Origin of the sequence: Streptomyces sp. NRRL F-2580, assembly GCF_000720115.1 — a bacterium.
Lineage (GTDB): Bacteria > Actinomycetota > Actinomycetes > Streptomycetales > Streptomycetaceae > Streptomyces.
In genome coordinates, this window is sequence record NZ_JOIR01000038.1 from 1 (window position 1) to 55,994 (window position 55,994).

The 55,994-nt window shown below is 72.4% G+C and carries 56 protein-coding genes (1 of these 56 running past the window's edge); 25 read left to right on the top strand and 31 right to left on the bottom strand.

The features are described from left to right. Positions 1-95 precede the first annotated feature (95 nt). The 6 genes from IF88_RS0132005 to IF88_RS0132030 all read right to left on the bottom strand — a co-directional run bounded on the left by IF88_RS0132005 (position 96) and on the right by IF88_RS0132030 (position 5,006). A complete protein-coding gene (locus tag IF88_RS0132005) occupies positions 96-584 on the bottom strand; it encodes a DUF3180 domain-containing protein (protein WP_030720407.1) in 489 nt (162 codons plus the stop codon). Between the two features lie 54 nt (positions 585-638). After that, complete coding sequence (gene folK / locus IF88_RS0132010) at positions 639-1,247, bottom strand: 2-amino-4-hydroxy-6-hydroxymethyldihydropteridine diphosphokinase (protein WP_030720411.1); 609 nt, start codon at positions 1,245-1,247, stop codon at positions 639-641. Further along, positions 1,244-1,603: a dihydroneopterin aldolase gene (gene folB / locus IF88_RS0132015; protein ID WP_030010912.1), complete on the bottom strand. Its 360-nt coding sequence runs from the start codon at positions 1,601-1,603 to the stop codon at positions 1,244-1,246. Before folB ends, folK begins: the two co-directional genes overlap by 4 nt. Before the next feature lie 130 nt (positions 1,604-1,733). Beyond that, complete coding sequence (locus IF88_RS0132020) at positions 1,734-2,120, bottom strand: nuclear transport factor 2 family protein (RefSeq protein ID WP_051837907.1); 387 nt, start codon at positions 2,118-2,120, stop codon at positions 1,734-1,736. An 82-nt stretch (positions 2,121-2,202) separates the two neighbouring features. Further along, the gene (gene folP / locus IF88_RS0132025; RefSeq protein ID WP_030720416.1) at positions 2,203-3,075 is read right to left on the bottom strand and encodes a dihydropteroate synthase; all 873 of its coding nucleotides are present in this window, start codon (positions 3,073-3,075) and stop codon (positions 2,203-2,205) included. Positions 3,076-3,158: 83 nt separating this feature from the next. After that, complete coding sequence (locus IF88_RS0132030) at positions 3,159-5,006, bottom strand: phosphatidylglycerol lysyltransferase domain-containing protein (RefSeq protein WP_030720419.1); 1,848 nt, start codon at positions 5,004-5,006, stop codon at positions 3,159-3,161. Between the two features lie 152 nt (positions 5,007-5,158). On the opposite strand from IF88_RS0132030, the gene IF88_RS0132035 reads away from it, so the two are divergent. After that, positions 5,159-6,268: an alpha/beta hydrolase gene (locus tag IF88_RS0132035; RefSeq protein ID WP_030720420.1), complete on the top strand. Its 1,110-nt coding sequence runs from the start codon at positions 5,159-5,161 to the stop codon at positions 6,266-6,268. A gap of 65 nt (positions 6,269-6,333) precedes the next feature. Here IF88_RS0132035 and IF88_RS0132040 read toward each other — a convergent pair whose 3' ends face one another. Then, entirely contained in the window at positions 6,334-7,296 is a 963-nt protein-coding gene (locus IF88_RS0132040; RefSeq protein ID WP_037807810.1) for an ABC transporter ATP-binding protein, read from the bottom strand. A 147-nt stretch (positions 7,297-7,443) separates the two neighbouring features. On the opposite strand from IF88_RS0132040, the gene IF88_RS0132045 reads away from it, so the two are divergent. From IF88_RS0132045 to IF88_RS0132060, 4 genes are all read left to right on the top strand, one after another. Then, positions 7,444-8,142 carry an ABC transporter permease gene (locus IF88_RS0132045; RefSeq protein WP_030720426.1) on the top strand — a complete coding sequence of 233 codons (699 nt, stop codon included), beginning with the start codon at positions 7,444-7,446 and terminating at the stop codon, positions 8,140-8,142. A gap of 4 nt (positions 8,143-8,146) precedes the next feature. Then, positions 8,147-8,815 carry an ABC transporter permease gene (locus IF88_RS0132050; RefSeq protein ID WP_030720429.1) on the top strand — a complete coding sequence of 223 codons (669 nt, stop codon included), beginning with the start codon at positions 8,147-8,149 and terminating at the stop codon, positions 8,813-8,815. A gap of 32 nt (positions 8,816-8,847) precedes the next feature. Further along, positions 8,848-9,825 (top strand): ABC transporter substrate-binding protein, encoded by a 978-nt coding sequence (locus IF88_RS0132055; RefSeq protein ID WP_030720431.1) that lies wholly within the window; start codon positions 8,848-8,850, stop codon positions 9,823-9,825. A 108-nt stretch (positions 9,826-9,933) separates the two neighbouring features. After that, complete coding sequence (locus tag IF88_RS0132060; protein WP_030720434.1) at positions 9,934-10,947, top strand: hypothetical protein; 1,014 nt, start codon at positions 9,934-9,936, stop codon at positions 10,945-10,947. 75 nt (positions 10,948-11,022) lie between these two features. Here the strand turns inward: IF88_RS0132060 and IF88_RS0132065 are convergent, their stop codons facing one another. The 3 genes from IF88_RS0132065 to IF88_RS0132075 form a co-directional block, all read right to left on the bottom strand. Next, a complete protein-coding gene (locus IF88_RS0132065) occupies positions 11,023-11,238 on the bottom strand; it encodes a hypothetical protein (RefSeq protein ID WP_030720437.1) in 216 nt (71 codons plus the stop codon). A gap of 126 nt (positions 11,239-11,364) precedes the next feature. Beyond that, a complete protein-coding gene (locus tag IF88_RS0132070) occupies positions 11,365-12,309 on the bottom strand; it encodes a nucleoside hydrolase (RefSeq protein WP_030720440.1) in 945 nt (314 codons plus the stop codon). A 66-nt stretch (positions 12,310-12,375) separates the two neighbouring features. Then, on the bottom strand, positions 12,376-13,518 hold the full coding sequence (locus tag IF88_RS0132075; RefSeq protein WP_030720443.1) for an NADH-quinone oxidoreductase subunit D: 1,143 nt from the start codon (positions 13,516-13,518) through the stop codon (positions 12,376-12,378). Between the two features lie 104 nt (positions 13,519-13,622). Here IF88_RS0132075 and IF88_RS0132080 point away from each other — a divergent pair, with 104 nt between their 5' ends. The 3 genes from IF88_RS0132080 to IF88_RS0132090 all read left to right on the top strand — a co-directional run bounded on the left by IF88_RS0132080 (position 13,623) and on the right by IF88_RS0132090 (position 16,329). Then, the gene (locus IF88_RS0132080; RefSeq protein ID WP_030720446.1) at positions 13,623-14,114 is read left to right on the top strand and encodes a PH domain-containing protein; all 492 of its coding nucleotides are present in this window, start codon (positions 13,623-13,625) and stop codon (positions 14,112-14,114) included. Next, positions 14,111-15,556: a PH domain-containing protein gene (locus tag IF88_RS0132085; RefSeq protein WP_030720449.1), complete on the top strand. Its 1,446-nt coding sequence runs from the start codon at positions 14,111-14,113 to the stop codon at positions 15,554-15,556. The genes IF88_RS0132080 and IF88_RS0132085 overlap by 4 nt, the downstream gene beginning before the upstream one ends. Positions 15,557-15,708: 152 nt before the next feature. Next, the gene (locus IF88_RS0132090) at positions 15,709-16,329 is read left to right on the top strand and encodes a hypothetical protein (protein ID WP_030720452.1); all 621 of its coding nucleotides are present in this window, start codon (positions 15,709-15,711) and stop codon (positions 16,327-16,329) included. A gap of 62 nt (positions 16,330-16,391) precedes the next feature. On the opposite strand, the gene IF88_RS0132095 is transcribed toward IF88_RS0132090, so the two are convergent. Together IF88_RS0132095 and IF88_RS0132100 are read right to left on the bottom strand one after the other, a co-directional pair. Beyond that, positions 16,392-17,066, bottom strand: a complete 675-nt coding sequence (locus IF88_RS0132095) for a response regulator transcription factor (RefSeq protein ID WP_030720455.1) — start codon at positions 17,064-17,066, stop codon at positions 16,392-16,394. A gap of 17 nt (positions 17,067-17,083) precedes the next feature. Further along, positions 17,084-18,286, bottom strand: coding sequence for a sensor histidine kinase (locus tag IF88_RS0132100; RefSeq protein ID WP_030720458.1), 1,203 nt, complete (start codon positions 18,284-18,286; stop codon positions 17,084-17,086). Between the two features lie 154 nt (positions 18,287-18,440). Between IF88_RS0132100 and IF88_RS0132105 the strand changes: the two genes are divergently transcribed. Continuing rightward, a complete protein-coding gene (locus tag IF88_RS0132105; protein ID WP_037807814.1) occupies positions 18,441-19,391 on the top strand; it encodes an SAM-dependent methyltransferase in 951 nt (316 codons plus the stop codon). Positions 19,392-19,481: 90 nt separating this feature from the next. Here IF88_RS0132105 and IF88_RS0132110 read toward each other — a convergent pair whose 3' ends face one another. Together IF88_RS0132110 and IF88_RS0132115 are read right to left on the bottom strand one after the other, a co-directional pair. Next, complete coding sequence (locus IF88_RS0132110) at positions 19,482-21,032, bottom strand: M28 family metallopeptidase (RefSeq protein ID WP_030720464.1); 1,551 nt, start codon at positions 21,030-21,032, stop codon at positions 19,482-19,484. 271 nt (positions 21,033-21,303) lie between these two features. Then, entirely contained in the window at positions 21,304-22,428 is a 1,125-nt protein-coding gene (locus IF88_RS0132115; protein ID WP_030720468.1) for a DUF5937 family protein, read from the bottom strand. A 198-nt stretch (positions 22,429-22,626) separates the two neighbouring features. Between IF88_RS0132115 and IF88_RS0132120 the strand changes: the two genes are divergently transcribed. After that, on the top strand, positions 22,627-22,836 hold the full coding sequence (locus tag IF88_RS0132120) for a hypothetical protein (RefSeq protein WP_030720471.1): 210 nt from the start codon (positions 22,627-22,629) through the stop codon (positions 22,834-22,836). 350 nt (positions 22,837-23,186) lie between these two features. Here IF88_RS0132120 and IF88_RS0132125 read toward each other — a convergent pair whose 3' ends face one another. From IF88_RS0132125 to IF88_RS0132145, 5 genes are read right to left on the bottom strand one after another with little or no spacing between them, the layout of a single operon-like run. Beyond that, positions 23,187-23,996 (bottom strand): type III pantothenate kinase, encoded by an 810-nt coding sequence (locus tag IF88_RS0132125; protein ID WP_030720474.1) that lies wholly within the window; start codon positions 23,994-23,996, stop codon positions 23,187-23,189. 3 nt (positions 23,997-23,999) lie between these two features. Next, positions 24,000-24,968, bottom strand: coding sequence for a carboxylating nicotinate-nucleotide diphosphorylase (gene nadC / locus IF88_RS0132130; RefSeq protein ID WP_030720477.1), 969 nt, complete (start codon positions 24,966-24,968; stop codon positions 24,000-24,002). 2 nt (positions 24,969-24,970) lie between these two features. Continuing rightward, positions 24,971-26,731, bottom strand: coding sequence for an L-aspartate oxidase (locus IF88_RS0132135; RefSeq protein WP_030720480.1), 1,761 nt, complete (start codon positions 26,729-26,731; stop codon positions 24,971-24,973). Beyond that, entirely contained in the window at positions 26,728-27,717 is a 990-nt protein-coding gene (gene panC, locus IF88_RS0132140; RefSeq protein WP_030720483.1) for a pantoate--beta-alanine ligase, read from the bottom strand. Before panC ends, IF88_RS0132135 begins: the two co-directional genes overlap by 4 nt. Further along, positions 27,714-28,625 (bottom strand): Rossmann-like and DUF2520 domain-containing protein, encoded by a 912-nt coding sequence (locus IF88_RS0132145; RefSeq protein WP_030720486.1) that lies wholly within the window; start codon positions 28,623-28,625, stop codon positions 27,714-27,716. The genes panC and IF88_RS0132145 overlap by 4 nt, the downstream gene beginning before the upstream one ends. A 111-nt stretch (positions 28,626-28,736) precedes the next feature. On the opposite strand from IF88_RS0132145, the gene IF88_RS0132150 reads away from it, so the two are divergent. The 7 genes from IF88_RS0132150 to IF88_RS0132180 all read left to right on the top strand — a co-directional run bounded on the left by IF88_RS0132150 (position 28,737) and on the right by IF88_RS0132180 (position 32,670). Beyond that, complete coding sequence (locus IF88_RS0132150) at positions 28,737-29,867, top strand: threonine aldolase family protein (protein WP_030720489.1); 1,131 nt, start codon at positions 28,737-28,739, stop codon at positions 29,865-29,867. 142 nt (positions 29,868-30,009) lie between these two features. Continuing rightward, positions 30,010-30,201 carry a DUF397 domain-containing protein gene (locus IF88_RS0132155; protein ID WP_030720495.1) on the top strand — a complete coding sequence of 64 codons (192 nt, stop codon included), beginning with the start codon at positions 30,010-30,012 and terminating at the stop codon, positions 30,199-30,201. Positions 30,202-30,249: 48 nt separating this feature from the next. Further along, entirely contained in the window at positions 30,250-30,849 is a 600-nt protein-coding gene (locus IF88_RS0132160) for a hypothetical protein (protein ID WP_078893277.1), read from the top strand. A gap of 14 nt (positions 30,850-30,863) precedes the next feature. Next, positions 30,864-31,028 carry a hypothetical protein gene (locus IF88_RS47440; RefSeq protein WP_030720505.1) on the top strand — a complete coding sequence of 55 codons (165 nt, stop codon included), beginning with the start codon at positions 30,864-30,866 and terminating at the stop codon, positions 31,026-31,028. Positions 31,029-31,136: 108 nt separating this feature from the next. Further along, the gene (locus IF88_RS0132170; protein WP_030720508.1) at positions 31,137-31,625 is read left to right on the top strand and encodes a BlaI/MecI/CopY family transcriptional regulator; all 489 of its coding nucleotides are present in this window, start codon (positions 31,137-31,139) and stop codon (positions 31,623-31,625) included. A gap of 11 nt (positions 31,626-31,636) precedes the next feature. Next, complete coding sequence (locus IF88_RS0132175) at positions 31,637-32,167, top strand: amino-acid N-acetyltransferase (RefSeq protein ID WP_030720511.1); 531 nt, start codon at positions 31,637-31,639, stop codon at positions 32,165-32,167. A 164-nt stretch (positions 32,168-32,331) separates the two neighbouring features. Then, positions 32,332-32,670, top strand: a complete 339-nt coding sequence (locus IF88_RS0132180) for a histone-like nucleoid-structuring protein Lsr2 (protein ID WP_030720514.1) — start codon at positions 32,332-32,334, stop codon at positions 32,668-32,670. On the opposite strand, the gene IF88_RS0132185 is transcribed toward IF88_RS0132180, so the two are convergent. After that, entirely contained in the window at positions 32,649-33,248 is a 600-nt protein-coding gene (locus IF88_RS0132185) for an SCO3374 family protein (protein ID WP_030720517.1), read from the bottom strand. The genes IF88_RS0132180 and IF88_RS0132185 overlap by 22 nt on opposite strands. 463 nt (positions 33,249-33,711) lie before the next feature. Between IF88_RS0132185 and IF88_RS0132190 the strand changes: the two genes are divergently transcribed. Further along, positions 33,712-36,237: an ATP-dependent Clp protease ATP-binding subunit gene (locus tag IF88_RS0132190; RefSeq protein ID WP_030720519.1), complete on the top strand. Its 2,526-nt coding sequence runs from the start codon at positions 33,712-33,714 to the stop codon at positions 36,235-36,237. A gap of 522 nt (positions 36,238-36,759) precedes the next feature. Next, positions 36,760-37,425: a M23 family metallopeptidase gene (locus tag IF88_RS0132195; RefSeq protein ID WP_030720522.1), complete on the top strand. Its 666-nt coding sequence runs from the start codon at positions 36,760-36,762 to the stop codon at positions 37,423-37,425. Positions 37,426-37,483: 58 nt separating this feature from the next. Here IF88_RS0132195 and IF88_RS0132200 read toward each other — a convergent pair whose 3' ends face one another. From IF88_RS0132200 to IF88_RS0132230, 7 genes are all read right to left on the bottom strand, one after another. Further along, entirely contained in the window at positions 37,484-38,665 is a 1,182-nt protein-coding gene (locus tag IF88_RS0132200; protein ID WP_030720525.1) for a LamG-like jellyroll fold domain-containing protein, read from the bottom strand. Between the two features lie 105 nt (positions 38,666-38,770). After that, positions 38,771-40,087: a two-component system sensor histidine kinase CseC gene (gene cseC, locus IF88_RS0132205; RefSeq protein ID WP_030720528.1), complete on the bottom strand. Its 1,317-nt coding sequence runs from the start codon at positions 40,085-40,087 to the stop codon at positions 38,771-38,773. Beyond that, on the bottom strand, positions 40,084-40,797 hold the full coding sequence (gene cseB / locus IF88_RS0132210; protein WP_030720530.1) for a two-component system response regulator CseB: 714 nt from the start codon (positions 40,795-40,797) through the stop codon (positions 40,084-40,086). Before cseB ends, cseC begins: the two co-directional genes overlap by 4 nt. A 29-nt stretch (positions 40,798-40,826) precedes the next feature. Then, on the bottom strand, positions 40,827-41,471 hold the full coding sequence (locus IF88_RS0132215; RefSeq protein WP_030720533.1) for a hypothetical protein: 645 nt from the start codon (positions 41,469-41,471) through the stop codon (positions 40,827-40,829). Positions 41,472-41,509: 38 nt separating this feature from the next. Beyond that, a complete protein-coding gene (locus IF88_RS0132220; protein ID WP_030720537.1) occupies positions 41,510-42,070 on the bottom strand; it encodes a SigE family RNA polymerase sigma factor in 561 nt (186 codons plus the stop codon). Positions 42,071-42,356: 286 nt separating this feature from the next. Continuing rightward, a complete protein-coding gene (locus tag IF88_RS0132225; RefSeq protein WP_030720540.1) occupies positions 42,357-43,274 on the bottom strand; it encodes an A/G-specific adenine glycosylase in 918 nt (305 codons plus the stop codon). Positions 43,275-43,297: 23 nt separating this feature from the next. After that, positions 43,298-43,510, bottom strand: coding sequence for a hypothetical protein (locus tag IF88_RS0132230; RefSeq protein WP_030720543.1), 213 nt, complete (start codon positions 43,508-43,510; stop codon positions 43,298-43,300). Between the two features lie 141 nt (positions 43,511-43,651). Here IF88_RS0132230 and IF88_RS0132240 point away from each other — a divergent pair, with 141 nt between their 5' ends. Further along, the gene (locus IF88_RS0132240) at positions 43,652-44,452 is read left to right on the top strand and encodes a hypothetical protein (protein ID WP_030720546.1); all 801 of its coding nucleotides are present in this window, start codon (positions 43,652-43,654) and stop codon (positions 44,450-44,452) included. A gap of 24 nt (positions 44,453-44,476) precedes the next feature. Here IF88_RS0132240 and disA read toward each other — a convergent pair whose 3' ends face one another. Together disA and radA are read right to left on the bottom strand one after the other, a co-directional pair. Next, positions 44,477-45,601, bottom strand: a complete 1,125-nt coding sequence (disA, locus tag IF88_RS0132245; protein WP_030720549.1) for a DNA integrity scanning diadenylate cyclase DisA — start codon at positions 45,599-45,601, stop codon at positions 44,477-44,479. Between the two features lie 173 nt (positions 45,602-45,774). Beyond that, positions 45,775-47,187, bottom strand: coding sequence for a DNA repair protein RadA (gene radA, locus IF88_RS0132250; protein WP_030720557.1), 1,413 nt, complete (start codon positions 47,185-47,187; stop codon positions 45,775-45,777). A 171-nt stretch (positions 47,188-47,358) separates the two neighbouring features. On the opposite strand from radA, the gene IF88_RS46870 reads away from it, so the two are divergent. After that, the gene (locus IF88_RS46870; protein ID WP_030720559.1) at positions 47,359-49,152 is read left to right on the top strand and encodes a BACON domain-containing protein; all 1,794 of its coding nucleotides are present in this window, start codon (positions 47,359-47,361) and stop codon (positions 49,150-49,152) included. Positions 49,153-49,257: 105 nt separating this feature from the next. Here the strand turns inward: IF88_RS46870 and IF88_RS0132260 are convergent, their stop codons facing one another. Further along, positions 49,258-50,160, bottom strand: a complete 903-nt coding sequence (locus tag IF88_RS0132260) for a hypothetical protein (RefSeq protein ID WP_078893278.1) — start codon at positions 50,158-50,160, stop codon at positions 49,258-49,260. A 63-nt stretch (positions 50,161-50,223) separates the two neighbouring features. Between IF88_RS0132260 and IF88_RS0132265 the strand changes: the two genes are divergently transcribed. Continuing rightward, positions 50,224-51,159, top strand: a complete 936-nt coding sequence (locus IF88_RS0132265) for a Ppx/GppA phosphatase family protein (RefSeq protein WP_030720564.1) — start codon at positions 50,224-50,226, stop codon at positions 51,157-51,159. Between the two features lie 36 nt (positions 51,160-51,195). Here the strand turns inward: IF88_RS0132265 and IF88_RS0132270 are convergent, their stop codons facing one another. Continuing rightward, positions 51,196-52,305 carry an endonuclease/exonuclease/phosphatase family protein gene (locus IF88_RS0132270; protein WP_051837905.1) on the bottom strand — a complete coding sequence of 370 codons (1,110 nt, stop codon included), beginning with the start codon at positions 52,303-52,305 and terminating at the stop codon, positions 51,196-51,198. A 268-nt stretch (positions 52,306-52,573) separates the two neighbouring features. Between IF88_RS0132270 and IF88_RS0132275 the strand changes: the two genes are divergently transcribed. The 3 genes from IF88_RS0132275 to ilvD all read left to right on the top strand — a co-directional run. After that, positions 52,574-53,401, top strand: coding sequence for a sugar phosphate isomerase/epimerase family protein (locus tag IF88_RS0132275; RefSeq protein ID WP_030720569.1), 828 nt, complete (start codon positions 52,574-52,576; stop codon positions 53,399-53,401). Further along, positions 53,398-54,021, top strand: coding sequence for a TetR family transcriptional regulator (locus tag IF88_RS0132280; RefSeq protein ID WP_030720571.1), 624 nt, complete (start codon positions 53,398-53,400; stop codon positions 54,019-54,021). Before IF88_RS0132275 ends, IF88_RS0132280 begins: the two co-directional genes overlap by 4 nt. A 123-nt stretch (positions 54,022-54,144) precedes the next feature. Further along, positions 54,145-55,994, top strand: the 5' portion of a protein-coding gene (ilvD, locus tag IF88_RS0132285; protein WP_030720573.1) for a dihydroxy-acid dehydratase. 1 nt of this gene lie beyond the right edge of the window; 1,850 of the gene's 1,851 nt are visible here — the first part of the coding sequence; it begins with the start codon at positions 54,145-54,147; the stop codon is cut by the window's right edge — 2 of its three bases fall inside, at positions 55,993-55,994.

Here is a 55,994-nt window from a genome sequence, read left to right on the forward strand (position 1 = left end):
GACCGCAGCCATCTGGCACAACCGGGCCCACAACACACCACTGACCAGGTCACTCATCGCCTACGACCACTGACCAGGCCTTCGGACTTACTCGTCTAGGCGCGGGCCGGGGCCTCCGGGGTGGTGTCGTCGTCCTCCGGGAGCTTGAGCACGTGCTCCAGGAAGAGGGCGGCGGCGATGACGGCCACTCCCGCGAGGACCGAGGCGCCGGCGTACCAGGCCTGATCGCGGCGGGCGGGGATGTCCAGGGAGTCGGTCAGCAGGAAGACGCCCACCCCGCCGTACATGCCGGCCACCAGCGCCGCCACGAGCGCGCTGGCCTGGCCGAAGACCACCGCACGGGCCGCCATCAGCGGCTCCACGCCCTTGGCCCCCGGCCGGCGCTCGCGCTGTGCCTTCAGCCGGGACCGCATGGACAGGGCCGTGGCCAGCAGCACGGCCGCGATGACGCCCAGGACGATCGGCGCGGCCAGCGGAACGCCCGGCAGGGTGCCGTAGGCGTTCCACAGCCGGGCACCCGCCCAGGAGAGGACCCCGGCGACCACGAAGATGCCCGCCAGGACCGCCGGCCTCAGTTGCTTCACTTGCCCGTTCCCCGCTTTCCGCGCTGATCCGTCAGGCAGTCCACAGGGTAACGACTACTCCGGGAGGTGGAGTTCCAGGTCCGCGCGCGGCGTGACGCCGCTCAGGCCGGTTTCGGCCAGGAGCGCGGCGACCGGGCCGCGGCCCGGGATCTGGGCCTCCGGGTCGATGTCGTGCCAGGGGGCCAGCACGAAGGCGCGCTGGTGGGCGCGCGGGTGCGGCAGGGTGAGGACGGGGTCGTCGGAGACCCGGTCGGCGTACGCGACGATGTCCACGTCGATCGTGCGGGGGCCCCAGCGCTCCTCGCGGACGCGGTCGAAGGCCTCCTCGATGGCGTGGCCGCGCTCCAGGAGCGAGGACGGGGGCAGCGTGGTCTTCACGGCGACGACCGCGTTGAGGTACGAGGGCTGCGAGCCGGGCTCGACGCCCCACGGCTCGGTCTCGTAGACGGGGGAGACGGCCTTGACCCGCAGGCCGGGGGTGTCGCCGAGGGCGTCGATGGCGCCCTGGAGGGTCTCCAGCCGGTTGCCGAGGTTCGCGCCGAGCGCGATGACGGCCCATTTCGGGTTGGACAGGGTGACGTCCGCCGCGTCGACCGTCTCCACGACGGAGGCGGGTACCGGCTGGACGGTGGGGTCGCTCTGGGCGTTCAGTCCGTTGTTCATGCGCGGCTCCGGGTGATCGTGATGGTCACGTCGTCGAACGGGACGGTGATGGGCGCGTCCGGCTTGTGGACGACGACCTCCACCTGCGCCACCGCTTCGTGCTTGAGGCACTGCTGGGCGATCCGCTCGGCGAGGGTCTCGATCAGGTCCACGGGCTCTCCCTGGACCACGTCGACGACTTCCTCGGCTACTACCCCGTAGTGCACGGTCTTCGCCAGGTCGTCCCCGGCCGCCGCGGGGCGGGTGTCGAGGTGCAGCACCAGGTCGACGATGAAGGTCTGGCCTTCCTCGCGCTCCCGGGGGAAGACGCCGTGGTGCCCGCGAGCCTTGAGGCCGCGCAGCGCGACACGATCCACGCGAATCACTCCTGCTTTCGTAGTGCTTCCGGTCCCGGGGCTCCCCGGGGCCATGGGCCTACGCCGAGTGCGGTCGGCGTCGTCCGTCTTCGAATTTACCTGCGAAATACTCCGGGTCCCGCCGTAGGGGTCAGGAGGCGTCGTCCTCGTCCTCGTCCTCGGACTCCGTGAGGACGGGAGAACCGTGATGGGACCAGAGGCGCCAGCCCTCGGATGTGCGTCGGAACACATTCGTCGCGACGACGAGCTGGCCGACGAGCGGGCCGAGCTCCCCGCCGTCCTCGGCGGGGCCGCCGCTGAGGATGTTCTCCGTGCACGTCACCAGGGCGGTGTCGCCTATCACGGCCACCTTGGTGTCGGTGAGGAAGAACTGGATGTAGTCCGTGTGGGACATGATCAGGGCGTACGAGCGGAGCACCTCGCCGCGGCCGGAGAGCACCGGCCACCCGGGGTGCACGCAGGAGATCTCGTCCTCCAGCCAGAGCGCCGACAGAGCGTCGAAGTCCCCCCGCTCCATTGCCTCGTAGAAGGCCGTGTTGACCTCTTCGACCGCTTCGATGTCGGTTCTGCTCACAGTGCTCCTTGTCGGTCGTTGAGGATCAGAGTGCCCCTTCCACGGCGCGGGCCACCCGAACCGCGTCCGCGGTCGCCCGTACCTCGTGGACCCGTACGGCCCAGGCGCCCTGGTGGGCGGCGATGGCCGAGACGGCGGCCGTCGCCGCGTCGCGCTCGCGGGCGGGCGGCGGGGCCGCGTCCTGCGCGCCGGCCAGGACCCGGCCGAGGAAACGCTTCCTCGACGCGGCGACCAGCAGCGGGAAGCCCAGCGCGCGCAGCTCGGGCAGGTGGGCGACCAGGGCCAGGTCGTGCTCGGCGTTCTTGGCGAAGCCGAGGCCCGGGTCGACGACGAGCCGCTCGGGGGCGATCCCGCCGGCCACGACGGCGTCGATGCGGGCCCGGAGTTCGGCGGTGACCTCGGCGAGCACGTCGTCGTAGACGGCGAGGCTGTTCATGCCGGCGCTGAAGCCGCGCCAGTGCATCACCACGAAGGGCACCTCGGCGGCGGCGACGGCCGGGATCATGCCGGGGTCGGCGAGGCCGCCGCTGACGTCGTTGACGAGTGCGGCGCCGGCGGCGACGGCCTGGGCGGCGACGGCCGCGCGCATGGTGTCGACGGAGACGGTGACGCCCTCGGAGGCGAGGCCGCGCACCACGGGGACGACCCGGCGCAGCTCCTCCTCCTCGTCGACGCGGGAGGCGCCGGGCCGGGTGGACTCGCCGCCGACGTCGATGAGGTCGGCGCCCTGCTTGACGAGGTCGAGGCCGCGCTTGACGGCCGCCGTGGTGTCGAACCAGCGGCCGCCGTCGGAGAAGGAGTCGGGCGTGACGTTGACGACGCCCATGACCGCGCAGCGGTCCCACTCCGGCAGACCTGTGACCCGGCCCCTGCCGGTGGCTCCGCGCTTCGTGTTCATAGGTCCAAGGGTAGGGCTGACCTGGATACGGAAGGGCCCCGGCGGTCTGGTGGCCGCCGGGGCCCGGTGGGCGTACGGGGCGGCTAGGCCGCCTGGACCTCGCGTTCCGTCTGTTTCGGGACGGTCGTCATGTGGTTGTGCGTGCACGTGCGGACCGGCTTGGGGCGGCGGCGGCTCGCGAAGAGGCGCGGCAGGGCCAGCGTCACGAAGCCCTCGGCCTGCATCGCGGCGAAGCCGATGCGGGGCAGGTCACGGGTGGTGCGGAAGACCACGAAGCGGGGCTCCCAGCGGGGGCGGAACTTCGCGTTGAACTTGTACAGCGACTCGATCTGGAACCAGCGGGACAGGAAGACCAGCAGGCCCCGCCACATGCGCAGGACCGGGCCGGCGCCGATCTTCTCGCCGCGGGCGAGGGCCGAGCGGAACATCGCGAAGTTCAGCGAGACCTTCTCGATCTTCAGACCGGGGGCGGCCTCCAGGGAGGCGACGATCAGCAGCTCGTTCATGCCGGGGTCGGCGGCGCGGTCGCGGCGCATCAGCTCCAGCGACATGCCGTCCGTGCCCCACGGGACGAAGTGCAGGACGGCCTTGAGGTCGCCGAAGGGGCTGGTGTCGCCCTCCTCGACGCGGTGGGCGGTGGCGATGAAGCAGTCGCCGTCGCCCGGGTCGCCGACCCGGCCCAGCGCCATCGAGAAGCCGCGCTCGGTGTCGGTGCCGCGCCAGGCTTCGGCGGCGCCGCGCACCTGCTCCAGCTCCTCCTCGGTGAGCTCGCTGACCCGGCGGACCTTGGTGGTGTAGCCGTTGCGCTCGATGCGCTTCACCATCTGGCGGACATTGCGCATGGCGCGGCCCGAGAGGGAGAAGTCTTTGACATCGACAATCGCCTCGTCACCCAGCTCCAGGGCGTCCAGGCCGGTCTCGCGGGTCCAGACCTCGCCGCCGGTCTCGCTGCAGCCCATGACGGCCGGGGTCCAGGAGTGGGCCTTGGCCTCGTCCATGAACCGCTCGATGGCGCCGGGCCAGGCCTCGACGTCGCCGATGGGGTCGCCGGAGGCGAGCATCACGCCGGAGACGACGCGGTAGGTGACGGCGGCCTTGCCGCTGGGGGAGAAGACGACGGCCTTGTCGCGGCGGAGCGCGAAGTGCCCGAGGGAGTCGCGGCCGCCGTGCTTGGCGAGGAGCTCGCGCAGCTTGCCCTCGTCGTCGACGGTGAGCCGGGCGGCCGGGTGCTCGGGGCGGAAGGCCAGGTACATGGTGGTGAGCGCGGTCAGCATGCCGAGCGCGCCGAGGGAGTAGCCGACGGTCCAGGAGACCTGGCCGGCGTAGGCGACGGGGCCCTCGAAGCCGAAGAGGCCGTAGACGACGTGCTTGATCTGCTCGTACAGGCCCGGGTTGCCGACGACCTTGTTCGGGTGGACGTTGACGATGAGCAGGCCGAGCCCGATGGAGCCGGCGCTCATCAGTACGAAGTTCGCGAGCGCCTTCCAGCGGCTGCGCGGGTCGGGCAGCGCCTTGAATTCACCCTGGTGGCACAGCAGCAGCGCGAAGAGCACCGCCGCGATGACCACGCCGGGGATCGAGTGCCGGTACAGGAACTGCGCCGCCGCGCCGGCCGGCAGCAGGACGACCGCCGCCCGCCAGGCCCGGCGCTTGCGGCGCTTGAGGCCGTGCGCGAGCAGCAGGAGCAGGACGCCCGCGCTGATGGCGAGGGCGGCCGCGAACGGGCCGAAGACCGGCAGCACCTCCGCCACGGCGTGGATCCTGCTGTGCCGGAAGCGCGGGAAGACCCCCGCCGCGATGTCCAGAAGGCCGACGATCATGACGGCCGTACCTACCAGGCCGGGCACCGACTCCGGCTGTGGACCTCGGAAGATTCGGCGGACCCTGCTCGGAACCTGTCCCGACTTATCGCCATCTATCCTGCTAGACATCGCTTCCCGTTGCTCCGCGAGAGATCATGTGGCCGAAGGCCGCGACAGCCTCCGGTGTGTGGTGCGTCCCTTAGGACGACATTGACGAGGAGCGGGTTCACTCTTTCGTCGGAAAAAAAAAGTCCTGCCACCAGAAAGTCGACTGACTGCTCATGGGTCTCACGAGTACTACGGTTCTGGCGTTGGCCATCCTGGCCGGTGTGCTGCTCTTCGCGGCCACCGTCTGGCTGTGGCCGAAGCTGTCGGGCCGCACCTGGCGTGCCGTCGCCGGCCGGATCGGGCTCCTGCTGGCGACGCAGCTGGCGCTGTTCTCGGCTGTGGGTCTCGCGGCTAACAAGTCGTTCCTCTTCTACGGTTCCTGGGCCGACCTGTTCGGCCAGGAGACGTCCATGGGCAAGGTCGTCGACCACTCGATGAGCAGCGACGACATCAAGGTCGTCGACAAGCAGAAGCTGGACGTCCCCGGTGGCGCCAAGCCCCAGGTCGGCGGTCAGATCCTGAAGGTTGCCATAACCGGGCAGAAGTCGAAGATAACGAGCCCCGGCTACGTCTGGCTCCCGCCGGAGTACTTCCAGCCGCAGCACAAGGACCAGAACTTCCCCGCCTCCATCGTCCTGACGGGCTATCCGGGCACCGCCGAGAACCTGATCAAAGGGCTCGACTACCCCATGAAGGCCTTCAGCCTGTCCAAGTCGGGCAAGATGAAGCCGATGATCCTGGTCATGCTGCGCCCGACCATCGCGCCGCCGCGTGACACCGAGTGCGTCGACATACCCGGCGGCCCCCAGACCGAGACCTTCTTCGGCGAGGACCTCCCGCAGGCCATCACGAACACCTTCCGGGTCGGCAAGAAGCCGCAGAACATGGGGTTCATCGGCAACTCCACGGGCGGTTACTGCGCCCTGAAGATCGCCGCGCACTACCCGCAGACGTTCGGTGCCGCCGCCGGTCTGTCCGCGTACTACGACGCCCCGGACGACCCGACGACCGGCGACCTCTTCCACGGGGACGAGAAACTGAAGAAGCGCGCGGACGTGCTGCACAGCATCGAGAACAAGAAGCCGAGCGGTACGTCCTTCCTCGTGACGAGCAGCGAGAAGGGCGAGCCGAACCTCGGCGACACCCGGAAGTTCATCAAGAAGGTGCAGGGCCCGGACCGGGTCTCCTCGATCATCCTCGACAGCGGTGGCCACAACTTCAACACGTGGCGCCGCGAGATCCCGCCGATGCTGGTGTGGATGAGCGGGCGCATCCAGGCCTGAGGCCGTGGAGGCGCGCACGGCGGAAGGGCCCGGCTCGGGAGAGCCGGGCCCTTCCGCGTTCTGCGCTACGCCTCCTGCAACTGGGCCCGGCGCAGGGCCCGGTGCACGCCCTCCGGGGTCAGTACGCCGACCAGGGCGCCGGAGTCCGGGTCCGTGACCCCGATCCGGCCCGAGTCCTCCTGGAGCAGGGCCGCGAGCGCCTCGCGCAGCGTCGCGCCGAGCTCCACGGCCGCCGCCGGGGCCTCGCCCTCGGCCGCCGCCAGGTCGGCCGCCTCGACCGCGGTGACCGCGAGCCGCTTCAGGCCCCGGTCGGAGCCGACGAAGGAGGCCACGTACGGGGTGGCCGGCGAGCCGAGGACCGCCGCGGGGCGGGCGAACTGCTCGATGGTGCCCGTCCCGTAGACCGCGATGCGGTCACCGAGCCGGATGGCCTCCTCAAGGTCGTGGGTGACCAGCAGGATCGTCTTGCGCACCGTCTTCTGCAGGGTCAGGAACTCGTTCTGCAGCCGTTCGCGCACCACGGGGTCCACCGCGCCGAAGGGCTCGTCCATCAGCAGCACCGGCGGATCGGCGGCGAGCGCGCGGGCCACGCCGACGCGCTGGCGCTGCCCGCCGGACAGCTGCTCCGGGTACCGGCCCCCGTACACGGCCGGATCCAGCCCCACCAGTTCGAGCAGATCGGCCGCCCGGGCGCGGGCCTTGGCCTTCGGGGTGCCGATCAGCTGCGGCACGGTCGCCGTGTTCTCCAGCACCGTCTTGTGCGGGAACAGCCCGACCTGCTGGATGACGTACCCGATGCGGCGGCGCAGCTCGACCGGGTCGGCGGCCGCGATGTCCTCGCCGCCGAGCAGGATCCGGCCGGAGGTCGGGTCGATCAGCCGGTTGACCATCTTCATCGTGGTCGTCTTGCCGCAGCCGGACGGTCCCACGAGCGTGACCAGCTCACCCTCCGCCACCTCGAAGGACAGGTCCTCGACGGCTGTCGTCCCGTCGGGGTAGCGCTTGGTCACATGCTCGAATCGGATCACGGCCCCCATCCTTCCGCACGGGCGGTACGGATGTGTGAAGGGCGTGTTGCCCCGGTGCGAAGGATTCCGGCCATTGAGGGCGGTGCGGGTTATGGTCGCTCGTGGATGCGATCGGCAAGCGTGTGTTCGACGACGGGGGGTGGGGGCATGGCCGGGCGGAACTGCCTGGTGGCGAACGACTGGATCTGCTGGGACTACGTCACCTCCCGCTCCCAGGAACTCACCGACGCCACCCTCGAACACATCTGGATCACGGGCGTGTCCGTCCTGATCGGCATAGCCGTGTCCGTGCCGCTGGCCCTGCTGGCCCGCCGCAGCCGCCGCTGGGCGGCGCCCGTGCTGGCCCTCACCACGCTGCTCTACACGATCCCCTCGCTGGCCATGTTCTCCCTGCTGCTGCCGGTCTTCGGGCTCTCGGCGGCGCTCGTGGTCACCGGGCTCGTGCTGTATTCGCTGACGATCCTGGTGCGCAACGTGCTGGCCGGCCTGGAGGCCGTGCCCGAGGAGGTACGGGAGGCCGCGCGCGGCATGGGGTACGGCCCGGGCCGACTGCTGTGGCAGGTCGAACTGCCGCTGGCACTGCCCGCGCTGCTCGCCGGCGTACGGATCGCCACGGTCTCGACGGTCGCGCTGACCACGGTCGGCTCCATCGTCGGCAAGGGGGGCCTCGGCAACCTCATCGCCCCGGCGGTGAACAGCTCCTTCAAGGCCCAGGTGCTGACGGCCTCGGTGCTGTGCGTGCTGCTCGCGCTCGTGGCCGACCTGCTGCTGCTGGGCGTACAGCGGCTGCTCACGCCGTGGACCCGGGCCGGAGCCCGGCCGACGGCTCCGGGGAAGGGGGCCTGAGGCCGTGGGAGTACTGGGAGAGACCTGGGACTGGCTGGCGAACGGCGCCAACTGGTCGGGGGAGAGCGGGGTCTGGCACCGGCTCGGTGAGCACGTGTACGTGAGCGGGGTCGCCCTGGCGATCGCCTGCGCGCTGGCGCTGCCGGTCGGCCTGTACCTCGGCCACCTCGGCAAGGGCGGCGCCCTCGCGATCAACGTCTCCAACATCGGCCGGGCCGTTCCGGTCTTCGCGGTGCTGGCGCTGTTCATGGTCTCCCCGCTGCGCAACGCCGGCTACGTGCCGACCATCGCCGCGCTGGTGCTGTTCGCCCTCCCGCCGCTGCTGACGAACGCCTACGTCGGCATGCGCGAGGTGGACCGCTCGGTGGTGGAGGCCGCCCGGGGCATGGGCATGTCCGGCGGCCAGCTCTTCCTGCGCGTCGAACTCCCGCTCGCGCGCGGCCTGGTGATGACCGGGCTGCGCTCGGGAGCGGTGCAGGTCATCGCCACGGCCACGATCGCCGCCATGGTCGGCCAGGGCGGCCTCGGCCGGATCATCACGGCCGGGTTCAACACGTACAACACCCCGCAGGTCGTCGCGGGCGCCCTGCTGGTGGCGGCGCTCGCCCTGCTGGTCGAGGGCGCGCTGGTGGCGGCGGACCGGCTGCTGCCGCGGGCCGTGGGGCACCGCTGATTCCTGTCCATCGCTCGAAACGGAGTTACTCCATGACCAAGACCACGCGCGTCCTCGGCGCGTCCCTGGGCGTCCTGGCCCTGACGGTGTCGCTGGCCGCGTGCGGCGGCGACAGCCTGGAGAAGAGCAAGGACGGCGGTTCGTCCGCCCCGGCCGCGGACGGCAAGGGCAGCCTGGTGATCGGCGCCGCCGGGTTCACCGAGTCGAACGTGCTGGCGGAGCTGTACGCGCAGGTCCTCAAGGACGCGGGCTACGGCACGTCCGTCAAGACGGTCAACAACCGCGAGCTGTACGAGCCCTCGCTGGAGAAGGGCGAGATCGACGTCGTCCCGGAGTACGCGGCCACGCTCGCGGAGTTCCTCAACGCCAAGGTGAACGGTCCGAAGGCGCCCGAGGAGAAGCCGGTGGCGTCGAGCGACGTCTCGGCGACGGTGGCGGCCCTGGAGAAGCTCGCGTCCCCGCTCGGGCTGAAGGCGCTGCCCGCGGGCGAGGCGGTCGACCAGAACGCATTCGCGGTGACCAAGGAATTCGCCCAGAAGAACAACCTGAAGACCCTTTCCGATCTTGGTAAGTCCGGGCTGAAGGTGAAGATCGCGGCGGGCGACGAATGCTCCGTACGGCCCTTCTGCGCACCGGGGTTGACGAAGACATACGGAATTCAGGTTTCCGGTATCGACCCGAAGGGCGTCGGCACCCCGCAGGCCAAGCAGGCCGTCAAGGACGGCGCCGACCAGCTCGTGCTGACCACGACCACGGACGCCACCCTCGACAGCTTCGGCCTGGTCCTGCTGGAGGACGACAAGAAGCTCCAGAACGCCGACAACGTGCTCCCGGTGGTCAATGCCAAGGACGCCGGCGCCCCCGAGGTCGCGGCCGCCCTCGACAAGCTGACCAAGCTCCTCACGACGGCCGATCTGGTCGACCTGAACCGGAAGGTGGACGCGGAGCGCGCCAAGCCGGCGGACGTCGCGAAGGCCTACCTGGAGTCCAAGGGCCTTCTCAAGAAGTAGAAGTCACGGGGGTTGACGGAGGAATGTGGAGTACCTGCCCGGGAAGAGCGGCAAGAGATTGCCGGGCGGGTATCCCGCTGGACCCCCGCGCCCTGTAAATTTCGGGCCATGCCCCGTGGACGCCACCGCAATCCCGAACCCCTGCACCGGCTGCTCACGCCGACGACCATCGCAGGTGTGTCCGTCATCAGCGCCGGAGCGGCCTGGCTGCTCGCGGGCCCCGACGACGGCACCGCGCTGAGGCTGCTCGTGGCCCTCACCGCGGCCGCCGGGGTCGGCGGCGCCGTCGTGATGCGCGCCTGGGACCGTTCGGCGGGCCGCCGCGTCGCGGAGCTCGCCCGCGAGCGGGTCAAGGACGAGTGGCGGACGGACGAGCGCATAGCCGAGCTCGAATCCGATCTCGAAGAGGCCCGTGTGCTGCGCGGCCGGCTCGACGCCAAGCTGCGCGCCAAGCGGGTCGAACTGGCCGGTCTGCGGGGCGAGCACGCCGCGCTGCTGCGGCGCTACGCGACGGCCGAGACCGAGCGCGCCAGCGCCCTGGAGGGCCGCCGCCTGCTGGCCATCGAGGCCTCCGCGGCCCCGGCCGCCGCGCAGAAGGAACTTCCGGCCGTCTCCGAGGAGCGCACCTCGGCGGGCGCGCCCACCTCGGTCGGCTACGCCCGGGCCCACGCGGCCCTGGGGGCGCTGGCCCGCCGGAAGCAGACGCAGGCGGCCCTGCCCGCGGCCCCCGCCGCGGCACCCTCGGCGCCCGCACCCGCGGTTCCCGCGTCTTCGGTCCCCGCGTCTTCGGTCCCCGCGCGGCGTCCGGCCGCGGCGGTGGCCCCGTACGCGGCCCAGCGGCGTACGGCCTCACGCGTCGAGGGCGGCTTCGACTTCTTCGGCACCAAGAACGCGGCGCAGGCCCGCGCGGTGATCGAGGCGGTCCAGAACGAGGACCTGGCCGACGTGGTCGGCGCCGAGGCCCTCGCCGTCCACAAGGCGGAGTCCGTGGAGGCCGCCCCCGGGCCGGAGTTCAAGCCGGAGACCGCCGAGACCCGTGCGGTGGGCCAGGTCATCGACCTGACGGCCCACGACGAGACCGAGCCGATCGACGTGGTCCGGCTGCGCACCGCGATCTCGTAGCACCCGCCGACGTCCGGCGCCCCGGGCCCGGCTCCTGGTCGGGCAGGCCGGGGCGGGTCGGGGCGGGGCAGGGCGTCAGAACAGCGGGAGCTGTCCGGGGTGTTCGGGCAGCACGAAGCCGTCCAGCGTCGGCGCGGAGGCGCCGAGCACCACCCGGGCCCGGGAGCCGGGGCAGGACACCAGGTCGCCGCGTCCGCGCCCGGCCGGGGGGTCGTGGCGGGCGATCCGGCCGGCGGTGACGGCGCAGTCGCGACCGCAGGAGGGGCAGGCCCGACGGGGGGAGTGGGACATGGCCCCCAGTCTGCCCTGCCCCGCCGACATCAGCCCGGCCGGCCGACGAGCCAGGCCTCGTGGGCCTGCTGGACCCGGCCCCGGCGGGCGCGGCCCCCGGGAATTACCCGCAGGGCCCCCGGACGCTCACGGGCCGGTCCTGCCGAGGGCCGCGACGGCGTCGACCATCTGGTCCCAGAAGCGCCCCGTGTCGAGGGACACGGCGACCTTCGCGTTGACCGGGCGGTCCAGGTACCGGTGGAGGTCCACGACGGTGGCCCCGCGCGTGTAGCGGCCGTGCAGTTCCACCGTGACGTTCGCCTCCACGCACTCGACGACGGCCGGGTCGATCACGCGGGCCACGGCGACGGGGTCGTGCAGCGGGGGGTGGGGCATGTTCCACAGCCGGCTGTACGTCGACGCGAAGTAGGCCAGCAATCCGGCGCAGATGTCGCCGAGTTCGGTGCCGAGGGCTTCGAAGCGGGCCAGGATCTCGGGCGTGGCCAGGGCCTGGTGGGTGACGTTGAGCCCGCACATGGTCACCGGGACCCCGCTGCGGAAGACGATGTCCGCGGCCTCCGGGTCGGTGTGGATGTTGAACTCGGACGCCGGGGTGCGGTTGCCCCGCTCCGTGGAGCCCCCCATCAGCACGATCTCGCGGATGCGGGCGGCGCTGTCGGGGTAGCGGGTCAGCAGCAGGGCGATGTTGGTCAGCGGGGCCGTGGGGACCAGCGTGACCGGCTCCGGGTGGTCCACGAGGATCCGGTGGATGAGTTCCACCGCGTGCTCGGGGACCAGGTCGACCGTGGGTTCGGGGAACCGCGGTCCGTCCAGCCCGGACGCGCCGTGCACGTCGTCCGCCACGGCCAGCGGCTGGAGCAGCGGCCGGTCGCACCCGGCGGCGATGGGCACGTCCGTGATCCCGGCGACGGTGCACACCCGGCGGGCGTTGAGGGAGGTCTTCTCCAGCGTCTGGTTGCCGGCGACCGTGGTGATGGCGAGCAGGTCTACCGCCGGGTTCGCCGCCGCCAGCATGATCGCCAGGGCATCGTCGTGCCCGGGATCGCAGTCGATGATGATCGGGACGGGCACGGGCGACCTCCTCGTCGGACTGCGGACCCCACCCAGTCTGCCGCCGGAGAGCCGCTCGCGGGGTCCCTACTTGTCGATGTCCCCGACCACGAAGAACAGCGAGCCCAGGATCGCCACCATGTCCGCGACGAGCTGCCCCGGCAGCAGTACGGCCAGGGCCTGGATGTTGTTGTACGAGGCGCTGCGCAGCTTCAGCCGGTACGGGGTCTTCTCGCCCTTCGAGACGAGGTAGTAGCCGTTGATGCCGAGCGGGTTCTCGGTCCAGGCGTACGTGTGGCCCTCGGGCGCCTTCAGTACCTTGGGCAGCCGCTGGTTGACCGGCCCCGGCGGCAGCTCCGCCATCCGGTCCAGGCAGGCCACGGCCAGGTCGAGCGCGTTGTGGGTCTGGTCCAGCAGGCACTCGAAGCGGGCCAGGCAGTCGCCCTCGGTGCGGGTGACGACCTTCAGGACGTCCTGCAGCTCGCCGTAGGCCAGGTACGGCTCGTCGCGGCGCAGGTCGAAGTCGACGCCGGAGGCGCGGGCGATCGGGCCGGAGACCCCGTACGCGTGCACCGCCTCGGCGGACAGGACGCCGACGCCGCGCGTGCGGGCGCGGAAGATCTCGTTGCCGTGGACCAGCTTGTCGTAGACGTCCATGCGGGTGCGGACGTCGGCGATCGCGGCGCGGGCCCGGCCGAGCCAGCCGGCCGGGAGGTCCTCCTTGAGGCCGCCGACGCGGTTGAACATGTAGTGCATGCGGCCGCCGGAGATCTCCTCCATGACGGCCTGGAGCTCCTCGCGCTCGCGGAACGCGTGGAAGATCGGGGTGATCCCACCCAGTTCGAGGGGGTACGAGCCGAGGAACATCAGGTGGTTCAGCACCCGGTTCAGCTCGGCGAGCAGGGTCCGCATCCACACGGCCCGCTCGGGGACCTCCATGCCGAGCATCCGCTCGACGGCCATGACCACACCGAGCTCGTTGGAGAACGCGGACAGCCAGTCGTGGCGGTTCGCGAGCATCACGATCTGCCGGTAGTCGCGGGCCTCGAAGAGCTTCTCGGCGCCGCGGTGCATGTAGCCGACCACGGGCTCGGCGCTGACGATCCGCTCGCCGTCCAGGACGAGGCGCAGGCGCAGCACGCCGTGCGTGGAAGGGTGCTGGGGGCCGATGTTGAGCACCATGTCGGTGCTCTCCGCCGCTCCGCCGATGCCGACCGTGGTCTCCGTCATGCGGGCATTGTCTCAGCCGAAGGGGGTGGCTTGCCGCTCGGGCCGGATCAGGGAGCCGCCGCGAGCCCGGCCCGAGCGGCAAGCCACCCCCCTACGCTTGGTGGATGGAAACGGGGACAGAGGGTGAGACGGGTGGGCCCGTGTGGGTGGGGCTGCCGGGCGGGCTGCTCACTCTGCGGCGGCTGCTGCTGGTGATCTGGGCGACGGGGTTCGCCGTCGTGACCGCCGTCGTACTGGGGCTGACGGTCGGCCCGTGGTGGGCGGCCGTCGGGGTGGTGTGGCTCGCCGTCCTGGGCTGGGGATGGGTGCTCCTCGGCCGGAACTGGCGGTCCTGGCGGTACGCCGAGCGGGCGGACGACCTGCTGATCAGCCGCGGGGTGCTGTGGCGGGAGGAGACCGTGGTCCCGTACGGGCGGATGCAGCTGGTCGAGGTCACCTCGGGCCCGCTGGAGCGGCGCTTCGGGCTGGCCTCCCTCCAGCTGCACACGGCGGCGGCGGCCACCGACGCCAAGATCCCGGGCCTGGCGCCGGCCGAGGCGGAGCGGCTGCGCGACCGCCTCACCGCCCTCGGCGAGGCAAGGTCGGCGGGCCTGTGACCGCCGGTCCGGCGGGCGGCGACCCGCTGACCCCCGCACCCGCTGTCGCCCCCGCACCCGCTCCCGCACCCGCTCCCGCACCCGCACCCGCTCCCGCTCCCGCTCCCGCCTCCGCTGCCGCATCCGGCGTCGAGCCCGGCGCAGGCGGACGGCGGCTGCACCCCTTCACGCCGCTGCGCCGCGCCTGGGTGCCGATCGCCGCGACCGTCGGCGTGGTCGCCCAGCAGGGCGACCAGGCCCAGAAGTGGGTCGCGGACCTGTCCGTCCTGCTCCGGCTGCTGGCGCTGGCCGCCATCATCCTCGTGTTCGCCGTGTACGGCTTCCTGAGCTGGTGGTTCACCCACTACGCCGTGACCGACACCGAACTGCGCATCCGCACCGGACTGGTCTTCCGCCGCACCGCGCACATCCGCCTCGACCGCCTCCAGGCCGTGGACGTCACCCGCCCGCTGCTGGCCCGCCTGACCGGTGTCGCCAGCCTGCGCCTCGACGTCATCGGCACCGATGACAAGGACCAGCTGTCCTTCCTCGGCGAGGAGGAGGCCGTCGCCCTGCGCGCCGAACTCCTCGCCCGCGCGGCGGGCTTCGCCCCCGAGGAGGCGGTGCGCCTGGGCGAGGCCCCCGACACGGAGCTGCTGCGCGTGAGCCCGCGCGAGCTCGTCGTGTCGCTGCTGCTCAGCCTCGGCGTCCTCGGCGCGCTCGCGGCCGGGATCGTCGGGCCGGTGGCCGTGTGGTGGTTCAGCTCCAGCCCGTGGGCGGCGGTCGTCGCCCTCCTCCCGCTGCTCGGCGCGGTCTGGGCGGGCACCGCCGGCCGCTTCCTCGCGGAGTACGACTGGCGGGTCGCGGAGTCCCCGGACGGGCTGCGCCTGGACCACGGAATGCTGGACCGGGCCCACGAGACCGTGCCGCCGGGGCGCGTGCAGACCGTACGGATCGTGGAGCCGCTGCTGTGGCGGCGGCGCGACCGGGTCCGCGTGGAGCTGGCCGTGGCGGGTTCGAAGAACGAGGTCCTGGTCCCGGTGGCCTCGCGGGCCGCCGCGTACGCCGTGATCGCCCGGGTGCTGCCCGGGGTGGACCTGGCGGCCCTGGCCTTCTCCGGCTCCCCGCGGGCCGGCTCGCGCTGGGTGGTCCCGGTGTGGTGGAAGGGCTACGCGCTGGCCGTCTCCCCGGAGGTGTTCGCCGCCCGGCACGGCCGCCTGTGCCGCCGTACGGAGATCGTCCCGCACGCCAAGGTGCAGAGCGTCCGCCTCGGCCAGGGCCCGTGGGCCCGCGCGGGCGGTCTCGCCGACGTGCACGTGGACACCGGCGCGAACGGTACGGTCACGGCCCGGCTGCGGGCGGCGGACGAAGCCGCCGCCCTGCTGGCCGCCCAGGCCGTCCGCGCCCGCACCTCCCGCGCCTCGGCCCGCCCGGACCGCTGGATGACACGGCCGGGCGCGTGAGCCGCCGGACGCGTGAGCCGGACGGGGGGCCGACTGCGGCACACGAGGTAACTGTGTGATTACCAGAAGAGCTCATTGGTGACTCCGGGTAGCGAAGGGGGCGACGGATCCTCGACCTGATCCGTCGTCAGCAACCCCAAGGGACAACACTGATGAACCCGAACACCTCACGGCTCCTGCGCCTCGCGCGACTGGCCGCCCCCGCCGCGGCGGCGCTCGCGATGACGATGGCCTTCGCCGGCCCCGCGGCCGCCGATCCCTCGTTCGTGACGCGGTCGGGCGGCGAGGTCCGCTTCGCGGCCCTGCCCGGCGAGCAGAACACCGTGACCTTCAGCATCGGGAGCGGCGGCGTCGTCACCGTCACCGACTCGACGAGCACGATCACGGCCGGCCCCGGCTGTGTCCAGCAGGGACCCAACGCCGTCCGCTGCGGTGTGCTCACCGGGCTGACCCGCATCCAGGCCACCCTGGGCAACGGGAACGACGTCGCGACCAACAACACCCCGGTTCCGTCCGACATGGACGGCGGATCGGGCGAGGACCGGCTGATCGGCGGCACCGCCGCCGACCGCCTCACCGACTCCGACGGCTGGAACGCCAACACCGCCGGCACCACCACCTTCGAGGGCGGCGGCGGCAACGACACCCTCGTCAGCAAGAACGGCGGCTTCGACCGGATCACCTGCGGTACGGGCTTCGACATCCTCGTGGCCGACCAGGCGGCCCTCGACACCCTCCCGGCCGGCTCGGGCTGCGAATTCGTCATCCGCTAAGCCGGCGCGGCCACGGGTTCCCCTCGGGCCGGGCGGCCCGGGGGGAACACCCGAGGACGGCGCTAGCCCGCGCCGCCGCCCGCGCGGACCAGGCCCGTCTCGTACGCCAGGACCACCACCTGGACGCGGTCGCGCAGCCCCAGCTTCGTCAGGATGCGGCCCACGTGGGTCTTCACGGTCGCCTCCGACAGGACCAGCCGGGCCGCGATCTCCCCGTTCGACAGCCCCTGGGCCACCAGCAGCATGACCTCGCGCTCGCGCTCCGTCAGCCGCTCGATCTCCTTGTTCTGCGGCTCCTGCGTGGTCGTCGGCAGCATCGGCGCGAAGCGGTCCAGCAGCCGCCGCGTCGTGGACGGGGCGACCACCGCGTCCCCGCTGTGCACCGAGCGGATGGCCGCCAGCAGTTCGGCCGGCGGGACGTCCTTCAGCATGAAGCCGCTCGCCCCGGCCTTCAGGCCCGAGAAGGCGTACTCGTCCAGGTCGAAGGTGGTCAGGATGATGACCTTGGGGTGCTCCTCCGGCTCGCAGATCCGCCGCGTCGCCTCGACACCGTCCAGCCTCGGCATGCGGACGTCCATCAGCACCACGTCCACCTTCGTGGCCCGCAGCACCTCCAGCGCCTCCAGGCCGTCGCCCGCTTCGGCGACGACCTCCATGTCCGGCTGGGCGGCGAGCACCATCCGGAAGCCGGTGCGCAGCAGCACCTGGTCATCGACCAGCATCACTCGGATGGACATCAGTTACCTCGTCCTCGTCATCTCTTCTTCAGGGGAAGCAGTGCGCTGATCCGGAAGCCGCCGCCGGGACGCGGGCCCGCGTCCAGGGTTCCGCCGACCATCCCGATCCGCTCGCGCATGCCGATCAGTCCGTGCCCGGCGCCGTCCGTGCCGCCGTCCTCGTACAGTTCGTGGGCCGCGCCCCGGCCGTCGTCCTCGACCAGCAGGCCGAGCCCGTCGTCGAAGTAGACCAGCCGGACGCTGGCCGTCGCCTCCGGGCCGCCGTGCTTGCGGGTGTTGGTCAGCGCCTCCTGCACGATCCGGTAAGCCGTCAGCTCGACCCCGCTGGGCAGCCGCCGCGGCGCGCCCTCGACCTCAAAGTCCACCACGAGCCCGGACGCCCGTACCTGCTCGACCAGGACCTCGATCTGCTCGACGTCGGGCTGCGGCACGTAGTCCTCGGACTCCTGGGGCTCGCCGGTGCGCAGGACGCCCAGCAGTCGGCGCATCTCGGCGAGGGCCTGGCGGCCGGTGCCGGAGATGGTCTGGAGGGCCTCCTTGGCCTGCTCGGGGGCCACGTCCATGACGTACGCGGCTCCGTCCGCCTGGACCACCATCACCGAGACGTTGTGCGCGACGACGTCGTGCAGCTCGCGGGCGATCCGGGCGCGCTCGCCGGCCACGGCCACCTTGGCCTGGGCCTCGCGCTCCTTCTCCAGCCGCTGGTTCCGCTCGATCAGCTGGGCGTAGTAGGCCCGGCGGGTGCGCAGCGAGTCGCCCAGCACCCACGCCAGCACGAACGGAATGATCATGAAGATGGCGAAGAGGAGGTTGTCGACGTCGTTGCTGCCCTTGTCCACGCCGAAGCGGACGAAGTAGAGCGGCGCGGCCGCCAGCCCCCAGCCCAGCGCGGTGCGGGAGACCCAGCGCGGGACCTCGCTCGCGGCGACGGTGTAGAGGATCACGAACATGGCGAGGTCCCAGACGCCCGCGATGATCCCCAGGGAGAGCTGGAAGGCGCCCGCCCCGAGGGTGAGCCAGAACATCGCCTGCGTCCACTTGCGGCGCAGGGCCACGGCCGTGCTCAGCGCGAGCACCACGGGGACGGCGGCGAACTTCAGGGGCCGGCTGATGTCGGGCTCGCCCGCGACGTTCAGCATCGAGACCCCGAAGAGGAGGACAGCCCAGAAGCTGTCGACGCCCGTCGGGTGTCTGCGGAGGAAGTCGTAGAGGCGCTGCACGTAACCCAGAGTAGGGAACGGTGATAGGTGCTGGAGTCAACCAGAGGTTCGAACCTGGCCTCGGGGGCGTACTCCCGAAGGTGGAGTTGAGCTTAGCCTTTGTGGGGTGAGCACCCAGGGTGGACATCCGACTCCGGTCCGGTGGCGCGACGCGATGGACGCCGCCCTGTACGGGCCCGGCGGCTTCTACGTGCGCCCCGGCGGCCCCGGCCCCGCCGGGCACTTCCGTACCTCGGTGCACGCCTCCGCGCTGTACGCGGGAGCCGTGGCCCGGCTGCTGCGGTGGGTGGACGCGGAGCTCGGGCACCCGCAGGGGCTGGACCTGGTCGACATGGGGGCCGGGCGCGGCGAGCTGCTGGCCGGGGTGCTGGCCGCGCTGGAGCCGGAGACGGCCGCGCGGGTGAGGCCGTACGCCGTGGAGCGCGCGGAGCGGCCCGTGGGGCTCGACCCGCGGATCCGGTGGGTCGGGGCGCCGCCCGAAGGGGCGACGGGGCTGCTGTTCGCCAACGAGTGGCTCGACAACGTGCCGCTGGAGATCGCGGAGGACGGGCGCTACGTCCTGGTCGCCCCGGACGGTACGGAGAGCCCCGGCGGCCCGCTGGACGGCGCGGACCGGGCCTGGCTGGAGCGGTGGTGGCCCGGCGGCGGGGCGCAGACCGGCCGGGCTGAGATCGGCCGGGCGCGCGACGAGGCCTGGGCGGGGGCCGTGGCGAGCCTGGAGCGCGGGCTGGCGGTGGCGGTGGACTACGGCCACACGCGGGACGCGCGGCCCCCGTACGGCACGCTGACGGGCTTCCGCGCGGGCCGGGAGGTCCCGCCCGTCCCGGACGGCGGCTGCGACGTCACCGCGCACGTGGCGCTGGACTCCTGCGCGGGGCCGGGCGCGGTCCTGCTGACGCAGCGCGAGGCGCTGTCGGGGCTCGGGGTCTCGGGCTCCCGCCCCGCGCTGGCGCTGGCCTCGGCGGATCCGGTGGCGTACGTGCGGGCGCTGGCGTCTGCCGGAGAAGCCGCCGAGCTCACCGCGCGCGGGGGGCTCGGCGACTTCTTGTGGCTGTGCCAGCCGGTCGGGATCCGGGCGGCTTGGCCCGGGGCCGCCGCCGGCTGACGCGGGCCCCGTGGGTGGAGCCCGGCCGGCGCCGGGACCCGGGGCTCCGCCCCGGACCCCGCGCCTCAAACGCCGGCGAGGCTGGACTCGCTACTGGTTGACCTCGTCGTGGCCCTGGTGGAGGCCGCCGCCGCTGCCCGAACCGTTCGTCGGCGTCGAGGTGACCGGCTTCGACAGCGGGGCCAGGTCGTGCGCGTAGTGGCCGACCGCGTCCGCGATGACGTCGACGTTGATGTCGAGCGCCTTCTGGTCGATGTTGGTGATGTCGTCACCCTTGCCGTGGTAGTTCACGTCGTAGGCGACGCCCGCCTGGCCGCCGAACTTCGCGGCCTGGTCCGGGGTCTTGATGCCCTCGGCGCCGGTGAAGGTGCCGCCGGAGGGGATGCCGACCTCGATGAACGGGCCGTAGTCCGAGCGGCCGGAGAAGTCCGTGCCCTCGTGCGGGATCTTCTTGGAGTCGAGGAAGTCGGTGATCCCCTTCTCCAGCTGGGCGGAGCCGGCCGGGCCGGGGCCCGCGCCGGTGGCGTCCGAGTCGTCGCCGTCGTAGACGAAGTACGCGGAGTTCGGCGAGGCGATCATGTCGAAGTTCAGGTAGAGCTTGATCTGCTTCTTCTGCTCGTCCGTCAGCCCGGCGACGTACGCCTCCGAGCCGAGCAGGCCGAACTCCTCCGCCGACCACCAGGCGAACTTGACCTTGTTCTTGACCTTCTTCTGCTCGCTCGCGAGCCGCTGGGCGACCTGGAGGATGCCCGCCGAGCCGGAGCCGTTGTCGTTGATGCCGGGGCCGGCCGCGACCGAGTCGAGGTGCGCGCCGAGGAAGACGGTGTTGTTCTCGTCGCCGCCCTTGGTCTCGGCGATGACGTTGAACGTCTTGCGGTTCTCGCGCAGCTGCCGGATGTCGAGGGTGACCTCGACGGGGCCGGCCGCGGCCTCGGCGGCGAGCTTCTCGCCGTCCTCCTGGGTGATGCCGCCCGTCGGCACCTTGCCCGCGTTCGGGTCGCCGAGGGTTCCGTTGAGGGCGCCCGCGGTGTTGTTGTAGATGATCGCGCCGACCGCGCCGGCCGCCGCCGCGTTCTGCTGCTTCACCGCGAAGGTGCAGCCGCCGCGCTTGACCAGGGCGATCTTGCCGGTGAAGGTGCCGGAGGCGAAGTCGCCCGGCTCGCAGCCGTTCGTCCCGTCCGCGTCGACCGGGGCGACGGCGACCCGGGCGGTCACGCCGCCCTCCGGGCTGTTCGCCGTGTACGACATCAGGTGGATCGGTACGTCGCGCTGGTTCGCGCCGCCCACCGTCAGCTTCTCCTCGATCGTCTCGACGTAGACGAAGTCGAACTCGTTGCGGGTGACCGTGTATCCGGCAGCCTTCATCACGGCCTCGATGTACTTGGCCGACTGCTCGTGGCCCTTGGAACCGGCCACGCGGGTGCCGTTGTTGTAGTCGGCCAGGGACTGCAGGACCTTGAGGTGGTTGTAGGCGCCCTTGCCGGTCGCGTCCTTGACCAGCTTCCTGGCGAGCGCGTCACCGCGGGCGGCGTCGCTCTGCGGGCTCCCGGTGGCTCCGGCCGGTCCGGCGAGCAGCAGCGGTGAGACGAGGGCCGCTGCGGCCAGGGCGGCGGTTGCTGCGGCTATACGGCGTGAGGGCATGAAGGTCCTTCCACGACAAAGGCGAGCAGGGCGGGCGGATCTGGGCACAGCAGGGCACAGCAAGGCACAGCAGGGCACAGCGAGGCACAGCGTGGTGGCGCGTGGTGCGACGGAAACGCAGAATCGGTGTGCGTCAGGTGGGGAAACAGTGAGCGCACGTTAGACAGCAAGTGGCCACCAAGACCAGAGTTTTCGCTGTTTTCGGTTGATGAATTCCGTATATCGGTGAGTCTGCGCCGAGCAAATCCGGCCAAACGCCCGCCGGTTCCGCCTAGCGCAGGATGCCCTCGATGAAGTCGGAGCCGATGCGGGCGACCGCACCCAGGTCCAACTGGTGCTGGGCGTAGCGGCCTTGCCTCCGCGTGTGCATCAGGCCGGCCTTCTTCAGGACGGCCAGATGCCGTGACACCTCCGGCGCGGTGATCCCGTTCACGGCCGCCAGTTCGCTCGTCGTGTACGGGGCCCGCGCCAGGCTCCGGCACAGCAGCATCCGCATGGGGTGGGCCAGGGCCTCCATCCGCCGCTGGAGCAGCTCCACCGAGCCCGGCGCGGAGACCGGTTCGGGGGTGCCGAGCGGATAGTGGACCACCGGCCGCCAGCCCGGAGCGTGCACCACGAGCAGATGCGGCCAGCCGAAGTTGGTCGGCACGAAGACGAGGCCGCTGCCTATTCGGGGGTCGGTCGCCGTGGTCGTCCCGTGGAGCATCTTGTCGACGGTGATGGTGGTGAGGCCCTCGTCGACGCTGAGCGCGGCCGAGACCTCCCTCAGCGCGGCCGGCAGCCCCTTGCGGCGCAGCAGTTCGGTCTTGTGCCGGGCGTCGGCGCTCTGCCCCGGTTCCACGCGCTTCCAGGTCTCCGCGAAGAAGGCCTCGTCGCAGTCCTCCAGGAGCCGGCGCATCCACACCCGTACGCCGGCGGTGTCGTCCAGCAGGCGTACGGAGAACTCCAGCTGGTGGGGGCCGCGGGCGGCGGCCACCTCCAGCGCCTTGGCCCGGGCCGCCGGGTTCGTGAGCGGGGACGGGCCGCCGCCCTCGTTGTAGAGCGCCAGCCAGCAGTGCTCCAGGGCGGCCAGCACGAACTGCTCGTCGTCCAGCCGGTCGAGTACGTCGAGCTCCTCGGCCAGGGTCCCGGCGGGCACCCCGGTCCCGCCGGTGATCCCGGCGAAGGCCATGAAGATGTCGGAGAACGAGCTCCGCCACATGAACTCGCCCTCCAGCAGCCGGTCCGCGAGGCACGGATCGAGCGAGGCGGCGGTGGCCGTGGTCCAGGAGGTGAGCGCGGGGTGATGGGTGGGCTGGGAGAGCGCGTGCAGCGCCATGCAGAGCTCCGCGAGGGGGGAGGGCGCGAAGGTGATCCGCTCTGCGGGGAGTCCAGCGATGTCGATGGTGACGCTCATCAGGCCATTCTGTCGTCCCGCTCACCGGGGGTGTTGCCGGGTGGACCGTGCGGCGCCGCCGTACGAGTGGCCGCGGGCGGTCCGGCGCGGCGGCCGGACGAGTGATCGTTTGCCTGTGGGGCGGCCGCGGGGAGCCGTCGATTGACGGGGAACGTCAACTGTCGTGCGCGGTGCCGCCGACGGGGTGAGGGTAGAGCTATGAGCGCGATCGAGCAGTACCTCATAGACACCTGGCGGGCCTCCCAGCACGCGGAGCCGATGCCCCCGCCCCCCGGCCGCGACGACGTCGCCGTCCTGCGCGAGATCCGGTCGTACGAGCAGGTCAAGGCCGTGGTGGACGGCCGCCCGGCCGACCACCCCTGGCGCGCGGCGGTGCGCCGGATGCTGAGCCGGCCGCGCGCTTGCTGAACCGCCACCGGCCAGGGGACCCGGCTGGTGGCTCGCGCCGGGCCGGCTGCGCCGGGGCCGGGCTTCGGGTGGGGGCCGGTTGGGACGGGGCCGGGCGCCGGGTGGCTGCGCCGCTCGGGCGGGGTCGGGTGGGGGCCGGTTGGGACGGGGCCGGGCGCGCGCCGGGGCGTCTCCTCGGACGCCGAACGTGTCGGGGGGTCGGAGAGCCGAGCCCCGTTGCGTTCGGCGCCCTGCGGGGATCACCCCGACACACACCCGACCCCGCCCCAACCGGCCCGGCTGCCCCCAAATTCAGCCCCTCCGGCGTTTGAGGTGCGGGGTGCGGGGCGGAGCCCCCGGGAGGTAACGGCTCAGTCGAAGTTCGGCGCGTTGCGTTCGTAGACCAGTCGCAGTCCGACCAGCGTCAGCCACGGTTCGTGGTCGTCGATCACCGAGGACTCGCCCAGCACCATCGGCGCGAGCCCGCCCGTCGCGATGACGCGGACGTCGTCCGGGTCACCGTTCGGTCCGGCCAGCTCCTTCGCCATGCGGGCCACGACCCCGTCGACCTGGCCCGCGAAGCCGTAGACCACACCCGACTGCATCGCCTCGACCGTGGACTTGCCGATCACGTTGCGCGGGCGGGCCAGCTCGATCTTGCGGAGCTGGGCGCCGCGGACGCCGAGGGCCTCCATGGAGATCTCGATGCCGGGGGAGATGACCCCGCCCACGTACTCGCCCTTCGCGGACACCGCGTCGAAGGTGGTCGCCGTACCGAAGTCGACCACGATCGCCGGGCCCCCGTAGAGCTCGACCGCCGCGACCGCGTTGATGATGCGGTCCGCGCCGACCTCCTTCGGGTTGTCCATCAGGATCGGCACGCCCGTCTTGATGCCCGGCTCCACCAGCACCGCCGGCACGTCGCCGTAGTAGCGCCGTGTGACCTCGCGCAGCTCGTGCAGGACCGACGGCACCGTCGAGCAGATCGCGATGCCGTGGATGCCGTCGCCCAGCTCGCTGCCGAGCATCGGGTGCATGCCCATCAGGCCCTGCATGAGCACGGCCATCTCGTCGGCCGTGCGCCGCGGGTCGGTCGAGATGCGCCAGTGCTCGACGATCTCGTCACCGTCGAACAGGCCCAGGACCGTGTGGGTGTTGCCTACGTCGATGGTGAGGAGCACGGGTTACACCGCCTCGCGCAGATCGAGGCCGATGTCCAGGATCGGCGAGGAGTGGGTCAGCCCGCCGACGGCCAGGTAGTCCACGCCGGTCTCCGCGTACGCCCGGGCGGTGTCCAGGGAGAGGCGGCCCGAGGACTCCAGCACCGCGCGCCCGGCCACCAGGGCCACGGCCTCGGCGGTCTGCTCGACCGTGAAGTTGTCCAGCAGGATCAGGTCGGCGCCAGCCTCCAGGACCTCGCCGATCTGCTCCAGGGTGTCGACCTCGACCTCGATCGGGAGCTCCGGGAAGGCCTCCCGCACGGCCTTGAAGGCCTGCGCGACCCCGCCCGCCGCCACCACGTGGTTGTCCTTGACCAGCGCGGCGTCCGAGAGCGACATCCGGTGGTTGACGCCGCCGCCGCAGCGCACCGCGTACTTCTCCAGCGCGCGCAGGCCCGGCGTGGTCTTGCGGGTGTCGCGGACCTTGGCCCCGGTGCCCTCCAGCACGTCCGCCCAGCGGCGGGTGGCCGTCGCGATGCCGGACAGCCGGCACAGGATGTTCAGCGCGCTGCGCTCCGCCGTGAGCAGGTCGCGGGTGCGCGAGCGCACCGACAGCAGCAGCTGCCCGGCCTCGACGCTGTCGCCGTCCTCCGCGTGCCGCTCCACCTCGAAGGCCTCGGTGCACACCACGGAGAACACGGCCTCGGCGATCCGCAGACCGGCCACGACGCCGTTCTCGCGGGCGACGAAGTCGGCGATCGCCTCGGCCTCCTCGGGCACCGTGGCGACGGTGGTGACGTCCACGCCGCCGTCCAGGTCCTCGGAGAGCGCCATGTGCGCGATGTCCTCGACCTCGATGGGGTCCAGGCCCGCGTCGGCCAGCAGCTGGGCGAGCGCCGGGTCCAGGCCGCTCTCCTCGCCGTCACCGCAGGCGCAGTCGTCGCCGCAGCCGCCGTCGTTCTGGTCGATCAGGGGAAGTTCGGGGGTGCTCACGGTCACTGCTCCAGGCTCGGGGTGCTCAGGGGGTGCACGGACGGGAAGTCCGCGGAGTCGGTGGGTACGACGACCAGGGCCCGCTTCTCGGTCGCCGAGAGCCGGACGACGAGGTGACGCCGCCAGTCGGCATCGTCCCGGTCCGGGTGGTCCTCGCGCCAGTGGCAGCCGCGGGTCTCCTCTCGCCGCCGCGCGGCGGCGACCAGGACCCGTGCCACGCACAGCAGGTTCGTGGCCTCCCAGGTGTCCACACCCGGTTCGGCGGTCTTGCCGTGGGCCTCCAGGTCGTTCAGGGCGGTCGCGTACAGCGCTTCGAGGGCCTCGGCCGCCGTGGCCAGCGAGGCGGCGGAGCGGAGCACGCCCGCGCCCTCCGTCATGATCCGCTGGATCTCGTGCCGGGCCGAGGCGGGCTGCAGCGGGCCGGTGGCCGCGACCGGGACGACCGGGCCGTTGCCGCCGAAGCGCTGCGCGGCGATGTCGTCGGCGATCCGCTCGGCGAAGACCAGGCCCTCCAGCAGCGAGTTGGAGGCGAGCCGGTTCGCGCCGTGCACACCGGTGCAGGCGACTTCACCGCAGGCGTACAGGCCGCGGACGGTGGTCCGGCCGTGCAGGTCGGTCCGTACGCCGCCGGAGGCGTAGTGCGCGGCGGGCGCGACCGGGATCGGCTCGGTCACCGGGTCGATGCCGTGCGAGCGGCAGGCGGCGAGGATCGTCGGGAAGCGCTGCTCCCACATCTCGGCGCCGAAGTGCCGGGCGTCCAGGTACATGTGCTGCGCGCCCCGCTCCTGCATGCGGCGCATGATGCCCTTGGCGACGATGTCGCGCGGGGCCAGTTCGGCGAGCTCGTGCTGGCCGACCATGAAGCGGACTCCGTCCGCGTCGACGAGGTACGCGCCCTCCCCGCGGACCGCCTCCGACACCAGCGGCTGCTGCCCCTCGGCGTCCGGGCCGAGGAAGAGCACCGTCGGGTGGAACTGCACGAACTCCAGGTCGGAGACCTCGGCGCCGGCGCGCAGCGCGAGCGCCACGCCGTCACCGGTGGACACCGACGGGTTCGTGGTGGCCGAGAAGACCTGGCCCATGCCGCCGGTCGCGAGGATCACGGCGGGCGCGTGGACGGCGCCGACGCCGTCGTGCTGGCCCTCGCCCATCACGTGCAGCGTGACTCCGGCCGTGCGGCCCTGCGCGTCGTGCAGCAGGTCCAGTACGAGGGCGTTCTCGACCGTCTCGATGCCCGCGGCCTGGACCGCCTCGACGAGGGCCCGGGAGATCTCGGCGCCGGTGGCGTCGCCGCCCGCGTGCGCGATGCGCCGCCGGTGGTGGCCGCCCTCGCGGGTCAGTTCTATCTCGCCGGTCTCCGCGGAGGTGTCGAAGACCGCTCCGGTGGCCATCAACCGCCGTACCGCGTCCGGGCCTTCGGTGACGAGCAGTCGTACGGCCTCCTCGTCGCACAGGCCCGCGCCCGCGACCAGGGTGTCGTCGAGGTGCTGCTCGGGGGTGTCGCCGTCGCCGAGGGCCGCGGCGATGCCGCCCTGGGCCCAGCGGGTGGAGCCGTCGTCGAGCCGGGCCTTGGTGACCACGACGGTACGGCGGCCCGCGGCGGCGCAGCGCAGGGCGGCGGTCAGGCCCGCCACGCCGGAACCGACGACCACGACATCGGCGTCGAGGGACCAGCCGGGGGCGGGCGCGTGCAGGCGTATGCCGGTGCCCGCGGCCGTGTCTCCGCCGTCGCTGCCTGCGGGGCCTCTGCCTGGGGTGCTCACGAGTGTGCTCCGAATTCCAATGGGATGTTGTCGATCAGCCGGGTCGCGCCCACCTTCGCGGCGACGGCCAGCACGGCCTGCCCGGTGAAGTCGGGACCGGCCTCGGTGAAGTCCTCCGGGTCCACCAGCGCCAGGTAGTCCAGGTCGAGCGGCGGCTCGTGGCGGCCCGCCTCCTCCAGGACGTGCAGCGCGGCGGCCCGTACGGCGTCCGGCAGTCCCCCGCCCGCGGCCGAGACGGCGTGGGCGTCGGCCGAGGCCCGGATCTCGCCCAGCCGGGCCAGGGCGCTGGCCCGCTCGTCGCTGGCCGGGGAGGCCTCGGCGCGGGCGCGCAGCGCCGCCTGCGCGGCGAGCCGGTCCTGCCCGGCGAACAGGGCGCGGGACAGGGCCAGGGCCGTGTGCCGCTCGGCGGGGGAGAGGTAGCGGTTGCGGGACGACAGGGCGAGCCCGTCCTCCTCGCGGACGGTCGGTACGCCGGCCACCTCGACGGGGAAGTTCAGGTCGGTCACCATCCGCCGGATCAGCGCCAGTTGCTGGGCGTCCTTCTGGCCGAAGAGGGCCAGGTCGGGTCGGGTGAGATGGAGCAGTTTGGCGACGACGGTCAGCATCCCGTCGAAGTGGCCGGGGCGGGTGGCCCCTTCGAGGCGTTCGCCCATCGGCCCGGCGGTGATCCGCACCTGAGGGTCGCCGCCCGGGTAGACCTCGCCGACGGCCGGGGCGAACACCGCGTCGGCGCCCGCCCCTTCGGCGATCAGCAGATCGGCGTCGAGCGTGCGCGGATAACGGTCGAGGTCCTCGTTCGCCCCGAACTGCAGCGGGTTGACGAAGACGGTGACGACGACCTGGCCGTCCGGGCCGGCCTGTTCGCGGGCGGTGCGGATCAGGGTGGCGTGGCCCTCGTGCAGGGCGCCCATCGTCATCACCACGGCCCGGCGGCCGGTTCGCGCAAGACCGTGCAGCTCCTCGGCGGTGTGCAGCAGCTGGATCACTGGTGGCCCCCGTCGGTGTCCGTGTCGGCGAGCACGCCGAGCAGGTCCTCGGCGAGTTCCGGCTTGAGCAGACCGTGCGCGAGGGCACGGTCGGCGGTGGTGCGGGCCATCGCCAGGTACCCGGCGACCGCGGCCGGCGCGTGCCGGCGCAGCTCCGAGACGTGCGCCGCGACCGTACCGGCGTCACCGCGGGCCACCGGGCCGGTCAGGGCGCCGTCGCCGGAGCGCAGGGCGTTGTCGAGGGCCGCGCCGAGCAGCGGGCCGAGCATCCGGTCGGGGTGCTCGACCCCGGCCTTGCCCAGCAGCTCCATCGATTGGGCGACCAGGGTGACCAGGTGGTTCGCGCCGAGGGCGAGGGCCGCGTGGTAGAGCGGACGGTTCTCCTCCGCGATCCATTCGGGCTCCCCGCCCATCTCGATGACCAGGGCCTCGGCGGCCAGGCGCAGCTCCTCGGGGGCGGTGACGCCGAAGGAGCAGCCGGCCAGGCGCTGCACGTCGACCTCGGTGCCGGTGAAGGTCATCGCGGGGTGCAGGGCCAGCGGCAGGGCGCCCGCGCGGCGCGCCGGGTCAAGCACGGCGGCCCCGTACCGGCCCGAGGTGTGGACGAGGAGCTGGCCGGGCCGGATCGCCCCGGTCTCGGCCAGGCCCTCCACCAGGGAGGGCAGCGCGTCGTCGGGGACGGTGAGGAGCACCAGCTCGGCCCGCTCCAGCACCTGCGCGGGCGGCACGAGCGGCACGTCGGGCAGCATCCGCGCGGCCCGGCGCACGGACGCGTCGGACACTCCGGAGACGGCGACGGGCCGGTGCCCGGCCTGCTGGAGCGCGCGGGCCAGCGCCGGACCGACACGGCCGGCTCCGACGACGCCGACGGCGAGCCGGGCAGGACGTGGCTGCTGTGATGGATTCACGCGGGGAGGGCCTTCCGTTCCAGTCCGCGGGGGGTACCGGACGATACGCCGCCATGCTAGCTCCTGGGGGAATTGGCCGGACGGCGACGACGTGGGTGAGGATCGGGCTCCATGAGCGACGACAGTGACGACACGGAACGTACGAAGCGGCAGGTGGCGGCCTGGCGCGGAGCGGAGCGCAAGCTGTCGCGCAGCCTGCTCGAACCCACGGTGGGGGAGCTGCTCGCCGGGCTCGCCGAAGCCCCGTACGCCATGGACGGACCGGCCGACGTGTACGGCGACGGGATCGTCGAGACGCTGGAACGCCGGGTCGCGGAGCTGCTCGGCATGCAGGACGCGGCGTTCTTCCCCAGCGGGACGATGGCCCAGCAGATCGCGCTGCGCTGCTGGGCGGGCCGCACCGGGAACCCGGTGGTGGCACTGCACCCGATGAGCCATCCGGAGCGGTGGGAGGGCGACGCGCTGTCGAACGTCTCCGGGCTGCGGGTGGTGCACCAGACCACGGAGGCCCGCCAGCCGACGCCCGCCGAGGTCGGGGCGGTCCGGGAGCCCTTCGGCACGCTGATGCTGGAGCTGCCGCTGCGGGACGCCGGTTTCCTCCTGCCCACCTGGGAGGAGCTGGAGGCGCTGGTCGAGGCGGCCCGCCAGCGGGAGGCGGTGGTCCACTTCGACGGCGCCCGCCTGTGGGAGTCCACCGTCCACTTCGGGCGCCCGCTGCCGGAGATCGCCGGGCTCGCGGACTCGGTCTACGTCTCCTTCTACAAGTCGCTGGGCGGCCTCAGCGGGGCCTGTCTGGCCGGGCCGCGGGAGTTCGTGGAGGAGACCCGCGTCTGGCGCCACCGGTACGGCGGCCAGATCTTCCGGCAGTTCCCGCAGGCCCTGTCCGCGCTGGCCGGACTGGAACGGGAGCTTCCCCGGCTGCCGTCGTACGTGGCCCAGGCGCGGATGGTGGCCGGGGCGCTGCGCTCGGCGTTCGAGGAGTCGCAGGTCCCGTGGGCCCGGATCCACCCGGAGGAGCCGCACACCCACCAGTTCCAGGTGTGGCTGCCGTACGAGGCGGACCGCCTGACGGAGGCGGCCCTGCGGCTGGCGGAGGAGACGGGCACGGTCCTCTTCCGCCGGTGGTCCGCCGACGGGCCGCCGGGTCTCGCGGTGACGGAACTGGACATCACCGAGCCGGGGCTGTCCTGGACGGAGTCCGACGTGAAGCAGGCCGCCGCCGACTTCGTGGCGCGGCTCTAGATCTTTCTGCCGGGGGCGGCGGCCTTGTGCACGGCTTCGCCACGAATCACCGAATTCCGGGAAACTCACCGGTCGGGGCCGGTGTCGGAGTTACCGTCCCCTCGACGGCAATTACCGGCCACCGTTGCCCGGAGGAGACACCATGACCGCTCAGCCCACGTGGCGGAAGTCCTCGTTCTGCAGTGAGGGCGACGCCTGCGTGTACGTCGCCACCGCCCCCGGAGCCCTCGTCAAGGTCGCCGACCGCGTCGACCCGGCGCACCTCGTGCTCGCCACGACGCAGGCCGCCTGGGCCGATTTCATCCGGGCCGTCAAGGAAACCGCCGCGCCGTAATTGCTCACCCTCAGGGGGTTTTGTCCGATTAGCGCGTATCTTCGGCCCATGCCCACGCCTTACGGATCCCGCGGCGGCATGGCGTTCAGCGCTGCTGAGCTGCACGTGCTCAGGCGCCTCCTCGCCCACGCCCTTCAGTCCTCCCCTGCCCCCCTGGCGGCCGCGGAGGTCCAGGACTGCCTGCACCTCGCGCAGTCGGTGGACGACGCGGTCCAGGAGGCGGGCCGGCTCAGAGCGTTCCTCCTCGACGACCTCGCCCGCTACCGGGGTGCCCTGCCCGGCAGCCTCTCCGGCTACCTGGAGCTGCTGCAGGACGCCCTGGCCGCCGGCTACGAACCGGCCCCCGACGACCTCGCCGCCCTGCGCGCGCTCCGCGCCAATCCGGTCGCCGCGGCGCTGCTGGAGCGGGCCCAGGTCGTCGCGCAGCGCTCCGTGCGCCGACGGCTTTCGACGACCCCCGCGCCCCGGACCCGGCTGCTGGCGCTGGCCGGCGGGCGGGAGGAACAGCCGAAGCCGGCTCCGCAGCCCAAGGAGCCGTCGCAGCCCGACTCGCCGCGTCCCGAGCGGCCGGTTCCCACCCCCGGCGAGGTGTTCCCGCCGCGCCGCAAGCCCGCCCCGCCCCCGGCGGCCGGGCGGGCCGTCGGGTAGCTACGCTGTGGGGCATGGACTACGTCTCCGCCCTCGTGCCCCCCGTCGTGATGGCCGCGTTCTTCATCGCTCTCGTGGTGACGATCGTGAAGAGCCAGGGCGGCGCCAACAAGGCCAAGGAAGACGCCGCGGTCGACGCGGTGATCGCCCGGGCCGAGGCCGCGCGCCAGCAGAACTAGCCCCCTGGGCGACGGGAGTGCGGCCGCGTCGGCCGCACTCCCGATTTTGTCGCGCGTTGCCGGGCGAATAGTCGGGCAATTCCGCACAAGCAGCACTATCGTGCTGTTGTGCCTCGCCCCTTGGGAGAACTCGAAGACGCCGTCATGACGCGGGTGTGGCAGTGGAACCGCCCGGTCACCGTTCGTGAAGTACTGGAAGACCTCCAGCAGGAACGGTCCATCGCGTACACCACGGTCATGACCGTTATGGACAATCTTCATCAGAAGGGCTGGGTCCGCCGGGAAGCCGAAGGCCGCGCCTATCGATATACGGCGGTCTCCACCCGCGCCGCCTACTCGGCCGCACTGATGAACGAAGCCTGGTCGACGAGCGACAACCCCGCGGCCGCCCTCGTCGCCTTCTTCGGCATGATGTCCGCGGAACAGCGGGAAGCACTCAGGGACGCCGTACGGGTCGTCCAGCACGACGGCGAGTCCGGCGGCGAGGCCGCGGCCGAACCCCCCGCTGAACCTGCCGCCGAACCCCCCGCCGAACCCCCCGCTCCGCAGGAAGCCGAAGGGGACTCCGCCGAGCGCCCGCAGGAGCCGGGGCGATAGCGTCCGCAGCCATGGGAGAGTTTTCCTCTGCACACGCAGAAACAGTGACGATCCGCCGTGCCCGCACCGGTGATGTTCCCGCGCTGCGCCGCCTCCTCGACCAGTACGTGCAGCAGCGGATCCTGCTGGACAAAGCCCCGGTCGTCCTTTACGAGGACATCCAGGAGTTCTGGGTCGCGGAACGCGACTCCGACAGTCAGGTGGTCGGCTGTGGCGCTCTCCACGTGATGTGGGAAGACCTTGCCGAAGTGCGTACTCTCGCCGTGGACCGCGCCTTGAAGGGTGCCGGCGTCGGCCACAAGGTGCTGCAGCAGTTGTTGCGGACCGCCCGCACGCTCGGGGTGAGCCGGGTTTTCTGCCTGACCTTCGAAGTCGAGTTCTTCGCGAAGCACGGCTTCGTCGAGATCGGCGAGACCCCGGTCGACACCGATGTCTACATGGAGCTCCTGCGTTCCTATGACGAGGGTGTCGCCGAGTTCCTCGGTCTCGAACGAGTGAAGCCGAACACCTTGGGCAACAGTCGGATGCTTCTGCACCTCTGATCGATGGCCTACGCTTTTCCGTCGATCAGCAACCTGTGGCCTATGTCCGAATCGCGCACGTTTCCCGCCCTGTTGCGGTCCTGAACCTCTCCCCGGGGGTTTGTGTTTTCCAGGCAAAAGCGGTTTCCTTTCCACGTACTGCTTTTCGATGAAAGGAAATCCCGGTGGCACAGAAGGTTCAGGTCCTTCTTGTCGACGACCTCGACGGTGGCGAGGCGGACGAGACGGTGACGTTCGCTCTGGATGGCAAGACCTACGAGATCGACCTCACCACCGCCAACGCTGAAAAGCTCCGCGGTCTGCTCGACCCGTACACCAAGGGCGGCCGCCGCACCGGTGGCCGTGCCACCGCGGCACGTGCGAAGGGTCGCGCCTCGGCGACGACCGGCAACCCGGACACCGCGGAGATCCGCGCCTGGGCCAAGGAGAACGGTTACAACGTGAACGACCGCGGTCGCGTCCCGGCCGAGATCCGCGAGGCCTACGAAAAGGCCAAGGGCTGACGGACCCCCGTCGTACGCCGCCCGAGGCGGGCCCGATGGCATTCCGTCGCCGCCGCCGCCACCAGGCGTACGAGATCGGGCCCGCCGGTGCCCCTTCCGGGGCCGGGTCCGGCGGCCCGCCCGGGACCGGGCAGGGCCGGCAGCAGTGCCTCACACCCCTGCTCGGGGGGTCGCAGCCACACAGCGGCCCCCCGAGGGCTTTCTCCCAGGGGCTGCCCCGGGGGAGCCGGGGCGGTGATCCGGCCACCCTCACCCAGGGCGGTCAGATCCAGGGCGACCCCGCCCCACTCCAGCCAGTCGAGCAACCCCTCCAGCTCGTCTGCGCTCCCCGCGGCCACCAGGAACCGCATCCGGCGCCCCATGAGCGCCACCGGGCCCGTGGCGACCGGCCTGCGCAGCAGGGCCGCTCCCGCGTCGGACGGCAGCTCCAGCACGTCGAACCGGACCCCGGTCGAGAGCAGGCCGGGCGGACCGCCCGTGACGGCCCAGCCGAGCACCCTCTCGTACCAGGAGGCGTACGCACCCCCCTCGGGCGCGACGCGGGGCGGCGGGACGGTCGGCACAGCGGTGAGGGCCATGCCCGGAGCAACTCGGGAAACGCCCCGGGGTTACGGTCGGCGTGACACTCCGCACTCACTCATATGCGGAACGTAAACATCCGCGGCAGCGGAGTCCCACATTCGGGACGGAACTGTGTTCGCCCTTAGCTGAGGGAACCGGTGCCGGGGGCATGGAGTGTCAGTGCTGACGGGTAAGACATTCCTAGTGGATCGGGGCGACACGCTGATTTGACGGGCTTCCGTTCGCCGTCGGCGTACACGCATGACGGGTATCTGCCTGGCCTGCGGGAACATCGTCTCGCACCATCGAGTTGGAGCAGTTGTCGGCTCTTCAAGCCGGTTTTCCCCGCTGATGCAGGGGTGAGCCGGGGACGGATGTCGGCAGTTGGAATGAGCTGTCCCGCCCCGCGGGACTAGCATGCGGAAGGACAGGGCGGGGACCGACCCCGAACTGCCCGACCGCTCTGAGGAGCGATAAACGATGTTCGAGAGGTTCACCGACCGCGCGCGGCGGGTTGTCGTCCTGGCTCAGGAAGAAGCCCGGATGCTCAACCACAACTACATCGGCACCGAGCACATCCTCCTGGGCTTGATCCACGAGGGTGAGGGTGTCGCCGCTAAGGCCCTGGAGAGCCTCGGGATTTCGCTCGAGGCTGTTCGCCAGCAGGTTGAGGAGATCATCGGACAGGGGCAGCAGGCCCCTTCCGGCCACATCCCCTTCACCCCGCGGGCGAAGAAGGTCCTGGAGCTTTCGCTCCGAGAGGCCCTCCAGCTCGGCCACAACTACATCGGCACCGAGCACATCCTGCTCGGCCTGATCCGCGAGGGCGAGGGCGTCGCCGCCCAGGTCCTCGTGAAGCTGGGCGCCGATCTCAACCGAGTCCGGCAGCAGGTCATCCAGCTGCTCTCCGGCTACACCGGCGGGGGCAAGGAGTCGGCCACGGCCGGCGGCCCGGCCGAGGGCACGCCCTCGACCTCGCTCGTCCTGGACCAGTTCGGCCGCAACCTCACCCAGGCGGCCCGCGAATCCAAGCTCGACCCGGTCATCGGGCGCGAGAAGGAGATCGAGCGGGTCATGCAGGTGCTGTCCCGCCGTACGAAGAACAACCCGGTCCTCATCGGCGAGCCCGGCGTCGGCAAGACCGCCGTCGTCGAGGGCCTGGCGCAGGCGATCGTCAAGGGCGAGGTCCCCGAGACCCTCAAGGACAAGCACCTCTACACGCTTGACCTCGGCGCCCTGGTCGCCGGCTCCCGCTACCGCGGTGACTTCGAGGAGCGCCTGAAGAAGGTGCTCAAGGAGATCCGCACCCGCGGCGACATCATCCTGTTCATCGACGAGCTCCACACCCTCGTGGGTGCGGGCGCCGCCGAGGGCGCGATCGACGCCGCCAGCATCCTCAAGCCCATGCTGGCCCGTGGTGAGCTCCAGACCATCGGTGCCACGACGCTGGACGAGTACCGCAAGCACCTCGAGAAGGACGCGGCCCTCGAGCGCCGCTTCCAGCCGATCCAGGTGGCGGAGCCTTCCCTCCCCCACACGATCGAGATCCTCAAGGGCCTGCGCGACCGCTACGAGGCCCACCACCGCGTCTCCATCACGGACGAGGCCCTCGTCCAGGCGGCGACGCTGGCGGACCGGTACATCTCGGACCGCTTCCTGCCGGACAAGGCGATCGACCTGATCGACGAGGCCGGCTCCCGGATGCGCATCCGCCGGATGACCGCGCCGCCGGACCTCCGCGAGTTCGACGAGAAGATCGCGGCCGTGCGCCGCGACAAGGAGTCGGCCATCGACTCCCAGGACTTCGAGAAGGCGGCTTCTCTCCGCGACAAGGAGAAGCAGCTGCTCGCGGGGAAGACCAAGCGTGAGAAGGAATGGAAGGCCGGCGACATGGACGTCGTCGCCGAGGTCGACGGCGAGCTCATCGCCGAAGTCCTCGCGACCGCGACCGGCATTCCCGTCTTCAAGCTCACCGAGGAGGAGTCCTCGCGACTGCTCCGCATGGAAGACGAGCTCCACCGTCGGGTCATCGGCCAGAAGGACGCCATCAAGGCGCTCTCCCAGGCGATCCGCCGTACCCGTGCGGGTCTGAAGGACCCGAAGCGCCCGGGTGGCTCGTTCATCTTCGCCGGCCCGTCCGGTGTCGGTAAGACCGAGCTCTCGAAGACGCTCGCCGAATTCCTCTTCGGTGACGAGGACGCGCTGATCTCCCTCGACATGTCGGAGTTCAGCGAGAAGCACACGGTTTCCCGTCTCTTCGGTTCGCCCCCCGGCTACGTGGGCTACGAAGAGGGCGGCCAGCTCACCGAGAAGGTGCGCCGGAAGCCGTTCTCCGTCGTCCTCTTCGACGAGGTCGAGAAGGCCCACCCGGATATCTTCAATTCCCTTCTCCAGATCCTGGAGGACGGTCGGCTGACCGACTCCCAGGGCCGGGTCGTGGACTTCAAGAACACGGTCATCATCATGACGACCAACCTGGGTACCCGGGACATCTCGAAGGGCTTCAACCTGGGCTTCGCGGCGCAGGGCGACACGAAGACCGGCTACGACCGGATGAAGGCGAAGGTCAACGAAGAGCTCAAGCAGCACTTCCGGCCCGAGTTCCTCAACCGTGTCGACGACACGGTCGTCTTCCACCAGCTCACCGAGGAAGACATCATCCAGATCGTCGACCTGATGATCGCGAAGGTCGACGAGCGCCTGAAGGACCGCGACATGGGCATCGAGCTGAGCGGTGACGCGAAGCTCCTGCTCGCCAAGCGCGGCTACGACCCGATCCTGGGTGCCCGGCCGCTGCGCCGGACCATCCAGCGCGAGATCGAGGACATCCTGTCGGAGAAGATCCTCTTCGGCGAGCTGCGCCCCGGTCACATCGTGGTCGTCGGCAAGGAGGGTGAGGGCGAGGAAGCCAAGTTCACCTTCCGCGGCGAGGAGAAGTCGGCTCTGCCGGACCTCCCCCCGATCGAGGCCACGGGCTCCGGCCCGGACCTGTCGAAGGGCGCGTAAGCGCGACCGAGCACGAAGGGGCGGCCCCGGGACTGAGAAGTCCCGGGGCCGCCCCTTTTCCGTAGGCGGGCCCCCGCGCGCGCCCAGGGACCCCTGGAGGCCCCGGAAGGGCCGGTGGGCGTCCGCCAAGGCCCGCGCCCGCCCCCTCGCCGCCCCGCCCCCTCGTACGGGGGTCGGGCCCGCGTCTCCGGAGCGCGTGGGGGTTGCCCGCCGATGGTCCCGGGCGGGTGGGTCGAAGGTCCCTGGCCGGTGACAAGCCGCACAGAACAAAACGGACGTACTAGGTGGATTCGTAGATCCAAAGGGGCCTGGGAGGGGACCTTCGCCCCAGCAGGGGGCCGTCAACGGGACACATCACACCCACCCGGCTACGAGCCCCGGTAGTAATCGGGACATTTGGGGAAGTCCCCACCCGCGGGTTACCAAAGGTGAGCCAACCCGGCACACGTTCCAACGTGCCGGGTCACTTCATGCCCGAGACGGGCGTGAACCGCCCCTGTCCCCGGCCCCGGAGGTCTGCACATGTCCGCGAAGCGCGTCAGCACCCGTCGTACCCGTATCGCCGTCGGCACCACCGCTCTCGGTGCGGTGCTGGCCCTGGGGGCCGGGACGACCGCCGCGTTCGCCGACACCGCGCAGACGGCACTCGCCGGTACCCCCGAGCTGGTCGCCCAGCAGGCCTCCGCCCAGGCCGGCGCCGCCGCCGCGGCCGCCAAGGCCGAGGCGAAGCCCGCTGCGAAGACCGCCTCGAAGACCGCCTCGAAGGCCGGTCTGTGGGGCAAGCCGCTGGAGAAGTACACGCTGTCCGCGACCTTCGGCAAGGGCGGCAGCATGTGGTCGCACAAGCACTCCGGCCAGGACTTCGCCGTCCCGGTCGGCACCTCGGTCAAGTCCGCGGCCGCCGGTGTCGTCGTCAAGGCCGGCCCGAACGGCGGCGGCGACGGTCCCGCGTACGGCAACGCCATCGTGATCAAGCACGCGAACAACACGTACTCGCAGTACGCGCACCTCTCGAAGATCCAGGTCAAGATCGGCCAGAAGGTCGCCGCCTCGCAGCGCATCGCGCTGTCGGGCAACACCGGCAACTCCAGCGGCCCGCACCTGCACTTCGAGATCCGCACCACCCCGAACTACGGCTCGGCCGTCAACCCGGTGGCCTTCCTGCGCACCGTGGGCGTCAGCATCTGATCGACGTCCGACCCGTCGGTCCCCGTGACCGACCCCACGACCCGGCCCGGCCGGCTGCTCAGGTGAGCAGCCAGGCGTGGGCCGGCTTCGTTTCCGGACCGAGCTTGCCCTCCTTGTACGCGGCGGCCTGCTCCGGCGTGAAGGCCGTGTCGTAGAACTTGATGTTGTGCAGGGCGCCCTGCCAGGCGCCGGTCCAGATGTTGTGGTGCTTGGAGCGGCCCAGCTGGAGCGGGCCGGGGGCCTGCCAGATCGGCGGGACCTGGGTGGTCTCGCCGGCCTTCTTGCCCTCGACGTAGAGCGCGATGGTCTTCTTCTCGGCGTCGTAGGTCGCCATCAGCATCGTGGGGGTCTTGAGCACGGTGGGCCCCTCGGCGGTGACGGTCCTCGTCGTCGCCGCGGCGCCCTTGTCGCCGGTCTGCACGCGGAAGATCCAGGCCTGCTTGCCGCCGACCTCGTTCACGCCCAGCTCGAACGAGAACGACTCCCCGTCGCCCTGGCTGATCGCGATCCGCGAGCCCTTGGCGCCGGAGCTGTAGACGCGGGCCGTGACGGTGAAGCTCTTGCTCACGTCCACGACGGGCTCGGCGGACTGGGCGTACGAGTTCGCGTTGCCCTTCCCGACGATCTGGAACCGCTTGCCCAGCGGGCCGACCTGGAAGTCGGGGCCGAGCCGGATGCCGGTCTTGCCGTAGCTGTCGCGCAGCAGGGTCGCGTCGCCCTCGACGGTCGCGGTGTAGCCCGCAGGGGACTTCGAGTCAACGGGCTCCGGCGAGGCGGACGTAGAGGGCTGGGCATCGGCCCCGCCCGGCCCGTCGCCGTCGTCGCCGAGCAGGAAGAACGTTCCGCCGCCGGCCAGCAGCGCCAGTACGGTCACCCCGCCGCCCAGCATCCACAGCCGCTTCCTGCGCCGCTCGGCGGCGGACCGGTCGGCCATGGCCTCCCAGTCGGGCTGCGACGAGGATATGAGCGGCTGGGCGGGCTGCGCCGGCGCCCACCCCGCGCCGGCGTCCTGCTGCTGGTACGGGTTCGGCTGCTGCCCCTGCTGCGGGTAGCCGTAGCCGTACCCCTCGCCGCCGGCCGGATAGCCGTAGCCGCCCTGGTCGCCGCCCTGCCGGGGCGGGCCGGGCGGGGAGCCGTAGCCGCCGCCCTGCGCGGGCGGACCCGGCGGGAACCCGTATCCGCCGCTCCCGGGGGCGGGCTCGGGCTGCGGGTTGCTCGGGGGATTCACGGCGTCGGTCATGCCAGGGATGCTAAAACACGACCCCTCGCGCCGTACCGCCCGGTACCGGTCCGGCCGCGGCCGGACCGCCGCCGGTCCGCCGGGCCGGCACCGGTTCCGCGGTCGTCAGCCCTGCGGCAGCTTGATCACGGGGAAGCTGCCCGTCGCCGTCGGGGCGTGCTCCGGCAGCCACAGCACCGCCACCGCGCCCGCCGCCGTGCCCTCGCGGTCGAAGCCGCCCGGCGCCGCCACGTTGCGGAAGGTCAGCCGGGCGCCCAGCACCCGCGCCTGGCCCTCCGCGATGGTCAGGCCCAGGCCGTGCCCCACGCCCGCGCGGTCCGTCGACCCGGTCCGGAACCGGCTCGGCCCCTCGCGCAGCAGTGCGTCCGGGAAGCCCGGCCCGTGGTCCCGCACCCGTACGACCCGGCCCTCGACGTCGACCTGGATCGGCGGCTGCCCGTACCGTGCCGCATTGGCCAGCAGGTTCCCCAGGATCCGCTCCAGCCGTCGCGGGTCGGTGCTGACGATCTCGTCCGCGACGACGCGTACGGTCGCCTCCGGCATCAGCGCGGTCACCCGCCGGCTCACGAACTCGCCCAGCGCCACGTCCTGTAGCTCAGCCCGCTCCGAGGCGCTGTCCAGCCGGGCCACCTCCAGCACGTCCTCGACCAGTGCGCGCAGCGCCTGTGCCCGGTCCCGGACCAGCTCGGTCGGCCGTCCCGGGGGCAGCAGTTCCGCCGCCGTGAGCAGGCCCGTCACGGGCGTGCGCAGCTCGTGCGCGATGTCCGCCGTGACCCGCCGCTCGGCCTCCAGCCGCTGCTGCAGGGCGTCGGCCATGGCGTCCACGGCCCGTGCCAGGTCGTCCGTCTCGTCGCGGACGACGCCGCCGACCGCGTCCCGCACCCGTACGTCGGGATCACCGTGCGCCACCCGCTGCGCCGCGGCCGCGGCCTTGCGCAGCCTGCGCGAGATCTGCCCGCCGATGAGCACGCCGAGCGCCGATCCGCCGATCACGGCGGCGAGTCCGCCGACGACCAGGGCCCGGTCCAGGTCGGGGATCAGGTTGGCGCTCTCCCGGAACTGCGTGTGCAGCGACAGCACCTGCCCGTTGTCGAGCGGCACGGCGGCCCACACCTCGGGCAGTCCGTGCGGCCGCTCCTGGATGTAGGTCCCGCGCCGGCCCGACTGCGCCTTGTGCCGAAGCTCGGCGGGGAGTTCGGGGTCGTTGAGCTTGGCGCCCATCGGCGGCTTGCGGCCGGCGTCGGCGTTGCGGGAGATGAACTGCACGCGGTCCAGCTGCACCTCGCGCGCGCTCTCCAGCATCGACACGCGGGCAGCGCTGTGCACGACCAGGCTCAGGGCGATCGTGACGAGGGCGCCCACGGCGGCGATGGCGAGCGTGATCTTCCAGCGGATCCCCGTACGGAGGGTGAACCGTCTCATGCCTTGAGCTTGTATCCGAAGCCTCGGACCGTCTCGATCCGGTCCTGGCCGATCTTGGTGCGCAGCCGCTGTACGTGGACGTCGACGACGCGGGTGTCGCCGCCCCAGTCGTAGTCCCAGACCCGCTCCAGCAGGCGGTCGCGCGACAGTACGGTGCCGGGAGCCGAGGAGAACTCCAGCAGCAGCCGCATCTCGGTCGGCGTCAGCGCCACGGCGGCGCCCGCCCTGCGGACCTCCATGCCCTCGGTGTCCACCTCCAGGTCGCCGAAGGAGAGCACGCCGCGCTCCGGGTCCGAGGCCTCGTGGGAGGAGCCCGGTCCGCCGTTCTGCGGTCCGCCGGAGTGGTCGAAGCGGCGCAGCACGGCACGGATCCGGGCCACGAGCACCGAGCCGTCGAAGGGCTTGGTGACGTAGTCGTCGGCGCCCGCCTCCAGGCCCAGCACCACGTCGATGGAGTCGGCGCGCGCCGACAGCATGATCACGGGGACGGTGGACTCGTCGCGGATGCGGCGGCACAGGCTCACGCCGTCCATGCCGGGGACCATCACGTCGAGCAGCGCGATGTCCGGCCGGTCGGCGCGGAAGGACTCCAGGCCGGACAGGCCGTCGGGCATGGCGGTGACCAAGAACCCGTCGCGTTCCAGCGCCAGGGTCGTCGCCTCACGGATGACGTCGTCGTCCTCCACGAACAGGACATGGGTCTCGGCCATGCGGGAGCCTCGCCTCGGTTCTTCTGTGCTCAGTTCTTCTGACTCGTGGCCGGGGCGGGCTGGGCACCGCCGTCGATCACGTTGCTGTACTCCGAGTGGACTCGGTCGTGCTCGGTGAACGTCTCCCCGTTCCAGCGGTACGTGATCACGTCCTCGCCCGACGGATAGGAGAGCGGGTCGCTCTTTCCGTAGACCTGCTTCGTGACCACCAGGTCGCCCCGGTCGATCTCCGCGTAGACGGGTGGCTGTTCGTCCGAGAACACATTCTCGTACGAGCCGCCGTCCGCCCGGTACACGTACGTGCCGCGGCCCAGGGCGTCGGCGCAGGACAGGACGTTGACGACGAGGTCGGCGACGGGGCTGCCGGTGACCTTCCCGTAGCTCACGTCCACCGGGTACTCCTTGCCCGCGCAGGGCTTGAGGTCCCTCTTGATCTCGGCGCTGACCTTCGGGTCCGCCTTGAGCAGCGCGACGGGGTCGACCTTCTTGAAGGGCCGGCCGGACGGGGAGGCCGCTCCCGAGGAGGGGTCGGCGGGGGTGGACGGACTGACCGGGTGGGCCTTCGCGACCGCGTCGGAGCGGGCGGGGCCGCCGTCGCGCAGGCCGGTGCCGCCGGTCGCGCAACCGACCGCGAACACGGCAGTGCCGACGAGGACGACAGCCCCCGCCGACACCAGTACCAGCGATCTCCCGCCGGTCAGAACTTGGCCGTTCAGGCCGCGCACCGCTCACGCCCCTCGTACCGCATGGTGTGGTCACCGCGCTCCAGCGCCCGCATGTCGAGGTCCCGGCTCTCCAGCTCCTGCCGGAGGCGGGCCAGCGCGCGGTGCAGAGTGCTCTTCACGGTACCCGCAGACATTCCGAGCGCGGCGGCGGTCTCGTCGGTGCTCATCTGCTCCCAGTGTCGCAGCACGACCACGCTGCGCTGCTTGGGCGCGAGCACCTTGAGGATGTCCATCAGCAGGGCGCGGTCGGCGCGCTGGTCGGAGCCGTCCTCGACGGAGGCGTCGGGGAGCTGCTCGGTGGGGACCTCTTCGAGCTTGCGGGCGCGCCACCACTCGGTACGGGTGTTGATCATGACGCGCCGGAGGTAGGCGTCGGCCAGGGACTTGTCGGCGATGCCGTCCCAGCGGCCGTACGTGCGCACGAGCGCGGTCTGCAGGAGGTCCTGCGCGTCGGTGGGGTCCGGGACAAGGCGCCGGGCGCTGCGCAGCAGCGCGTCCTGCCGGGTGCGTACGTACTCTTCGAATTCGAGTACCTCACCGTGCGCCATCTGAGACCGCCTCCGCTGCCGTCCACCGCTCATCCGCTGCCTTACGGATTCGAAGGTACGGAGGGCTTGTCACGGGCCTGTGCGAGCCAGCCTTCGGTGGGCGCACGGACACCCATAGGTTGTGTAACAGTGCCGTGAGCTGCGGTTTCCCGGCGAGAAGCGGAATTGTCGACTCAGTTTCAAGGTCGACTACGGGTGGTCGCGAAGCCGTCGCCGAGCGCTCGCCGGCCGGCCATCCGCAGGTCACCCGGACCCGCGTCCGGACCCCGCCCGGCGACGGTCGCGCTCAGGTCTGCGGGAGCCGGTAGAAGCCCCCGTCGAGGGGTTCCACCAGTCCGTCGGAGACCAGCCCGTCCAGTGCCCGGGCCCGCTGCACCGGCTCGTCCCACACCGTGTCGAGCACGGCCTGCGGAACGGCGCCCACCGCCTCCCGGAGCACCGCGAGGAGCTTGCCGCGCACCTGCCGGTCGGTCCCGGCGTACGTCTGCCCGCGCCGCGGCGGCCCCTCGTGCGCCGGCTTCCCGGCGAGGCGCCACGCGCACAGCCCGGCCACCGGGCAGCGCGCGCAGTCGGGGCTCTTCGCGGTGCACACCAGCGCGCCGAGCTCCATCGAGGCCGCCGCCCAGCGCGCCGCCGTCGCCTCGTCCTCGGGCAGCAGGGCCCGGGCCAGGCGGCGCTCGGCGGCGGTGGTGGCGTTCGGCGGGTACTCGACCCCGGTGGCGGTGCGCGCGAAGACCCGCCGGACGTTCGTGTCGAGGACGGCGTGCCGCTGCCCGTACGCGAAGGAGGCCACAGCGGCCGCCGTGTACTCGCCGACCCCGGGCAGCGAGAGGAGCTGGGCGTGCTCCCGCGGTACGTCGCCCCCGTGCCGCTCCGTTATGGCGACGGCCGCGCCGTGCAGCCGCAGGGCGCGGCGCGGGTAGCCGAGGCGTCCCCAGGCCCGTACGGCCTCGCCGGGGGCCTCGGCGGCCAGGTCGGCCGGGCGGGGCCACCGGGCGAGCCACTGCTCGTAGACCGGGAGGACCCGGCTGACCGGGGTCTGCTGGAGCATGAACTCGCTGACCATGACCCCCCAGGGGCCGGCCTCGGGGCGGCGCCAGGGCAGATCGCGGGCGTGCTCGTCGAACCACGCGATGACGGGGGAGTGCAGCGCGTGGGAGGAGTCGGTGGACGTGGCCGTGGCGGAAGCGGGGGATGCAGTCATGACGTACGGCATCCTGACACGTTTCAGGCCCGCCCCGCCGGGCCCGGACCGGTGAACCAGACGGCCGCGCGGACCCCGCTCGCCCGCACGGCGGAGATGATCGCACTGATCGGACCGGTGAGCGCGAGCACGGCGAGCGCGACCTGCCGGGGGCCGCCGGTGGCGTGCGAGCGCCACCAGAGGGCGGCGAAGAGCACCCCGAAGCGCAGGAGCCCGTGGCTACCGAAGGTAGTCAAAGCGGCCCAATCCTCACATCGGACCTCTGGCTGGTTTCCGGCGGTTCCGCGTACTCCCGCAGGATGATCATCGGCAAATCGAGCCTGCTGCACGGCATGTGGGGCACTGATCGGGCCGCGAACTCTCGTAAAGTTCCGTCCGTGGGATCTCTGCGCAATCCGGTCGGGCCGCTCCCCTCCTCCATCTACTGGCGACGGAGGGCTGTGCTGGCGTCCGTCGTCGCGCTCCTCGCGCTCCTCGCCGTATGGACCGTCAGTTCCGGTGGGGGGAAGACGAGTACGAACGGAAAGGGCCAGGGCCGCCCCGACCCCGTCGCCTCGATCACCCCCGGCCCGTCCGGGACGGGTCCCGCGATCAGCGCGGCCCCCGGCGGGCGCACGGAGTCAGGTGGCGGAACCGGCTCCGAAGGCGGTGGAACGGGCGGCGCGGGCAAGAACGGCGAGCCGGGCAGCGGCACGGCCGCGAGCGGCGGGTCCGGCTCGGGCGGCGGCGGCGCGGCGGCCGGGCCGGCGCAGGTCCCGGCGGACTCCCCGCTCCCCACGTGCGCGCCGGGTGCGCTGCAGTGGGAGGTCAAGAGCGTGAAGAACGAGTACGAGGCGAACGAGAAGCCCAAGCTCGAACTGGTCGCCCGCAACACCTCCGGCACCACCTGCAAGGTCGACCTCGGCCCGCGGCAGGCGGTCCTGACCATCCTTCAGGCGAGCAGCAGCAAGGCGGTGTGGTCCTCGGCGGACTGCCCGGCGGGCGCGGGCAACGCCTTCTTCCGCCTGCCGGCGCAGGGGGAGACGAAGCAGTCGCTGGAATGGGACCGCAGGTTCAGCGCGGCCGACCAGTGCCAGGCGCCTCCGGCGGGGTCCGCGGCTCCCGACACGTACGTGGTCGAGGTCAAGTCCCCCGGCATGCCGGTCGCCCGGACCTCGTTCGTCCTGAAGCAGGACTAGCGTCCGCGGCGCCGCTGCGGGCGCTCAGACGTAGCGTTCGAGGATCGAGGACTCCGCCAGGCGGGAGAGGCCCTCGCGGACGCTGCGCGCACGCGCCTCGCCGACGCCGTCCACCGTCTGCAGGTCGTCGACGCTCGCGGCGAGCAGCTTCTGCAGGCCGCCGAAGTGCTCCACGAGCCGCTCGATGATCGCGCCCGGCAGCCTCGGCACCTTCGCCAGCAGCCGGTACCCGCGGGGCGACACCGCCGAGTCCAGGGTCTCGGGCGAGCCCGTGTACCCCAGCGCCTTCGCCACGATCGCCAGTTCCAGCAGCTCCGGATGGGTCAGCGCGTCCAGTTCCGCCAGCGCCTCGTCCACCGTGCGGGAACGCTTCGCCGTCGGCTCGGGCACGTAGTCCCGGATGACCAGCTCCCGCTCCTGCTCGATGCCCACCGTCAGCTCGTCCAGCTGCAGCGACAGCAGTCGCCCGTCCGTGCCCAGTTCGACCACGTACTCGGCGATCTCGGTCGCGATCCGGCGGACCATTTCCAGCCGCTGCGCGACCGCCGTCACGTCGCGGACCGTGACCAGGTCCTCGATCTCCAGCGCCGACAGCGTGCCCGCGACCTCGTCCAGGCGCAGCTTGTACCGCTCCAGCGTGGCCAGCGCCTGGTTCGCCCGCGACAGGATCGCCCCGGACTCCTCCAGGACCCGCCGCTCGCCGTCCACGTACAGCGCGATCAGCCGCATCGACTGCGAGACGGAGACCACGGGGAAGCCGCACTGCTTGGAGACGCGGTCGGCCGTGCGGTGGCGCGTACCGGTCTCCTCGGTCGGGATCGACGCGTCCGGCACCAGCTGCACACCGGCCCGCAGGATCTTGGTGATGTCCTTGTCGAGGATGAGCGCGCCGTCGAGCTTGCACAGCTCCCGCAGCCGGGTCGCGGTGAACTCCACGTCGAGGACGAATCCACCGGTGCACATGGCCTCGACGGACTTGTCCATGCCGAGGACGAGGAGCCCGCCGGTGTTGCCGCGGACGATCCGTTCCAAGCCGTCACGCAGCGGCTGACCAGGTGCGACCGCGCTCAGCGAGGCGCGCATCATGGCCTCCTGCTTGGAGCTCGCGCCCGACTTGCCGGATGCTGCTGCCCCGTCCTTGGCTGCCACTGCACTCCTCCGGTCGCGGGTTGCGCCGCCCCGCGCCGCGGGCACGAGGACGTGCGTACGGCCGGGCGGACCAGCCCAAAGTCTACCGGCGCGCGCTGCGGCCCCGCCGTGGCTTGGTCAGGTAGGGCTTGCGGGGGCCCCGCACGGACCCCCTGACCAGGGCCGCTGCCCCGTCAGTCGGTGGCCCGCTCCTTGGCCGGCGTACGGGAGCGCCCGCGCGGCAGCACCCGGAGCGCGTCGCCCATGTCGGCCACCTCGATCACCTTCATCCCGGCCGGGACCTTCCCCGGATCCGCCGGGACCAGCGCGTGCGTGAAGCCGAGCCGGTGCGCCTCGGCGAGACGCCGCTGCACGCCGGTCACCCGCCGCACCTCGCCGGCCAGACCGACCTCGCCGATCGCCACGAGGTTCTTCGGCAGCGGCACGTCACTGGCGGCGGAGGCCAGGGCGAGCGCGATGGCCAGGTCGGCGGCCGGCTCGGTCAGCTTCACCCCGCCCACGGTCGCGCTGTAGATGTCGCGCTTGCCGAGCGCCGTGATCCGGCCGCGCTGCTCCAGCACCGCCAGCATCATCGAGACGCGCGAGGTCTCCAGGCCCGAGGTGGTGCGCCGGGGGGAGGGGATCTGCGAGTCCACGGTCAGCGCCTGCACCTCGGCGACCAGCGGGCGCTTGCCCTCCAGGGTCACGGTCAGGCAGGTCCCGGGGACGGCCTCGGCGCGGCGGGTCAGGAACAGCCCGCTCGGGTCGGCGAGGCCGGTGATCCCCTCGTCGTGCAGTTCGAAGCAGCCGACCTCGTCGGTGGCGCCGTACCGGTTCTTGATGCCGCGCACCAGCCGCAGCCGCGCGTGCCGGTCGCCCTCGAAGCTCAGGACGACGTCGACGAGGTGCTCCAGCAGCCGGGGTCCGGCGATGGCTCCGTCCTTGGTCACGTGGCCGACGAGGAGGGTGGACATCCCGCGTTCCTTGGAGGCCCGGATCAGCGCTCCGGCCACCTCGCGCACCTGGGCCATGCCGCCGGGCGCGCCGTCGATCTCGGGGGAGGCGACGGTCTGTACGGAGTCCAGGATCAGCAGGGAGGGCTTCACGGCGTCGAGGTGCCCGAGCACGGCGGACAGGTCCGTCTCGGCGGCCAGGTAGAGGTGATCGCTGAGGGCGTTGATGCGGTCGGCGCGCAGCCGCACCTGGCTCGCCGACTCCTCGCCCGTCACGTACAGCGTGCGGTGCTCGTCGCTCGCCGCCTTCGCGGCGACGTCCAGGAGCAGCGTCGACTTCCCGACGCCGGGCTCGCCGGCGAGCAGGACGACGGCGCCGGGCACGAGCCCGCCGCCGAGGACGCGGTCCAGCTCGTCCACGCCGGTGCTGCGGGCGGTGGCCGTCCGGCCGTCGACCTGGCCGATCGGCAGGGCGGCGGTGGAGACCCGGCCGGCGGCGGTGGTCCGCACGGCGGGCGCGCCCATCTCCTCGACGGTGCCCCAGGCCTGGCACTCGGGACACCGCCCGAGCCATTTCGCGGTCGTCCAGCCGCAGTCGGTACAGCGGTAGGACGGCCGGTCCTTGGCGGATGAACGAGCGGTGCGGGCAGCCATGCCGCTCACGGTAGCCGCCCGCACCGACAACGCGGTGGGAGGGCTCCGCGGCCGCCGGAGTCCCCCCACGTCAGGGGCCACGTCAGCGGACCACCGATCTGTTCACCCGTAAGGGCTAAAAGTGGGGAAGGCTTCCAGGGCGCCACCGGCGTGCCGCCTACGGTTCGCCACGTGAACAGCAGCAACCAGGCACACTCCTCAGCGCGCACCGGCGCACACCGGGCGCACGGGCGCACGCACAGCGAGGGGGAGCAGCCGCCCCCCTTCCGGCACGAGCCTTACCTGGACGGTCTGTTCACGTACTGCCTGTCGGTCCTGTGCGACCACGACACCGCCACCGACGTGCTGGGCGACGTCCTCGCCGTCGCCGAGCGGCACCCCGGCCGCTGTCCCGACGAGGGGGACCGGCGGGCCTGGCTCTACGCGCTCGCCCGCTGGGGCTGTCTGCGCCGGCTGGCAGAGCAACGGCGCACCCGACCGGGAGCGCATTCCGCCCGGCGTGCGCCGGAGCACACCGAGAGCGACCATGCGCCGGGTGGTGACACGGACCCGGGGGCCGCCGCGGACGCCGGACGCGCCCCGGGCGCCCACCGGCTCGTTGACGTGAACGCCCACCGCCGTACCGAACTGGCCCGGCTCGCCTGGCCCGAGGCAGCCGGCACCACGCCCGCGCAGCGCGAGGCCCTCGAACTCGCCGTCCGCCACCGCCTCGGCGTCCCCGAGCTCGCCGCCGTCCTCGGCACGCCCCCGGCCACCGCCCGCGAGCTCCTGTCCGGCGCCGCCTGCGAGGTGGAGCGCACCCGCGCCGCCCTCGCCGTCGTGGAGACCGGGAACTGCTCCGCCGTCTCCCTGCTCACGGGCGACGACGGGGACGGTGACGGCAACGTGCTGCTGTCCAGCACCCTGCGCGCCGAACTCGTCCGCCACGTCGACGACTGCCCGAGGTGTCGCCGCGTCGCCGAACGCGTGGGCGTCGCCGCCCCCTGGCCCGGCTCCGGCGGCATCAACACCGCCGCCCTCCCGCTCGTACCCGCCCCCCGCACCGCCGTCCACGCGGCGATGCTCCGCTCCGGCCGGGGCCGCGGCCGCAGGCCGGGCCCGCGCTTCGACCGCACGGGCTTCCCGACGGACCCCAGGGACCACGCGGCCCGCCGCGACCGGCTGCGCGCCCGGGCGGTGACCACGACCGTCGTCGCCACCGTCGTCGCCGCCCCGGTGCTGGCGCTGTGGGCGGCGTACCGCGGCGCCCCCAGCACGGGCGAGCCCATCGGCGGCGACTCCACCCGCATCTCCGCCAGCGAGTCCGAACTCCCGACGGCACGGATCGACGGCCGCCCGCTGACGGCGTACGAGAACACCGGCAACGCCGCCAGCACCACCGGCGGCCCCGGCTTCGCCCGGAGCAGCGACGACTCCGACGTCTCCGTCGAGGTGATCAGCACCGGCCCGCCGGCCGGAGCCGACCACGCCGGAGCCCACGCCGGCCACCTCTCCGTCGCCGCGTCCTCCCGCGGCTCCCTCACGCTGCTCACCCTCACCGCCTCCGGCGGCGCCCCCGTGGACTGGCGGCTCTGGTCCGACGCGCCGTGGCTGCGCGCGAGCCGCACCGCGGGCACGCTGGCCCCCGGAGAATCGGTCACCCTACGGATCGCCGTGGACCACGAGGCCCAGCCCGTGGGCGCCTGGACGGCCCGCATCGGGGTCGATCCGAGCGGCGCGGTGGTCTCCATCCAGGGCCGCGGCCGCCCCGCGGCGACCCCGACGCCCACGCCGGACCCGACGCAGCCCTCGCCCCCGTCGCCGACCCCGGACCCGACGCAGCCGCCCACGCCGACCCCGACGCCCACGGAGCCGACGATCCCGCCGCAGTCCCCGACGCCCACGCCGAGCGCGACGCCGCCGGACGGCTCAGGCGGAACGGTTTCCCCGGGCCCGGGCCCGGGCCCGTCGGGGGCCCCGGGCTAGCGGCACACCGCCGGCCGGACCGGGCCGGCCGGGGGCGACCGGGCCGAACCGGCCGTTCCGGGCCGGATCGGCCCGATCGGTCCGACAGATCAGCAGGTCAGCAGGTCAGACGGGGTCCGCCGGGTGGGGGGCCATCGGCAGCAGGGAGGCCAGCCGCGCCTCGCACAGCTTCACGAGCGCCTCGTACCCCTCCTTGCCCATCAGCTCCGTCAGCTCGGCGCGGTACGACACGTACACCGGGTCCCCGGCGCCGTGCGCGGAGGTGGCCGACGTACACCACCAGTGCAGGTCGTGGCCGCCGGGACCCCAGCCCCGGCGGTCGTACTCACCGATCGACACCTGGAGCACGCGGGTGTCGTCGGGCCGCTCGATCCAGTCGTACGTCCGGCGGATCGGCAGCTGCCAGCAGACGTCGGGCTTGGTCTCCAGCGGCTCCTGGCCGCTCTTCAGCGCCAGGATGTGCAGCGAGCAGCCGGCCCCCGCGGGGAACCCCGGCCGGTTCAGGAAGATGCACGCGCCGTCCCAGCGGCGGGTCTGCTTCTCCCCGTCGTCGTCGTGCTGGGTCCAGCCGCTCTCACTGCCCACGTCGTGGAACTGCCACAGCTCGGGCGTCAGCCGGGCCACGTGCTGCGCGACGCGCTTCTCGTCGTCCTCGTCGGAGAAGTGCGCGCCGAGCGTGCAGCAGCCGTCGTCCGCCCGGCCCGCCTGGATCCCCTGGCAGCCGCTGCCGAAGATGCAGGTCCAGCGGGAGGTCAGCCACGTCAGGTCGCAGCGGAAGACCTGCTCGTCGTCGGCGGGGTCGGGGAACTCCACCCAGGCCCGGGGGAAGTCGAGGCCCTTCTCGTCGGAGACGACGGGGGGCTTGCCCTTGGCGTTCCTGCCGCCGCCGCTCTTGCCGGCGGCGTTCTTGGCGTCGGCGTTCCTGGCGTCGGCGTTCTTGCCCTTGACGGTGTCCTTGCCCGTGTCCTGCTGCGACCGGGTCTTGTTGGCCTTCTTCGTATTTGGCACATAACCAAGCCTAAGCGCCCCTTACGCAACCCCCGAGCGTTCCTCGCAGTAGCGTTTCCCCCTATGAGACTCGGTGTCCTTGATGTGGGTTCGAATACCGTCCATCTGCTGGTGGTGGACGCGCACCCCGGCGCGCGCCCGCAGCCGGCGCACTCGCACAAGGTGGAGATGCGGCTGGCGCAGCTCCTCGACAAGGGCGGCGCCGTCACCCCCGAGGGCGTGGAGCGCCTCGTCTCGGTGATCTCCGACGCCGTGCAGGCCGCCGAGGACAAGGGGTGCGAGGACGTCCTCCCCTTCGCGACCAGTGCCGTGCGCGAGGCCACGAACGCCGACGAGGTCCTGGCGCGGATCAAGGCCGAGACGGGCGTCGACCTGCCGGTGCTGAGCGGCGAGGACGAGGCCCGGCTGACGTTCCTGGCGGCCCGCCGGTGGTTCGGCTGGTCCGCCGGGAAGCTGCTGGTCCTGGACATCGGCGGCGGCTCGCTGGAGATCGCGTACGGCATCGACGAGGACCCGGACGCGGCCGTCTCGCTCCCGCTGGGCGCGGGCCGCCTCACCTCGGGCTGGCTCCCGGGCGACCCGCCGGACGCGCTGGACATCCGGGCGCTGCGGCGGCACGTGCGGGCGAAGATCGCCCGCACGGTCCGCGAGTTCAGCCGCTTCGGGGCCCCCGACCACGTGGTGGCGACGTCGAAGACCTTCAAGCAGCTGGCCCGCATCGCGGGCGCGGCCCGCTCGGCGGAGGGCCTGTACGTGCAGCGGGACCTGAGCCGCAAGTCCCTGGAGGAATGGGTCCCCCGCCTGGCGGCGATGACCACGGCCCAGCGCTCGGCCCTCCCCGGTGTCTCGGAGGGCCGGGCGAACCAGCTCCTGGCGGGCGCGCTCGTCGCGGAGGGCGCGATGGACCTCTTCGGCGTCGACGAGCTGGAGATCTGCCCCTGGGCCCTGCGCGAGGGCGTGATCCTCCGCAGGCTGGACCACATGCCGACGGGCTCCTGACGGGGATCCTGGGGACGGCCCGGGGCCCGGGGGACGTCAGCCCAGCCGGAGCGCGCTCGTGACGCCGGCGTGGTCGGACGGCCACAGGCCCGAGGGAGTGCGGTCGGCCGCGGTCTCGCCCACCAGCTCGGCCGTCAGTGCGTTGATCTTGCCGCGGAAGAGGACGTAGTCGATGCGCTGCGTGAGGCCGGAGGCGGCGTTGCGCAGCTCGGGGGTCCGGCAGCAGGTGAAGCCGGGGGTGCGGGGGCGGTGCCGGTTGGCGGTCCAGACGTCCTGGAAGCCGGCCGCCAGGAGGCGGTCGTAGCTCCGGGTGGCGGTCGCCGGCGTCGCGCCGACCCCGTCGGCCGCCGAGTTGAGGTCGCCGAGCAGCACGGTGGGGAGCTTGGTGTCCAGCGGGCCCGCGAGCAGTTCGGCGGCCTGTGCTTCCTGGACGGCGGGGGCGGCGGGTTCGAGACGGGTGGTGACCACCCGGGCGGTGCGGCCGCGGAGCGTGACGTCGGCGGAGACCCAGCCGCGCTCGCTCTTGACGGCCGGACCGGGCGGGCAGCCCAGCGCGGGCCGGCAGACGGGCACGTGGTCGCGGAACCGGGCGGCCCGTGCGTGGGCCACGGAGAAGGCGCGCGCGGGCAGGTCGGTGCGGGCCAGGAGCACGTCACGGTCAGTGAGGCGGATGTCCTGGAGGCCGCCGGGCGTGGAGCGCGTGGCCTCGAAGTCGCTGCCGACGCTCACGCCCACGGCGGCGTAGTGCTTGCCTCGGGCGGCGAGCTCGTCGAGGAGGATCCGCAGGAAGTCGTACTCGACGTGGGTGGCGCTGCCCGGACCGGCCGGGCTCTGGCTGCGCCACAGCACCGCTTCCTGGAGGCCCACGAGGTGGGGCTCGCTCTCGGCGATCTCGTCGGCCAGCGCCTCGGCGCGCTCCGTGAAGTCCGTCGCCCGGACGCTCGCCCACACCGCGGTCACCGCGGCGACGAGGCCCTGCGGGGTGGTGGCGGCGAGGACGGGGGCGAGGTCGGCGCCCAGGTGGAGGTTGCGGGTCGTGACCCGCAAGGGGGTCCGGCCCCCCTCGGCGGCCGAGGCCGTGCCGAGCGATCCGGTTGCGAGCAGCGCGAGCGCGCACAGGGCGGATGTGAGCCAACGGCGAGTCATGCGGGCAGCCCTCTCGGTGAAAAGCGGGCGAACACCCGCATCTTGCCCGAAACCTAAGACGGTTGACGGGGCGTCGCGATCCAGATGTGGGCCGGGCGGCCTAGGCGACGCGGGCCTGCCGGCCGTCACCCGGGCCCGGCCCGCGGGGCGTCCGGTTCCGCCGGGGGACGCCCGCCGCGGGCCGGGACCGGCCACCGGCCGGGCTCGGGCGGGCCCCGGGTGGCGGGCGTCACGTACCGGGCGGGCGTCGGCCCCGTACCCTGTCTCCGTGGCAGAACCAGTCCGCGTCCCGACCGCGAAAGTCGCCCTCTCCACCGCCTCCGTCTATCCGGAGTCGACGGCGACCGCCTTCGAGATCGCCTCGCGCCTCGGGTACGACGGCGTGGAGGTCATGGTCTGGACGGACCCGGTCAGTCAGGACGTCGACGCCCTGCGCCGGCTGTCGGACCACCACCGGGTGCCGATCCTCGCCGTGCACGCGCCGTGTCTGCTGATCACCCAGCGTGTGTGGTCCACCGACCCGTGGACCAAGCTGCAGCGTGCGCAGGCGGCGGCCGAGCGGCTCGGCGCGTCCACCGTCGTCGTGCACCCGCCGTTCCGGTGGCAGCGCCAGTACGCGCGGGACTTCGTCACCGGCATCTGGCGGATGGCCGACGAGACGGACGTCCGGTTCGCCGTGGAGAACATGTATCCCTGGCGCTACCGCGACCGCGAGATGCTCGCGTACGCACCCGAGTGGGACGTGACGAAGGACGACTACCGGCACTTCACCGTCGACCTCTCGCACACCGCCACCGCCCGTACGGACGCCACCGCGATGATCGACAGGATGGGCGGGCGGCTCGCGCACGTCCACCTCGCCGACGGAAACGGTTCGGCGAAGGACGAGCACCTGGTCCCCGGGCGGGGTACGCAGCCCTGCGCCGAGCTGCTGGAGCGGCTCGCCCGGACCTCCTTCGACGGGCACGTGGTGATCGAGGTGAACACGCGGCGGGCGATGTCCTCCGCCGAGCGCGAGGCCGACCTCGCCGAGGCGCTGGCCTTCACGCGGCTGCACCTCGCCACCGCCACCCGGGACGGGGCGCGGCGGGCATGACGGCGGGAGCGGAGAAGCCGCGCCGCCGCGGGCCCGGCCGGCCCCGGCAGGACGAGGCCGACGACGGGCCCGGCACCCAGGAGCGGATCCGGCTGGCCGCCCGCGAGGTGTTCGCGGAGCGCGGGTACGACAAGACGTCCGTACGCGGCATCGCGAAGGTGGCGGGGGTGGACCCGGCGCTGGTCCACCACTACTTCGGCAGCAAGGACGACCTCTTCGCCGCCGCCATCGAGATGAGCCTGGAGCCGGCCCTCGTGGTCCCCGCGATCGTCGGCAGCGGACCCGACGGCATCGGCGAGCGGCTGGCCCGGTACTTCCTGGGCGTCTGGGAGAACCCCGTCACCCGGACCCCGCTGCTCGCCGTGATCCGGTCCGCCCTCACCCACGAGGCCGCCGCGAAGGTGCTGCGCGGGCTGGTGCTGCGGCGGGTCCTGGAGCGGGTCGCCGCCGACCTTGACGTCCCCGATCCGACGTTCCGCGCCGAGCTCGCCGCCTCCCACATGGTCGGCATCGCGATCCTGCGCTACGTCGTCCGGGTCGAGCCCCTCGCCTCCGCGGACGCCGAGGACATCGTGGCGCTCGTGGCCCCCACACTGCAGCGGTACCTGACCGAAGAGTGAGCCTGTCGTCCCGTCATGCGGACGCGGCGTCCGGATCGCGGGCGGTGGGCGTAGCCTCGTACCTGAGCCATATCCGCAGTCGCGGCTGACCCGTACAGCCGCACTCATGGGGAGTGAAACCGCATGCCCGAGCTGAGGTCCCGCACCGTCACCCACGGCCGCAACATGGCAGGCGCTCGTGCGCTGATGCGCGCGTCGGGCGTAGCGAGCGAGGACATCGGCAAGCCGATCATCGCGGTCGCCAACTCCTTCACCGAGTTCGTCCCGGGCCACACGCACCTCGCCCCCGTCGGCCGGATCGTCTCCGACGCCATCCGCGCCGCCGGTGCCATCCCGCGCGAGTTCAACACCATCGCGGTCGACGACGGCATCGCCATGGGCCACGGCGGCATGCTGTACTCCCTGCCCTCCCGCGACCTGATCGCGGACTCGGTCGAGTACATGGTCGAGGCGCACTGCGCCGACGCCCTGATCTGCATCTCCAACTGCGACAAGATCACCCCGGGCATGCTGATGGCCGCCATGCGCCTCAACATCCCCGTCGTCTTCGTCTCCGGCGGCCCGATGGAGGCCGGCCAGGCCATCCTCGTCGACGGCACCGTCCGCAAGCTCGACCTGATCGACGCCATGGTCGACGCCTCCAACGAGAACGTCTCCGACGAGGACGTGCTGCGCATCGAGGAGAACGCCTGTCCCACCTGCGGCTCCTGTAGCGGCATGTTCACCGCCAACTCGATGAACTGCCTCGCCGAGGCCATCGGCCTCGCCCTCCCCGGCAACGGCTCGGTCCTCGCCACGCACACCGCCCGCCGCGCCCTGTACGAGGACGCCGGCCGCACGGTCGTCGAGATCACCAAGCGGTACTACGAGGACGGCGACGAGTCCGTCCTGCCGCGCAACATCGCCACCCGCGAGGCCTTCGAGAACGCCATGGCCCTCGACATCGCGATGGGCGGCTCCACGAACACGATCCTCCACCTCCTCGCCGCCGCCCAGGAGGCGGGCCTGGACTACGACCTCACCGACATCGACGCCGTCTCCCGCCGCGTCCCGTGCCTGGCCAAGGTCGCCCCGAACGTGGCGCCCGGCGGCACGTACTACATGGAGGACATCCACCGCGCCGGCGGCATCCCCGCCATCCTGGGCGAACTGCACCGCGGCGGCCTCCTCAACAAGGACGTCACCACGGTCCACTCGGAGGGCCTGGAGGACTGGCTCGCGAAGTGGGACGCCCGCTCCGGCACGGCCTCCGGCACGGCCATGGAGCTGTGGCACGCGGCCCCCGGCTGCAAGCGCTCCGCCACCGCCTTCTCCCAGTCCGAGCGCTGGGACACCCTCGACCTCGACGCCGAGGGCGGCTGCATCCGCTCCGTGCAGCACGCGTACTCCAAGGACGGCGGCCTCGCCGTCCTGCGCGGCAACATCGCCGTCGACGGCTGCGTCGTCAAGACGGCCGGCGTCGACGAGTCGATCTGGACCTTCGAGGGCCCGGCAGTCGTCTGCGAGTCCCAGGACGAGGCCGTCGACAAGATCCTGCGCAAGGAGATCAAGGCCGGCGACGTCGTCGTCATCCGCTACGAGGGCCCGCGCGGCGGCCCCGGCATGCAGGAGATGCTCTACCCGACCTCGTTCCTCAAGGGCCGCGGCCTCGGCAAGGTCTGCGCCCTCGTGACCGACGGCCGCTTCTCCGGCGGCACCTCGGGCCTGTCCATCGGCCACGCCTCCCCGGAGGCGGCCTCGGGCGGCGACATCGCGGTCGTCGAGGACGGTGACCGCATCCGCATCGACATCCCGAACCGCTCCATCGAGCTCCTCGTCCCCGAAGCGGAGCTGGCGGCCCGCCACCAGGCCCTCGGCGGCATCTACGCGCCGAAGAACCGCGAGCGCAAGGTCTCCGCGGCCCTGCGCGCCTACGCCGCCATGGCCACCAGCGCCGACAAGGGCGCGGTCCGCGACGTCGCCCGCCTGGGCTG

Coding starts and splice junctions, on each gene's coding strand:
- IF88_RS0132150 (WP_030720489.1), top strand. CDS start 28,737: ATGAGCGACGACAGTGACGACACGGAACGTACGAAGCGGCAGGTGGCG.
- IF88_RS0132060 (WP_030720434.1), top strand. CDS start 9,934: ATGCCCCGTGGACGCCACCGCAATCCCGAACCCCTGCACCGGCTGCTC.
- IF88_RS0132120 (WP_030720471.1), top strand. CDS start 22,627: ATGAGCGCGATCGAGCAGTACCTCATAGACACCTGGCGGGCCTCCCAG.
- folK (WP_030720411.1), bottom strand. CDS start 1,247: ATGAACAACGGACTGAACGCCCAGAGCGACCCCACCGTCCAGCCGGTA.
- IF88_RS0132095 (WP_030720455.1), bottom strand. CDS start 17,066: ATGTCCATCCGAGTGATGCTGGTCGATGACCAGGTGCTGCTGCGCACC.
- folP (WP_030720416.1), bottom strand. CDS start 3,075: ATGAACACGAAGCGCGGAGCCACCGGCAGGGGCCGGGTCACAGGTCTG.
- IF88_RS0132155 (WP_030720495.1), top strand. CDS start 30,010: ATGACCGCTCAGCCCACGTGGCGGAAGTCCTCGTTCTGCAGTGAGGGC.
- IF88_RS0132270 (WP_051837905.1), bottom strand. CDS start 52,305: ATGACTCGCCGTTGGCTCACATCCGCCCTGTGCGCGCTCGCGCTGCTC.
- IF88_RS0132280 (WP_030720571.1), top strand. CDS start 53,398: ATGACGGCGGGAGCGGAGAAGCCGCGCCGCCGCGGGCCCGGCCGGCCC.
- IF88_RS0132220 (WP_030720537.1), bottom strand. CDS start 42,070: ATGGCGCACGGTGAGGTACTCGAATTCGAAGAGTACGTACGCACCCGG.
- IF88_RS0132045 (WP_030720426.1), top strand. CDS start 7,444: ATGGCCGGGCGGAACTGCCTGGTGGCGAACGACTGGATCTGCTGGGAC.
- IF88_RS0132190 (WP_030720519.1), top strand. CDS start 33,712: ATGTTCGAGAGGTTCACCGACCGCGCGCGGCGGGTTGTCGTCCTGGCT.
- IF88_RS0132030 (WP_030720419.1), bottom strand. CDS start 5,006: ATGTCTAGCAGGATAGATGGCGATAAGTCGGGACAGGTTCCGAGCAGG.
- IF88_RS0132035 (WP_030720420.1), top strand. CDS start 5,159: ATGGGTCTCACGAGTACTACGGTTCTGGCGTTGGCCATCCTGGCCGGT.
- IF88_RS0132160 (WP_078893277.1), top strand. CDS start 30,250: ATGCCCACGCCTTACGGATCCCGCGGCGGCATGGCGTTCAGCGCTGCT.
- IF88_RS0132090 (WP_030720452.1), top strand. CDS start 15,709: ATGAACCCGAACACCTCACGGCTCCTGCGCCTCGCGCGACTGGCCGCC.
- IF88_RS0132225 (WP_030720540.1), bottom strand. CDS start 43,274: ATGACTGCATCCCCCGCTTCCGCCACGGCCACGTCCACCGACTCCTCC.
- IF88_RS0132175 (WP_030720511.1), top strand. CDS start 31,637: ATGGGAGAGTTTTCCTCTGCACACGCAGAAACAGTGACGATCCGCCGT.
- cseB (WP_030720530.1), bottom strand. CDS start 40,797: ATGGCCGAGACCCATGTCCTGTTCGTGGAGGACGACGACGTCATCCGT.
- IF88_RS0132265 (WP_030720564.1), top strand. CDS start 50,224: ATGAGACTCGGTGTCCTTGATGTGGGTTCGAATACCGTCCATCTGCTG.
- IF88_RS0132055 (WP_030720431.1), top strand. CDS start 8,848: ATGACCAAGACCACGCGCGTCCTCGGCGCGTCCCTGGGCGTCCTGGCC.
- IF88_RS0132115 (WP_030720468.1), bottom strand. CDS start 22,428: ATGAGCGTCACCATCGACATCGCTGGACTCCCCGCAGAGCGGATCACC.
- IF88_RS0132195 (WP_030720522.1), top strand. CDS start 36,760: ATGTCCGCGAAGCGCGTCAGCACCCGTCGTACCCGTATCGCCGTCGGC.
- IF88_RS0132065 (WP_030720437.1), bottom strand. CDS start 11,238: ATGTCCCACTCCCCCCGTCGGGCCTGCCCCTCCTGCGGTCGCGACTGC.
- IF88_RS47440 (WP_030720505.1), top strand. CDS start 30,864: ATGGACTACGTCTCCGCCCTCGTGCCCCCCGTCGTGATGGCCGCGTTC.
- IF88_RS0132080 (WP_030720446.1), top strand. CDS start 13,623: ATGGAAACGGGGACAGAGGGTGAGACGGGTGGGCCCGTGTGGGTGGGG.
- IF88_RS0132020 (WP_051837907.1), bottom strand. CDS start 2,120: ATGGAGCGGGGGGACTTCGACGCTCTGTCGGCGCTCTGGCTGGAGGAC.
- IF88_RS0132185 (WP_030720517.1), bottom strand. CDS start 33,248: ATGGCCCTCACCGCTGTGCCGACCGTCCCGCCGCCCCGCGTCGCGCCC.
- radA (WP_030720557.1), bottom strand. CDS start 47,187: ATGGCTGCCCGCACCGCTCGTTCATCCGCCAAGGACCGGCCGTCCTAC.
- IF88_RS0132075 (WP_030720443.1), bottom strand. CDS start 13,518: ATGACGGAGACCACGGTCGGCATCGGCGGAGCGGCGGAGAGCACCGAC.
- IF88_RS0132110 (WP_030720464.1), bottom strand. CDS start 21,032: ATGCCCTCACGCCGTATAGCCGCAGCAACCGCCGCCCTGGCCGCAGCG.
- IF88_RS0132200 (WP_030720525.1), bottom strand. CDS start 38,665: ATGACCGACGCCGTGAATCCCCCGAGCAACCCGCAGCCCGAGCCCGCC.
- IF88_RS0132105 (WP_037807814.1), top strand. CDS start 18,441: ATGGACGCCGCCCTGTACGGGCCCGGCGGCTTCTACGTGCGCCCCGGC.
- cseC (WP_030720528.1), bottom strand. CDS start 40,087: ATGAGACGGTTCACCCTCCGTACGGGGATCCGCTGGAAGATCACGCTC.